49 protein-coding genes (1 of these 49 running past the window's edge) are annotated in these 57,671 nt (G+C 71.8%); 35 read left to right on the forward strand and 14 right to left on the reverse strand.

Annotated elements, in window-relative coordinates; genetic code table 11:
- Positions 1–699 precede the first annotated feature (699 nt).
- The 7 genes from glf (at position 700) to ACM9LD_RS20080 (ending at position 9,757) form a co-directional block, all read left to right on the forward strand.
- A complete protein-coding gene (gene glf, locus ACM9LD_RS20050; RefSeq protein ID WP_415678311.1) occupies positions 700–1,902 on the forward strand; it encodes a UDP-galactopyranose mutase in 1,203 nt (400 codons plus the stop codon).
- On the forward strand, positions 1,903–3,828 hold the full coding sequence (locus ACM9LD_RS20055; protein ID WP_415678312.1) for a glycosyltransferase: 1,926 nt from the start codon (positions 1,903–1,905) through the stop codon (positions 3,826–3,828). It begins immediately after the preceding gene.
- Between the two features lie 35 nt (positions 3,829–3,863).
- A complete protein-coding gene (locus tag ACM9LD_RS20060) occupies positions 3,864–4,406 on the forward strand; it encodes a phosphatase PAP2 family protein (RefSeq protein ID WP_415678371.1) in 543 nt (180 codons plus the stop codon).
- Positions 4,406–5,326: a decaprenyl-phosphate phosphoribosyltransferase gene (locus ACM9LD_RS20065; protein ID WP_415678313.1), complete on the forward strand. Its 921-nt coding sequence runs from the start codon at positions 4,406–4,408 to the stop codon at positions 5,324–5,326. Before ACM9LD_RS20060 ends, ACM9LD_RS20065 begins: the two co-directional genes overlap by 1 nt.
- Positions 5,304–7,310: a flagellar motor control protein ZomB gene (gene zomB / locus ACM9LD_RS20070; RefSeq protein ID WP_415678314.1), complete on the forward strand. Its 2,007-nt coding sequence runs from the start codon at positions 5,304–5,306 to the stop codon at positions 7,308–7,310. Before ACM9LD_RS20065 ends, zomB begins: the two co-directional genes overlap by 23 nt.
- On the forward strand, positions 7,310–8,692 hold the full coding sequence (locus ACM9LD_RS20075) for an FAD-binding oxidoreductase (protein WP_415678315.1): 1,383 nt from the start codon (positions 7,310–7,312) through the stop codon (positions 8,690–8,692). The genes zomB and ACM9LD_RS20075 overlap by 1 nt, the downstream gene beginning before the upstream one ends.
- 99 nt (positions 8,693–8,791) lie before the next feature.
- Positions 8,792–9,757, forward strand: coding sequence for a GGDEF domain-containing protein (locus tag ACM9LD_RS20080; protein ID WP_415678316.1), 966 nt, complete (start codon positions 8,792–8,794; stop codon positions 9,755–9,757).
- A gap of 13 nt (positions 9,758–9,770) precedes the next feature.
- Here ACM9LD_RS20080 and ACM9LD_RS20085 read toward each other — a convergent pair whose 3' ends face one another.
- On the reverse strand, positions 9,771–10,640 hold the full coding sequence (locus ACM9LD_RS20085; protein ID WP_415678317.1) for an alpha/beta fold hydrolase: 870 nt from the start codon (positions 10,638–10,640) through the stop codon (positions 9,771–9,773).
- 184 nt (positions 10,641–10,824) lie between these two features.
- On the opposite strand from ACM9LD_RS20085, the gene ACM9LD_RS20090 reads away from it, so the two are divergent.
- The 9 genes from ACM9LD_RS20090 to ACM9LD_RS20130 all read left to right on the forward strand — a co-directional run bounded on the left by ACM9LD_RS20090 (position 10,825) and on the right by ACM9LD_RS20130 (position 20,004).
- The gene (locus ACM9LD_RS20090; protein ID WP_415678318.1) at positions 10,825–11,994 is read left to right on the forward strand and encodes an MFS transporter; all 1,170 of its coding nucleotides are present in this window, start codon (positions 10,825–10,827) and stop codon (positions 11,992–11,994) included.
- A 70-nt stretch (positions 11,995–12,064) separates the two neighbouring features.
- A complete protein-coding gene (gene hemA / locus ACM9LD_RS20095; RefSeq protein ID WP_415678319.1) occupies positions 12,065–13,300 on the forward strand; it encodes a 5-aminolevulinate synthase in 1,236 nt (411 codons plus the stop codon).
- A complete protein-coding gene (locus tag ACM9LD_RS20100) occupies positions 13,297–13,785 on the forward strand; it encodes a GNAT family N-acetyltransferase (protein WP_415678320.1) in 489 nt (162 codons plus the stop codon). The genes hemA and ACM9LD_RS20100 overlap by 4 nt, the downstream gene beginning before the upstream one ends.
- Positions 13,782–14,831, forward strand: coding sequence for a Gfo/Idh/MocA family oxidoreductase (locus tag ACM9LD_RS20105; protein WP_415678321.1), 1,050 nt, complete (start codon positions 13,782–13,784; stop codon positions 14,829–14,831). The genes ACM9LD_RS20100 and ACM9LD_RS20105 overlap by 4 nt, the downstream gene beginning before the upstream one ends.
- Positions 14,832–15,842 carry an alcohol dehydrogenase catalytic domain-containing protein gene (locus ACM9LD_RS20110; RefSeq protein WP_415678322.1) on the forward strand — a complete coding sequence of 337 codons (1,011 nt, stop codon included), beginning with the start codon at positions 14,832–14,834 and terminating at the stop codon, positions 15,840–15,842. It abuts the gene before it with no gap.
- A 21-nt stretch (positions 15,843–15,863) separates the two neighbouring features.
- A complete protein-coding gene (locus tag ACM9LD_RS20115) occupies positions 15,864–17,495 on the forward strand; it encodes an alpha/beta hydrolase-fold protein (RefSeq protein ID WP_415678323.1) in 1,632 nt (543 codons plus the stop codon).
- 80 nt (positions 17,496–17,575) lie between these two features.
- Positions 17,576–18,016, forward strand: coding sequence for a DUF732 domain-containing protein (locus ACM9LD_RS20120; protein WP_415678324.1), 441 nt, complete (start codon positions 17,576–17,578; stop codon positions 18,014–18,016).
- Between the two features lie 4 nt (positions 18,017–18,020).
- Positions 18,021–19,031, forward strand: a complete 1,011-nt coding sequence (locus tag ACM9LD_RS20125; RefSeq protein WP_415678325.1) for a cutinase family protein — start codon at positions 18,021–18,023, stop codon at positions 19,029–19,031.
- A 28-nt stretch (positions 19,032–19,059) separates the two neighbouring features.
- The gene (locus ACM9LD_RS20130; RefSeq protein WP_415678326.1) at positions 19,060–20,004 is read left to right on the forward strand and encodes a cutinase family protein; all 945 of its coding nucleotides are present in this window, start codon (positions 19,060–19,062) and stop codon (positions 20,002–20,004) included.
- Between the two features lie 44 nt (positions 20,005–20,048).
- On the opposite strand, the gene ACM9LD_RS20135 is transcribed toward ACM9LD_RS20130, so the two are convergent.
- Complete coding sequence (locus ACM9LD_RS20135; protein WP_415678327.1) at positions 20,049–21,167, reverse strand: agmatine deiminase family protein; 1,119 nt, start codon at positions 21,165–21,167, stop codon at positions 20,049–20,051.
- Between the two features lie 478 nt (positions 21,168–21,645).
- Here ACM9LD_RS20135 and ACM9LD_RS20140 point away from each other — a divergent pair, with 478 nt between their 5' ends.
- From ACM9LD_RS20140 to ACM9LD_RS20160, 5 genes are all read left to right on the forward strand, one after another.
- Entirely contained in the window at positions 21,646–22,626 is a 981-nt protein-coding gene (locus ACM9LD_RS20140; protein ID WP_415678328.1) for a TIGR03621 family F420-dependent LLM class oxidoreductase, read from the forward strand.
- A 225-nt stretch (positions 22,627–22,851) separates the two neighbouring features.
- Positions 22,852–24,762 carry a long-chain-fatty-acid--AMP ligase FadD32 gene (fadD32, locus tag ACM9LD_RS20145; RefSeq protein WP_415678329.1) on the forward strand — a complete coding sequence of 637 codons (1,911 nt, stop codon included), beginning with the start codon at positions 22,852–22,854 and terminating at the stop codon, positions 24,760–24,762.
- An 81-nt stretch (positions 24,763–24,843) separates the two neighbouring features.
- Positions 24,844–29,958 (forward strand): polyketide synthase Pks13, encoded by a 5,115-nt coding sequence (gene pks13, locus ACM9LD_RS20150; RefSeq protein ID WP_415678330.1) that lies wholly within the window; start codon positions 24,844–24,846, stop codon positions 29,956–29,958.
- Between the two features lie 19 nt (positions 29,959–29,977).
- A complete protein-coding gene (locus ACM9LD_RS20155; RefSeq protein ID WP_415678331.1) occupies positions 29,978–31,552 on the forward strand; it encodes an acyl-CoA carboxylase subunit beta in 1,575 nt (524 codons plus the stop codon).
- A complete protein-coding gene (locus tag ACM9LD_RS20160) occupies positions 31,553–32,902 on the forward strand; it encodes an FAD-binding oxidoreductase (RefSeq protein ID WP_415678332.1) in 1,350 nt (449 codons plus the stop codon). It abuts the gene before it with no gap.
- 120 nt (positions 32,903–33,022) lie between these two features.
- Here the strand turns inward: ACM9LD_RS20160 and ACM9LD_RS20165 are convergent, their stop codons facing one another.
- Positions 33,023–33,508: a GAF domain-containing protein gene (locus ACM9LD_RS20165; protein ID WP_415678333.1), complete on the reverse strand. Its 486-nt coding sequence runs from the start codon at positions 33,506–33,508 to the stop codon at positions 33,023–33,025.
- Between the two features lie 365 nt (positions 33,509–33,873).
- Here ACM9LD_RS20165 and ACM9LD_RS20170 point away from each other — a divergent pair, with 365 nt between their 5' ends.
- From ACM9LD_RS20170 to ACM9LD_RS20180, 3 genes are all read left to right on the forward strand, one after another.
- Positions 33,874–34,851, forward strand: coding sequence for an alpha/beta hydrolase (locus tag ACM9LD_RS20170; protein WP_415678334.1), 978 nt, complete (start codon positions 33,874–33,876; stop codon positions 34,849–34,851).
- Positions 34,852–35,152: 301 nt separating this feature from the next.
- Complete coding sequence (locus tag ACM9LD_RS20175) at positions 35,153–36,115, forward strand: alpha/beta hydrolase (RefSeq protein WP_415678335.1); 963 nt, start codon at positions 35,153–35,155, stop codon at positions 36,113–36,115.
- A gap of 113 nt (positions 36,116–36,228) precedes the next feature.
- Positions 36,229–37,170, forward strand: coding sequence for an HpcH/HpaI aldolase/citrate lyase family protein (locus tag ACM9LD_RS20180; protein ID WP_415678336.1), 942 nt, complete (start codon positions 36,229–36,231; stop codon positions 37,168–37,170).
- A gap of 59 nt (positions 37,171–37,229) precedes the next feature.
- Here ACM9LD_RS20180 and ACM9LD_RS20185 read toward each other — a convergent pair whose 3' ends face one another.
- From ACM9LD_RS20185 to ptsP, 3 genes are all read right to left on the reverse strand, one after another.
- The gene (locus tag ACM9LD_RS20185; protein ID WP_415678337.1) at positions 37,230–37,766 is read right to left on the reverse strand and encodes a YceI family protein; all 537 of its coding nucleotides are present in this window, start codon (positions 37,764–37,766) and stop codon (positions 37,230–37,232) included.
- Between the two features lie 113 nt (positions 37,767–37,879).
- Positions 37,880–38,248: a VOC family protein gene (locus ACM9LD_RS20190; protein ID WP_415678338.1), complete on the reverse strand. Its 369-nt coding sequence runs from the start codon at positions 38,246–38,248 to the stop codon at positions 37,880–37,882.
- A 76-nt stretch (positions 38,249–38,324) separates the two neighbouring features.
- Positions 38,325–40,007: a phosphoenolpyruvate--protein phosphotransferase gene (ptsP, locus tag ACM9LD_RS20195; protein WP_415678339.1), complete on the reverse strand. Its 1,683-nt coding sequence runs from the start codon at positions 40,005–40,007 to the stop codon at positions 38,325–38,327.
- Positions 40,008–40,109: 102 nt separating this feature from the next.
- Here ptsP and ACM9LD_RS20200 point away from each other — a divergent pair, with 102 nt between their 5' ends.
- From ACM9LD_RS20200 to ACM9LD_RS20215, 4 genes are all read left to right on the forward strand, one after another.
- On the forward strand, positions 40,110–40,883 hold the full coding sequence (locus ACM9LD_RS20200; RefSeq protein ID WP_415678340.1) for a DeoR/GlpR family DNA-binding transcription regulator: 774 nt from the start codon (positions 40,110–40,112) through the stop codon (positions 40,881–40,883).
- Positions 40,880–41,839, forward strand: a complete 960-nt coding sequence (locus ACM9LD_RS20205; RefSeq protein WP_415678341.1) for a 1-phosphofructokinase family hexose kinase — start codon at positions 40,880–40,882, stop codon at positions 41,837–41,839. The genes ACM9LD_RS20200 and ACM9LD_RS20205 overlap by 4 nt, the downstream gene beginning before the upstream one ends.
- A gap of 45 nt (positions 41,840–41,884) precedes the next feature.
- Positions 41,885–43,933: a PTS fructose transporter subunit IIABC gene (locus tag ACM9LD_RS20210; RefSeq protein ID WP_415678342.1), complete on the forward strand. Its 2,049-nt coding sequence runs from the start codon at positions 41,885–41,887 to the stop codon at positions 43,931–43,933.
- 67 nt (positions 43,934–44,000) lie between these two features.
- Entirely contained in the window at positions 44,001–44,258 is a 258-nt protein-coding gene (locus tag ACM9LD_RS20215; RefSeq protein ID WP_068523395.1) for an HPr family phosphocarrier protein, read from the forward strand.
- Between the two features lie 79 nt (positions 44,259–44,337).
- Here the strand turns inward: ACM9LD_RS20215 and ACM9LD_RS20220 are convergent, their stop codons facing one another.
- Positions 44,338–44,955: a hypothetical protein gene (locus ACM9LD_RS20220; protein ID WP_415678343.1), complete on the reverse strand. Its 618-nt coding sequence runs from the start codon at positions 44,953–44,955 to the stop codon at positions 44,338–44,340.
- 110 nt (positions 44,956–45,065) lie between these two features.
- Between ACM9LD_RS20220 and ACM9LD_RS20225 the strand changes: the two genes are divergently transcribed.
- The 4 genes from ACM9LD_RS20225 to pntB all read left to right on the forward strand — a co-directional run bounded on the left by ACM9LD_RS20225 (position 45,066) and on the right by pntB (position 49,747).
- Positions 45,066–45,986 (forward strand): D-isomer specific 2-hydroxyacid dehydrogenase family protein, encoded by a 921-nt coding sequence (locus tag ACM9LD_RS20225; protein WP_415678344.1) that lies wholly within the window; start codon positions 45,066–45,068, stop codon positions 45,984–45,986.
- Entirely contained in the window at positions 45,986–46,450 is a 465-nt protein-coding gene (locus ACM9LD_RS20230) for a MarR family winged helix-turn-helix transcriptional regulator (protein ID WP_415678345.1), read from the forward strand. Before ACM9LD_RS20225 ends, ACM9LD_RS20230 begins: the two co-directional genes overlap by 1 nt.
- Positions 46,451–46,764: 314 nt before the next feature.
- On the forward strand, positions 46,765–48,291 hold the full coding sequence (locus ACM9LD_RS20235; RefSeq protein WP_415678346.1) for a Re/Si-specific NAD(P)(+) transhydrogenase subunit alpha: 1,527 nt from the start codon (positions 46,765–46,767) through the stop codon (positions 48,289–48,291).
- Positions 48,292–48,298: 7 nt separating this feature from the next.
- Complete coding sequence (pntB, locus tag ACM9LD_RS20240; protein WP_068523399.1) at positions 48,299–49,747, forward strand: Re/Si-specific NAD(P)(+) transhydrogenase subunit beta; 1,449 nt, start codon at positions 48,299–48,301, stop codon at positions 49,745–49,747.
- A gap of 65 nt (positions 49,748–49,812) precedes the next feature.
- Here the strand turns inward: pntB and ACM9LD_RS20245 are convergent, their stop codons facing one another.
- Complete coding sequence (locus ACM9LD_RS20245) at positions 49,813–50,463, reverse strand: NAD(P)H-binding protein (protein ID WP_068523400.1); 651 nt, start codon at positions 50,461–50,463, stop codon at positions 49,813–49,815.
- Positions 50,464–50,575: 112 nt separating this feature from the next.
- Here ACM9LD_RS20245 and ACM9LD_RS20250 point away from each other — a divergent pair, with 112 nt between their 5' ends.
- On the forward strand, positions 50,576–51,472 hold the full coding sequence (locus ACM9LD_RS20250; protein WP_415678347.1) for a DUF559 domain-containing protein: 897 nt from the start codon (positions 50,576–50,578) through the stop codon (positions 51,470–51,472).
- Positions 51,473–51,583: 111 nt separating this feature from the next.
- Here ACM9LD_RS20250 and ACM9LD_RS20255 read toward each other — a convergent pair whose 3' ends face one another.
- Positions 51,584–52,195: a LysE/ArgO family amino acid transporter gene (locus ACM9LD_RS20255; protein WP_415678348.1), complete on the reverse strand. Its 612-nt coding sequence runs from the start codon at positions 52,193–52,195 to the stop codon at positions 51,584–51,586.
- Positions 52,196–52,266: 71 nt separating this feature from the next.
- Between ACM9LD_RS20255 and ACM9LD_RS20260 the strand changes: the two genes are divergently transcribed.
- A complete protein-coding gene (locus ACM9LD_RS20260) occupies positions 52,267–53,139 on the forward strand; it encodes a LysR family transcriptional regulator ArgP (protein ID WP_415678349.1) in 873 nt (290 codons plus the stop codon).
- Positions 53,140–53,179: 40 nt separating this feature from the next.
- Positions 53,180–54,667, forward strand: a complete 1,488-nt coding sequence (locus ACM9LD_RS20265; RefSeq protein WP_415678350.1) for a bifunctional phosphatase PAP2/diacylglycerol kinase family protein — start codon at positions 53,180–53,182, stop codon at positions 54,665–54,667.
- Between the two features lie 7 nt (positions 54,668–54,674).
- Here ACM9LD_RS20265 and ACM9LD_RS20270 read toward each other — a convergent pair whose 3' ends face one another.
- The 5 genes in view from ACM9LD_RS20270 to ACM9LD_RS20290 are tightly spaced (at most 58 nt apart) and all read right to left on the reverse strand, a layout consistent with a single transcriptional unit that may run on beyond the window.
- Positions 54,675–55,499 (reverse strand): chymotrypsin family serine protease, encoded by an 825-nt coding sequence (locus ACM9LD_RS20270; protein WP_415678351.1) that lies wholly within the window; start codon positions 55,497–55,499, stop codon positions 54,675–54,677.
- A gap of 17 nt (positions 55,500–55,516) precedes the next feature.
- Positions 55,517–56,374 carry a P1 family peptidase gene (locus ACM9LD_RS20275; protein WP_415678352.1) on the reverse strand — a complete coding sequence of 286 codons (858 nt, stop codon included), beginning with the start codon at positions 56,372–56,374 and terminating at the stop codon, positions 55,517–55,519.
- A gap of 58 nt (positions 56,375–56,432) precedes the next feature.
- Entirely contained in the window at positions 56,433–56,819 is a 387-nt protein-coding gene (locus ACM9LD_RS20280; protein ID WP_415678353.1) for a DUF5313 family protein, read from the reverse strand.
- Positions 56,816–57,274: a MarR family winged helix-turn-helix transcriptional regulator gene (locus ACM9LD_RS20285; RefSeq protein WP_415678354.1), complete on the reverse strand. Its 459-nt coding sequence runs from the start codon at positions 57,272–57,274 to the stop codon at positions 56,816–56,818. Before ACM9LD_RS20285 ends, ACM9LD_RS20280 begins: the two co-directional genes overlap by 4 nt.
- A gap of 47 nt (positions 57,275–57,321) precedes the next feature.
- On the reverse strand, positions 57,322–57,671 hold the 3' end of the coding sequence (locus ACM9LD_RS20290) for an ATP-dependent DNA ligase (protein ID WP_415678355.1). It continues 2,020 nt past the right edge of the window; only the last 350 of its 2,370 coding nucleotides appear in the window; its start codon lies off the right edge, out of view; it ends in the stop codon at positions 57,322–57,324.

The raw sequence follows: 57,671 nt of genomic DNA on the forward strand, positions 1-57,671 counted from the left end.
CCGCCGGAGCGGCCCCCGCCGNGCCTGCGGCGCCCACCGCTCCGGCCGCGCCCGCGATCCCGGGCATCCCCGCGCCGCCCGCCGCCTCCGCCGCGGCGCCCGTGGCGCAGGCCGTGACCGGCAAGGCCGCGGTCGAGGCCGCGTACGCCGCCGCGGGCGGGGAGAAGGGCACGCTCGGGCGCGTCGTCGCGAACCCGATCGCCTTCCCGGACGGCTCGATGCTGCAGTCGTACCAGAACGGCACCATCTACTACTCGAAGGCGAACGGCGCCCAGGTGGTCCCGTCGGGCGTCTCCGCGCCCGCCACGCTGCTCAACTGGGCGACGGCCTTCGCCGCGGGCGGCGCGCCGAGCCTGCCGGCGCTGCCGCTGCTCAACCTGATCCCGGGCTGGGGCGACGTGGTCGGCATCAACCCGACCCCGGGCGACACCCCGACGGGCGTCCCCGCGGTCCCCGTCACCCCCGGTGACACGGCCGCAGCCACCCCGGGCGCGAGCACCCCAGCGACCCCGGCGGCACCCGCGGCACCGTCCGCTCCCGCCGCCGCCGCGACCACCGCACCCGCCGCCCCGGCGGCACCCGCGGCGCCGGCGGGATCGACCCCGCTGGCCGTCCCGACGGTGCCGGGCGCTGCGGCTTAGTCACAGGCCCGGGCCGGGTGGCGTCATCCACGCCGCCCGGCCGGTACCCTGAACGTCCGTGGCAACCTCTTCTCCCCAGTCCTATGACCTGATCGTGGTGGGTTCCGGCTTCTTCGGCCTGACCGTCGCCGAGCGCACGGCCGCTGAGCTGGGAAAGCGGGTGCTGATCGTCGAGCGCCGCCCGCACCTGGGCGGTAACGCCTACTCGGAGGCCGAGCCGGAGACCGGCATCGAGATCCACAAGTACGGTGCGCACCTCTTCCACACCTCCAACGAGCGGGTGTGGGAGTACGTCAACAAGTTCACCGACTTCACCGGCTACCAGCACCGCGTCTTCGCGATGCACAAGGGCCAGGCCTACCAGTTCCCGCTGGGCCTCGGCCTCGTCAGCCAGTTCTTCGGCCGCTACTTCACGCCCGACGAGGCCAAGGCGCTGATCCAGGAGCAGGCCGCCGAGTTCGACTCCAAGGACGCGGCGAACTTCGAGGAGAAGGCGATCTCCCTGATCGGCCGGCCCCTCTACGAGGCCTTCATCAAGCACTACACGGCCAAGCAGTGGGAGACCGACCCGAAGAACCTGCCCGCCGGCAACATCACCCGCCTGCCGGTGCGCTACAACTTCGACAACCGCTACTTCAACGACACCCACGAGGGCCTGCCCGTCGACGGGTACACCGCCTGGCTCGAGAACATGGCCGCCTCGGACCTCATCGACGTGCGGCTCGACACCGACTGGTTCGACGTGCGCGACGAGATCGTCGCCGCCTCCCCGGACGCCCCGATCGTCTACACCGGCCCGCTGGACCGCTACTTCGACTACTCCGCCGGCCGCCTCGGCTGGCGCACCCTCGACTTCGAGACCGAGGTGCTCCCGGTCGGCGACTTCCAGGGCACCCCGGTGATGAACTACAACGACGCCGACGTCCAGTACACGCGCATCCACGAGTTCCGCCACTTCCACCCCGAGCGCACGACGTACCCGACCGACAAGACGGTCATCATGCGCGAGTACGGCCGCTTCGCCAACGACGACGACGAGCCCTACTACCCGATCAACACGCCGTCGGACCGCGAGATGCTCGCGGCCTACCGGGCTCTCGCCAAGACCGAGGCCGCGGAGCGGAAGGTCCTGTTCGGCGGCCGGCTCGGCACCTACCAGTACCTCGACATGCACATGGCGATCGCCAGCGCGCTGTCGATGTTCGACAACACCCTGCGCCCGCATCTCGAAACCGGTGCCGCGCTCACCGAGGAGGCCTGAGTGACCAGCGCCAAGACCCTTCTGCAGCGCGTCATCCTGCCGCGCCCGGGTGAGCCGCTCGACGTGCGCTCGCTGTACCTCGAGGAGGCCGAGACCAACTCGCGCCGCTCGCACGCCCCCACCCGCACGTCGCTCAACGTCGCGGGCGAGTCCGAGGTCAGCTTCGCCACCTACTTCAACGCCTTCCCGGCATCGTACTGGCGCCGCTGGACCGTCCTCAAGGACGTGGTGCTGCGGATCGAGCTCAAGGGCACGGCCCGCGTCGACCTCTACCGCTCCAAGGTCGACGGTGCGCGCATCGCCCTGGGCGGCGACCTGGTCCAGACCGACGCCACCGGCTACGGCGTCGCCGAGTTCGCCACCGACCTCGGCCCGTTCGAGGACGGCGGCTGGATCTGGTTCGACGTGACCGCGGACAGCGACACCGAGATCATCTCCGCCGGCTGGTACGCGACGATCGGCGAGGAGGGCCTGCTGGACAAGCGCGTCACCGTCGGCATCCCCACCTTCAACCGGCCCGACGACGCCGTCGCCGCGATCGCCGCGCTGACCAGCGATCCGCTGGTCGACGAAGTGATCGACGCCGTGCTCATGCCCGACCAGGGCAACAAGAAGGTCATCGACCACCCGGACTACGCGGCCGCGATCGCCCCGCTGGGCGAGCGGTACCGCCGCTTCGAGCAGGGCAACCTCGGCGGCTCCGGCGGCTACGGCCGCATCATGTACGAGGCGCTGCGCCTCACGGACAGCCCGTACGTGTTGTACATGGACGACGACATCGCGATCGAGCCCGATTCGATCCTGCGCGCGCTGCAGTTCGCGCGGTTCGCGAAGACCCCGATGCTGGTCGGCGGGCAGATGCTCAACCTGCAGGACCGCAGCCACCTGCACTGCATGGGCGAGGTCATCGACCGGGGCTCCTTCATGTGGACCGCGGCGCCCTTCGTCGAGTACGACCACGACTTCTCCGAGTACCCGCTGAAGGACAAGGAGAACAGCAAGAACCTGCACCGGCGCATCGACGTCGACGGCAACGGCTGGTGGATGTGCCTCATCCCGCGCGTCGCCGCCGAGGAGATCGGGCTGCCGCTGCCGCTGTTCATCAAGTGGGACGACTGGGACTACGGCCTGCGTGCCGCCCGCGCCGGCTACCCGACGGCGACGGTGCCCGGCATCGCGATCTGGCACATGGCCTGGTCCGACAAGGACGACGCCATCGACTGGCAGGCCTACTTCCACCTGCGCAACCGGCTCGTCGTCGCGTCGATCCACCACGAGGGCGATCACCGCGGCATCATCAAGAGTTCGATCAAGGCGCTCATGAAGCACCTGCTGTGCCTCGAGTACTCGACGGTCGCGATCCAGATCGAGGCCATGCGCGACTTCCTCCGCGGCCCCGAGGCGCTCTACGAGCTGCTGCCCACCGCGCTGCCGAAGATCGCCGCGATGCGCAAGGAGTACCCGGACGCCGTCGTGCTGCCCAGCGCCACCGAGTTGCCGCGCACCAGCGGCCAGGCCACGGCGTTCGGCACGAAGATCCCGCTGAACCCCGTCACCAAGGTGTCGACGCTGGTCAAGGCCGTGCGCAACAACCTGCGCCCCGCTGACCCGCACAACCACGAGGTGCCGCAGGCCAACTACCCGCCGCTCGAGGCGCGCTGGTTCAGCCTGGGCCGGGTCGACGGGGTCACCGTCACCACGGCCGACGGCCGCGGCGTGGTCTACCGCCAGCGCGACCGGGAGAAGATGTTCGCGCTCATGCGCGAGAGCCTGGCCGTGCACCGCGAGGTGGACCGCCGGTTCGCCGAGATGCAGCAGCGCTACCGCGCCGCGTACACCGACCTGACCAGCCGCGAGGCCTGGTCCGAGATCTTCGAGCCCGCGGCGCGGGAAGCGGAGCGGAACGAGATCGAGGAGAGCAAGTGAGCAACGCTCCGGAGCAGGCCCTGAGCCCCGAGGAGATGATCCTCGTCGGCGTGCAGGCGCAGCTGGCCGGACGCCCGGGCGTGCTGCCCGCGGCCCGCGGCCTCAGCCACTTCGGCGAGCACTCCCTCGGCTGGCTCGGCCTCGCCGCGCTCGGCGCGGTGCTGCAGCCGAAGCGCCGTAAGGAGTACGTCACCGCGGGCGTCGGCGCGTTCGTCGCGCACGCGGCGTCCGTCGTGATCAAGCGGATCGTGCGGCGCAAGCGCCCCGATCATCCGTACATCACGGTCGGCGTCGGCACCCCGAGCAAGCTCAGCTTCCCGTCGTCGCACGCCACCAGCTCGACGGCCGGCGCGATCCTGCTGGGCCGCGCGTCCGGCGTCCCGGGCGGCGCCGTGCTGGCGCCCGCCGCGGTGGTGCCGCCGATGCTCACCTCCCGCATGGTGCTGGGCGTGCACTACCCGACGGACGTCGCCGCCGGTGCCGCGATCGGAGCGGCGACCGCGTTGGCCGCGATCGAGGGTGAGAGACTGTGGACGCGCCGCGCGGCGCGTCGAACGACGAAGGGATCGAACAGCTGATGAGCGAGGAGCCGATCGAGCACGGCGAGCCGAAGGCACCGTCGAACCTCGCCACCGGACTGATCAAGGCGATCCGGCCCCGCCAGTGGGTCAAGAACGTCCTCGTCGTGGTGGCCCCGCTGGCCGCCGGGCGCGACCAGCTGGAGTTCGTCAACTTCGGGAACGTCGGCATCGCGTTCATCGCGTTCTGCCTGGCCGCCTCGTCGATCTACCTGATCAACGACGCCCTCGACGTCGAGGCCGACCGCGCGCACCCCACCAAGCGCTACCGCCCGATCGCCGCCGGCGTGGTGCCGGTGAATCTGGCCTACGTGCTGTCGTTCCTGTTCGGGGCGGGGGCCATCGCGGTCTCGCTGCTCGCGAACAAGGAACTGGCCATCGTGATCGCGGCGTACATCGTGATCCAGCTGGGCTACTGCTTCGGCCTCAAGCACCAGGCCGTGATCGACATCTGCATCGTCAGCTCGGGCTTCCTGCTGCGCGCCGTCGCCGGTGGCGTGGCCGCCGAGCTGCCCAAGGGCCTGTCGCAGTGGTTCCTGCTGGTGATGGCCTTCGGCTCGCTGTTCATGGCCGCGGGCAAGCGGTACGCGGAGCTGCAGCTCGCCGAGCGCACCGGCGCCAAGATCCGCAAGTCGCTCGAGTACTACACCACCTCGTACCTGCGGTTCGTCTGGACGCTGGCGGCCACGGCCGTCGTCCTCTGCTACGGCATGTGGGCCTTCGACACGACGAAGCACCCCGACAACATCTGGTACGCCCTCTCGATGGTGCCGTTCACCGTCGCGATCCTGCGCTACGCCGTCGACGTCGACGGCGGCGAGGCGGGCGAGCCGGAGGAGATCGCGCTGGGTGACCGCGTGCTGCAGGTGCTCGCGATCGCGTGGATCGGAACAGTCGTTGCCGCGGTCTACTTCGCCTGACGCTCGGGCCGGCGAGTCCGCCGGCACGGCCCCGTCGACCTTCTCCGCACCCCGAGTCAGCTTCTGGCTCGGGGTGGCGGCGTGCGCGGTCCTGTTCGGCTACGGCGCCTGGCAGCGCCGGTGGATCGCCGACGACGGCCTCATCGTGCTGCGCACCGTCCGGAACCTGCTGGCCGGCAACGGCCCGGTCTTCAACGCGGGCGAGCGCGTCGAGGTCAACACCTCCGCCGCGTGGACGTACCTCATCTGGTTCTTCTCCTGGATCAGCGGCGTGCAGACGGAGTACGTGGTGCTCACCGTCGCGCTGGTGCTGTCCGTCGCCGCGATCCCGCTCGCCATGCTCGGCACGGCCCGTCTGTACCGCGGCGGCCCGGGCTGGGCGCGGCTGCGCGGCTCCGGCCTGCTGCTCCTGCCCGCGGGCGGCCTCGTCTACATGGCGCTGCCCCCGGCCCGCGACTTCGCGACGTCGGGCCTCGAGGTCTCGCTGACCATCTTCTGGGTGGCACTCCTGTGGTACCTCGCGATCTGCTGGTCGCAGGCCGACCGCGCGCCCGTCGAGCGGCGCGAGCAGGTCCGGTACTGGATCCTCACGTGCGCGACAGCCTTCGTCGCCGGCCTGTCCTGGCTGGTGCGGCCCGAGATGGCGGTCGTCGGCGGCCTCGTCCTCATCGTCATGTTCCTCGCGCCCGTCGGGCTGAAGCTGCGGCTCGCGCTGACCGCCGCCGCCGGCCTGCTGCCCGTCGGGTACCAGATCTTCCGGATGGGCTACTACGGCCTGCCCGTGCCGAACACGGCCGTCGCGAAGGACGCCAGCGGCTCGAAGTGGGGCCAGGGCTTCACCTACCTGATGAATCTCGTCGAGCCGTACTCGCTGTGGCTGCCGGTGCTGGCGCTGGCGATCGCGATGCCGATCATCCTGCTGCCCGCGCGCGGCGCCCGCGCCCCGCTGACCGGCCGCTTCCGGCTGCCGCGCGGCGGCGTCCGCGGCCTGCGCGATCACCTGCAGCGGCCCGCGGTCATCGTGGCCGTGATGTTCCTCGGCGGCCTCATCGAGACGCTGTACTGGCTGCGCCAGGGCGGCGACTTCATGTCGGGCCGCGTGCTGCTCGCGCCGCTGTTCCTGCTGCTCCTGCCGGTCATGGTGATCCCGCTGCGGATCCCGTCGCGCCGCCCCGAGGATTCGACGGTCCGCGGCATCGCCCGCCTGGCGACCGGCACCGCCGGCGCCGCGGTCGCGGCCGTGCTGTGGGTGCTGGTCCTCGGCTGGGCGCTGCACGCCACGACCTTCCGCGGCCAGCCCGACGGCACGGCGATCGGGACCACCGGCATCGTCGACGAGCGGGCCTTCTACTCGCTGCAGACGGGCCACGCGCACCCGCTCACCGCGGACGACTACCTCGACTACCCGCGCATGACGTCGCTGCAGGAGATCCTGCGCGCGACCCCGCGCGGCGGCGTCTACCTGCCGTCGTTCGACTACGACTGGTGGTTCATCGATCCGCTGCCCTACCCGCGGCCGGACGACGTGCCGCTGCGGCAGACCGTCTTCTTCACCAACCTGGGCATGACCGGCATGAACCTGCCGCTCGACGTGCGCGTGTGGGACCAGATCGGCCTCGCCTGGCCGATGGCCTCGCACACCGCGCGGCTCGAGGACGGCCGCATCGGCCACGACAAGGAGATGTTCCCGGACTGGGCGGTCGCGGAGGCGAAGGCCTACCCGAAGAAGCCGGCGCTGCCGCCGTTCATCGATCCGGACTGGGTGAACCAGTCGCGTGTCGCGCTGACCTGCCCGCAGATCCAGCAGCTGCAGGACTCGTACGCGGCGCCGCTCACCTTCGACCTGTTCAAGCGCAATTTCAAGCTCTCGCTCGCGAACATGAAGCTGCGCATCGACCGGGTGCCGGAGTACACGCTGCGCATGTGCCGCATGGACGTCCCGCCGCCGCTCACCGACGACCAGAAGTCGATGCCGAAGCCCTGATGGATCTCAGCGGGGCGTTGCGGGCGATCGCGGACTGCTCCGTGCTCACCGACGCGGACGCCGTCGCCGGGTATGTCGCCGACTGGACCGGCCGGTGGCGCGGCGGCCCCGCGATCGTCGCGCGCCCGCGGACCGTCGAGGCGGTCTCCGCCGTCGTACGGGCGTGCGCTGCCGCGGGCGTGCCGGTGGTCCCGCAGGGCGGCAACACCGGCCTCGTCGCCGGGGCGGTGCCGCCCGCCGGCGCCGTCGTACTGTCGCTGCGCGGGCTCGACGCGATCGGGGAGGTCTCCGACGGTGCCGTCGTCGCCGGCGCCGGCGTCACCCTCGCGAACCTGGAATCCTTCGCCGCCGCGCGCGGCCTGACCTGCGGGCTCTCGCTCGCGTCGGGGGAGTCGGCGACGGTCGGCGGCGCTGCCGCCACCAACGCCGGGGGAGCGGAGGTGCTCCGCTACGGCACGGCGCGGGCCCGCATCGCCGGGCTGCGGGCCGTCCTGCCCGACGGTGCCGTCCTGGATCGGCGCCGCCCGCCGCCGAAGGACAACACGGGCTACGACCTCGTCGGCCAGCTCGTCGGGTCCGAGGGCACCCTCGCCGTGATCACCGACGTCACCTGGCGCCTCGACCCCGCGCCGCGCGCGCGGACGGTGCTCGCGCTCGCCTTCCCCTCGCCGGACGCGGCCGTCGCCGCGGTGCCGGTGCTGCGGGGCCTGCCCGGTCTCCTCGCGCTGGAGTGGTCCGACGGTGCCGCCGTCGCCCGCGTCGCGGGCCACCTCGACGCGCCCGCGCCGCTCCCGACGGACGGCTGCTGGGTGTTCGCGGAGCTCGACGGGCCGCTCGACGCGGCCGGGGCGGTGGACGACCTGCTGCCCGACGACCGGATCGCCGTCGCCGAGGGCGAGGACCGCCTGCGGCTGTGGCGCTTCCGCGCCCGCACCACCGAGGCCGTGGCCGCCGCCGGGGTGCCGGTGAAGCTCGACGTGGGCGTGCCGGTGGAGTCCCTCGCGCCCGCCCGCGCGGCGATCGTCGACGCGGTGGCCGGGGCCTCCCCGGACGTCGAGCCCGTGCTCTTCGGGCACCTCGCCGAGGGCAATCTGCACGTGAACCTCCTCGCCCGCGCCGGCGGACGCATCCCCGAGCAACTGGCCGACCGCCTGGAAGGGGTCGTGCTGGAACGGGTCCTGGCGTTCGGCGGCACCGTCAGCGCCGAGCACGGCATCGGCCGGGCGAAGCGCGCCTGGCTCGGGCGGCAGCGCGGCCCGGAACAGGTGGCCCTGATGCGGCGCATCAAAGACGCGTGGGATCCCGCCGGGCTGCTCAACCCGGGCGCCGTCCTCGATCCGGAGGTCGGCCGACGGCCGTCGAGCGACGCCGGCGCCCGGTAACCGCGTCTTCATAGGGCGCAATGTGGCGCTTCCCGGTGCCGGACGGCGTACCCTGTTTCGAATAGCAAGACGAACCGAGCTTCAGTAGGAGATGCAACCGTGACCGTTCTGTTGCACCCCCGGGAACACGACCGCGTCGCCGCGGTGAAGTCGCTGCGCATCATGGACTCGCCGCCGGTCCCCGACCTGGAGCGGATCGCGGAGCTCTCGGCGGTGCTGTGCGAGGTGCCGTTCGGTTCGGTGAACATCCTCGACTTCGACCGGCACTACACGGTCGCCTCGTACGGCACGCCGCCGGTGCACGCCTCACGCGAGGACAGTCTCTGCGCGCTCGCCATCGAGGACGACAAGGTCCTGTACGCGCCGGATGCGCAGGTCGACGAGCGGTTTCAGGCGAAGCGTTTCCTGCATCTGGCGAAGCCCACGATCCACCTGTTCGCGGCGGCCCCGATCTGCACCGCGGACCGGCTGCCGGTGGGCACGGTCCGCATCTACGGCCCCGAGCCGCGGGAGCTCAGCGACCGCCAGATCCGGGGGCTGGCCGACCTCGCGGACCTCGCGATGAGCGTCCTCGAACTGCGGTCCGCGGCCCGGACCCTGCACAACACCGCCACCACCGACGCGATCACGCGGCTGCCGAACCGGCACGCCCTCGAGCTGATGCTCGCGGACGACGAGCAGTCGGCAGCCGTCTCCGTGGTGGCGTACGCCGACCTGGATCGGTTCAAGCGGTTCAACGACGGGCTGGGGCACGGCGCGGGCGACGAGCTGCTGCGCGGCGTCGCCCGCCGCATCGACTCGGCGATGGGGCCGGACGACGTGGTCTACCGGGTCGGCGGCGACGAATTCGTGATCGTCTCCCGTGCGGCGGACGCCGATCCGGACGAGTTCGTCGAGCGCCTGCGCGCGGCGGTCGGGCGGGAGCCGATCGCGGTCGCCGGCACCGAGGTGGAGGTGAGCACGACGGTCGGCGCCGTTCGCGTGTCCGAGCACGCCGACACCGGTGCCGCGATCGCCGCGGCGGACGCCGCGATGCTCCGGTCGAAGCCCACCTCGCGCCCCTGAGTCCGGTCCGTCGTCAGAGGCGGTGCCGGTCGAGGAAGTCCTCGATCGCGGCGGCGAAGACCTGGTTGTCGTCGCCCGCCACCATGTGCCCGGCGCCGCTGACGTCGGCGACCTCGGCGTGCGGGACCCGCTCCAGCATCTTCGCCACGCCCTCGTCGCTCACCACGTCGGACTTGCCGCCGCGCACGATGAGCGTGGGGACGGTGACGTGGGTGGCAGCGGCGCCGAGCCGCCCCTTGTCCTGGATGCGGGCCTCGTTGCGGTCGTCGCCGCGGATGAACGCGGGGTCCCAGTGCCAGTACCAGCGGCCGTCCGCGCGCAGCCGCACGTTCTTCTTCAGCCCCTCGAGATTGCGGGCGCGCTTGCGGGCCGGGTTGTACGCGGCCACGGCGTCGGCGACCTCGTCGAGCGTGACGAAGCCGTCGGTGTGCGCCCCGAGGAAGTCGGTGACCCGGTCGATCCCCTTCTTCTCCGCGTCCACCACGACGTCCACGAGGACCAGCGCGGACGCGATCCCGGGGTTCTCGCCGACGGCGCACAGGCTGGTGATCCCGCCGAGGGAGGCCCCGATCAGCACGGGCGGCGGACCGTCGAGCGTGCGCAGCACGCCCAGGAGGTCACCGACGAAGTCGCCCAGCGCGTACGCGCCGTCCGCGGCCCATGCGGTGTCGCCGTGGCCGCGGGCGTCGAGCGTGATGACGGTGTGCCCGCGCTGCGCGAGCGCCGCGGCGGTGCGGTCCCACGAGTGCCGGGTCTGGCCGCCGCCGTGCAGCAGCACGAGGGTCGTCCCGGCGCCGTCGGCGGGCGTCGCCTCCCAGCGGTCGCCCGCGACCGTCAGCCCGTTCACGTCCAGCGTGAACGGCGTTCCCACGACGTCCGCCATGCGATCACCTCATTCGTTTCGTCCGTCTTCCGTTCCTGAAGTCGTATCACGTCGGCTCGTCAAGGTTGCGAGCAGTGATGACTCGAACCGCCGCCACCGGTTGCTTGAGGGTGCGGGCTCCTATGTAGTTAGCCGCAGGAATGGGACTTCGCCGGATCGGCGACGACGTGGGGAGTGATCTTTCGTGGTACGTGCACTGTGGCCGTTCATCATCGGCAGCGTGGCGCTGGGACTCGATGCCTACGTGATCGCGGGCCTGCTGCCGACGATCGCGGACGACCTGCACACCACGCAGTCGCTCGTCGGCCTCGGCGTCACCGCCTTCACCGGGGCGTACGCCGTGTCGGGCCCGCTGCTCGCGGGGCACGCCGGGCGCGACTCGGGCCGCAACCTCACCATCGCGCTGGCGGTGTTCGCCGCAGGCAACCTGCTGACCGTCCTCGCGCCCACGATCGCGGTGTTCATCGTCGCGCGGGTCATCGCCGGTGCCGCCGCCGGCGTGTACTCGCCGCTGTCGTCCGCGGTCGCGGCGCACCTCGTCGCGCCCGAGCGCCGGGGCCGGGCACTGAGCCTGGTGCTGGCCGGGATGGCGACGGGCAGCGTCTTCGGCGTGCCGCTGGGCCTGCTCGTGGCGCAGCGCATCGACTGGCGCGCGACGATCGGGATCATCACCGCGCTCGGCGTTCTCGCGCTCCTGGGCGTGCGGTTCCGCGGCGGCGAGCCCCTGCCCCGCATCGAGGCGCCGGGTCTGACCGCGCGCCTGCGCTCCCTGACCGCGACGCCCACCCTGCTCACCGTGCTGGTCACCCTGTTCACGGGGATCGGCTCGCTCGGCCTGTACACCTACATCAGTCCGCTGCTCTCCACCTCGTCGCTGTCGGAGCACCTCACGCTCTCCATCTGGATCTGGGGGATCGGCGGCGCGGTGGGCGTCTTCGCCATCGGGCGGATCGTCGACGCGTTGAAGAACACCCTCGCGATCACGGCCGCGATCACCGCCACGCTCGCGCTCGTCCTCCTCGTGATCGGCCTCGAGCCCGCCGCTGTCGTCCTCGCCGCCGGGCTCTTCCTCTGGGGCGCGCTGGGGTGGTCCTCGCTGGCGCCGCAGCAGCACACGCTGCTCGCGGCCGCCCGCGAGAACGGGCCGACGGCCGTCGCCGCGAACGCCTCCGCGAACTACCTCGGATCGGCCATCGGGTCCGCCGCGGGCGCCGCGCTCGTGGCCGGCGGCGCCGTCGGCGGCTCCCTCGCGCTCCTCGCGGCGTGTCCGCTCCTCCTCGCCTTCCTCCTCCAACTCGTCCGGCTCCGCATCGCCCGCGGCGCCGGTGTCGATCAGACCGCCACCGTCGCCTGACGGTCGCGATCCGCAGCACCTTCTCGGCCACCCTCCTCGCTCCACCACTTCGACGAAAGTGAGTACCGGCGTGTCTTCCTCCCTGCTCGAGACCCAGAACCACTACGAATCCGTCGCGCGCGGCAGGCTCGACCGGCTGCGCGCCGTCGGCGAGTACCGCACCTTCGCGAACATCAACCGCCGGGCGGGTGCCTTCCCCGCCGCCGCGGTCGGCGCCGCCGGGTCGGGTGATCCCGATGTGGTGGTCTGGTGCAGCAACGACTACCTCGCGATGGCGCAGCATCCGGAGGTCATCGCGGCGGCGCAGGCCGCGCTCGCCGAGTACGGCGTCGGCGCCGGCGGATCCCGGAACATCGGCGGCACGAACCGCGAGACCATCGCGCTGGAGGCGGTGTTGGCGGAGTGGTTCGGCACGGAGCGCGCGCTGGTGTTCCCCACCGGGTACGGCTCGAACGACGCCACCATCGAGGCGCTCAGCCTGGTCTACCCGGAGCTGCAGATCTTCAGCGACGAGCTCAACCACGCGTCGATCATCGCGGGGGTCCGGCGGAACCGGAACGCGCGGCACGTCTTCCGCCACAACGACGTCGACCACCTGCGCGAGCAGCTGCGCGCGGCCGACCCGGGGGTGCCGAAGCTGGTCGTCTTCGAGTCCGTGTACTCGATGGACGGCGATGTCGCGCCGATCGCCGAGCTCGTCGCCGCCGCCAAGGAGCACGGCGCCCTGGTGTTCCTGGACGAGGTGCACGCGATCGGCATGTACGGCCCGCAGGGCACGGGCATCGCGTCCTCGCTGGGGCTGCTGGACGAGATCGACATCGTGCAGGGCACTCTCGCCAAGTCGATCGGCGTCATCGGCGGCTTCATCGCGGGCCGGGACTGGCTGATCGACGCGATCCGCTCCTTCGCACCGGGTTTCATCTTCACCACGGCGCTCCCGCCGGCGACCTGCGTGGCCGCACGGCGCAGCGTCGAGATCGTCCGCGGGGCGGAGGACCTGCGGGCCGATCTGCAGGCCAAGACCGAGCTGCTGCGGCAGCGGTTCCGGGCGCACGGCATCACGGTGATGCCCGCCTCGTCCACGCACATCCTCCCCGTGCGGATCGGCGATGCGCTCCTGTGCACCCGGGCCGCGCGAAAGCTGTTCGACGAGTACGGGATCTACGTCCAGCCGATCAACCCGCCCACCGTGCCCGCGGGCACCAGCCGCTTCCGGATCAACGTCACCCCGGCGCACACGTACGACCACATCGAGCACCTCGCGACCGCGCTCGGAACGGTCTTCCGCGACCTGGGGATCGAGTGACCGCCGCGGCCCTCCTCGCCGTCCGCGCGCTCGCCGCGGGCGACGTGGACGCCGTGGTCCGATTGCGGGAGCAGCTGTTCGCCTCGGACCCGGGCGCGCCCTGGGCGACCGGGGCCGACGACTGGCGCCCGCACTACCGGGCGCAGCTCGACGAGGAGCTCCGGGGAGCGAACCCGGACGCCCGCACCCTGGTGGCCGTCGTCGACGGCGCCGTGGTGGGGACGCTCACGGCGATCGTCGACCGGCACCTCGCGGGCCCCGCGGCCCCGACGGGACGAACGGGCTGGATCCAGGGCGTGTTCGTCGCGCCGCCGGCGCGGGGCGGGGGTCTCGCCGCGCGGCTGACCGCGGCGGGGGAGGAATGGCTGCAGAGACGGGGCGCGCGCACCGTCGTGCTGGCGTCGACCCCGGCCGCGAAGGCGCTGTACCGGGGCAGGGGTTACGCCGAGGACGGCGAGACCCACTTCCGGAAGGACCTGCGATGACCCGGGCGGACCTGTTCGGCACCGGCTACGAGGGCACCCGGTTACGTGAGGCGCTGCGCGCCGCGACGCGGCTCGCCGGAGCCCAGGAGGTCGAGGTCCGCGAGCACGGCCGCGACGACACCGCCCGGCTCGCGGCGCTCGCCCCCGCCGATCTGGCCGACGCGCTGCGCGACGCGGACTTCCTCATCAACGCCGTCAACGACGACCAGCACGACGCGATCCTCGATCTGCTCAGCGCCGCGCCGGGATTCGTCGTCAGCGAGAAGCCGCTCGTCGCCCCGCACCAGGACGTCGGGGCCGACTGGGCGGCGGCGTGGGCGGAGCGGGACCGGTTCGCACTCAACACGATCGAGCGGTACTCCGCGGCCGTCGACCATGTGCGGAACCGCGTCGCCGCGGTGGGCCTGCGGATCGCCCGGATCGACTTCGCCTGGGCCAAGAACAGATTCGACGACCCGCGGCCCACCGTCGGCGTCGTCTCCGAGGTGATCCACCCGCTCGACCTCGCGATCCACCTCCTCGGCGGCAGCGCCCGCGACGTCCGCCTCCGATCCGTGGCCGTCGTGGAGTCCGACTACGCCGCGGCGGGCACCGTGCTGCCTGAGACGGTGCAGCTGGCCTTCGAGCTGGGCGGCGCCGTGGTCACCGGGTACGCCGGATTCGGCCACCCGAGCCGCTCCCGGGTCTTCGACATCACGGCGGTCGGGCGCGGCGGGGAGCGGGAGTACTTCGAGATCCGGTTCGACGACCCGGCGTGGGACTTCGACCGCGTCCGGCACTGGTCCACCGCCGGCACCGTCCCCCCGGTCGTCCTGGACTTCACGCCGCCGGCCGACGGGAGCCCCGCGGGCACGGCGAAGCTCGTGCGGTTCTGGCTCGACCTGCTCGACGGCAGGTTCGGCCGCCGGTACACCCGCTACCCCGAGGCCGTCGCGCTGCAGCGGCTCCTCGTCGAGATCTCGGCCGCGCCGCGGTCCGCGGCCGAGTACGGCGGCGGCCCGGCGCGATCCGTGCTCGACCGGCTCGATCCCGAGAGGCTGGGGTAGGTGGACTTCGCCGGCCGCTGCATCGGCGTCCACGACTTCGGCGGCCCCGAGGTCCTCACCGCGTTCGACGACGTCAAGACCCTCGACGGCCCCGACCGCGTCATCCTGCGCAACCGGTACTGCGGCGTCAACCCCGTCGACGTCAGCTTCCGGACCGGGCGCATGCGCGCGTACGCGGGCGATCTGGGGCCGGGGCTGGTCCTCGGCATGGAGTGCGCGGGCGAAGTGGTCGCCTCGCGGAGCCCGCGGCTGCCCGTCGGGGCCGTGGTCGACGCCCTCACCCTCCCCGGCGCCGGCGCGCACGCGGGCAGCTACGCCGAGTACGTCGCGGTCGACGCGGACCGCGCCGCGCCGCTGCCCTTCGGCCTCGCCGCCGACGTCGCCGCCGCGATCCCCCTCAACGGGGTCACCGCCTCGTCCATCGTGGACGAGCTCGGCCCCGGAACCGCCGTGGCCATCACCGGCGCCGCGGGCGCACTCGGCCGGTTCCTCGTCTCCGCCGCGAACGCGGCCGGGCTCACCACGATCGCGATCGCCCGCCCCGCCGACGGGCCCCTGCTGCGGCGGATCGGGGCCGACCTGGTGCTCGACGGCGCGGCCCTCGAGTCCGACGGTGCGCCGCCGGTGGACGCGATCGTCGACGCAGCGGGCCTCGGCCCGGCGCTGACCGCGTGGTTCGCCCCGGTCGACACGATCGTCGCGGTGCGCGCCGACACCGTCCACACGCTCGCGCACCGGCGGCGCGTCGAGGCCAACGTCCGGCGGGCGACCCGCGTCGCGGAACGCCTCGCGTGGTGGAACCGGCGGGTGCTACGGCGGCCCGAGATCGTGGGCCCGATCGAACGGTTCGTCCCGGAGCAGGCCGCGGCGGCGCAGGAGCGGCTCGCCACGCGGCACCGCCGCGGACGGGTGGTGCTGCGCTGGTGGGAGTGCGGGCCCGTCGGACGGACCGCGTCCGTGCCGTCGCGCTCGTCACAGCTCGCCCTGGCGCGGCACCGGGACGGCGAATGACACGCGTGTAACACTGGTCCCATGTCATCGCTGGGCCGAATCGGAACGCTGCTCGTCGCCGGGGCCGTGGCGGCGGGCACCGTCGTGGCGGCACCGTCGGCCCTGAACCCCGCGCCCGCGCACGCCGACCCGGCCCCCGCGAAGTCGCGGATCACCGGGGCCCAGTGGCAGGGCGATCACCAGGTGGACCTCACCGTCTACTCCGCGGCCATGAACGACTCGATCACGGTCCAGCTGCTCCTGGCCCGCGACTGGCACGCCGACCCCAAGGCGAAGTTCCCCACGCTGTACCTGCTCGACGGGATGCGGGCGCGCGAGGACCGCAACGGGTGGCTGCTGGAGACGAACGTCGCGGACTTCTACCGCGACAAGAACGTCACCGTCGTCCTGCCGGTCGGCGGCCAGTCCAGCTGGTACACCGACTGGAAGCGCCCCGACAACGGCAAGAACTACCAATGGGAGACCTTCCTCGCCAAGGAGCTGCCGCCGCTGCTGCAGCAGGGCTGGCGCGCCACCGACGCGCGCGCCGCGGCCGGCGTCTCCATGGGCGGCACCGCCGCCTTCACCCTGGCCGCCCGCAACAAGGGCCTGTACCGGTTCGCCGGCTCCTACTCCGGCATCCTGTCCACCAGCACCCCGGGCACCCCCGAGTCGATCGGCATCGCCATGCGCGACGCGGGCGGCTTCAACGCCGACGCCATGTACGGCCCGCCCACGGATCCCGCCTGGGCGCAGCACGATCCGCTCAAGCTGGCGGAGAAGCTGCGCGGCATCAGCCTGTACTTCAGCTCCGGCAACGGCTCGGGCGGCACCGGCGCGCCGACGGACCTGCAGGCGATGGCGCTCGAGGTGCTCGCCCGCTCGTCCAACCAGGCCTTCGCGATCGAGCTCAACAGGCTCGGGATCCCCGCGAACGCGCTGTACCGCCCGTCGGGCAACCACAGCTGGCCGTACTGGCAGTTCGAGAACGGCCAGGCGTGGCCGCAGGTGCAGGCGGCCCTCGGCGTCGCCAACCCGAAGCCCTGCGGCATCGCCGGCGCCATCGGTGAGGCCGCTCCGAAGACCCCGACCCTGGGTTCGTGCGTCACCGTCGAGTACGCCGTGCCCGGCGGCCGCGCGCAGGACTTCCGCGGCGGCCAGGTCTTCTGGTCGGCCGACACCGGCGCGCAGGTCGTGGGCGGCGCGATCGGCGGCGCCTACCTGGGGACGGGCGGCCCCGGCGGCCCGCTCGGGTACCCGACCGGCGGCGAGCGCGCGCTGGCCGACAAGAAGGGCCGCTACCAGCAGTTCCAGCACGGCACCGTCTACTGGAGCCCGCAGACCGGCGCGCGCGCGGTGCGCGGTGCGATCCGCGACAAGTACGCCGCCCTGAACTACGAGCGCTCGGCGCTCGGGCTGCCACTGGGCGACGAGACGAAGCTCCCCGCCGGTGCCTTCCAGCGGTTCCAGGGCGGGCAGGTCTACTGGTCGCCGAAGACGCCCGCGACCGTGGTGAACAACGGGCCGATCTTCGCCGAGTGGGGTCGTCAGGGCTACGAGGGCGGCCGCCTCGGCTACCCCGTCGCCGACTCCACGCCGATCCCCGGCGGCTTCGAGCAGCGCTTCGAGCGCGGCGTGATCGCGCTGGTCAACGGGGTTGCGACCGCACGCTGACGCCCGGCCGAGGGTTGCGCTTCGGCGCTGCCGGTAGCCTGGCAGCGTTGCGTTCCGGACGTACTTCAAGGAGAGAAGACATGGCTGGACTTCGGGGAGCCCTCGTGGCCGCAGTGATGACGGGCGGCCTGCTGCTCGGCGCCGTCGCGTGCGGCGGCAGTTCGACGGTCGAGGCGCCCACCACCCCCGTGGAGGGCGAGCCCACGTCGCTGCCCGCGACCGCCCCCGGATCGGCCACGGCACCGTCGGGCTACCCGGGCGCGAGCTCCGCCGCGAACCCGGCGCTGACGCAGAAGGACAAGGACTTCATCACGAAGGTCCGCGCGGACGGCGTGAAGGCCCCCGACGACGTGGTGATCAACGCGGCGCAGTTCGCGTGCGAGTACGACAAGTCGGGCCGCGACGCCAAGAACCTCGAGCCCTTCGTGGTGGGCATCCTCGGCCCGTACGACGGCGACGCCGCCTCCGGGAACGCGAAGAAGTTCATCACCGAGGCGCGGACCTCCTACTGCAAGAAGTGATCCCGTGACGCATCAGGAGCCCGGAAAGCCGGGCGGCGGACGCAGGTTCTCGCCGGTGACGATCATCGTCGGCGTCGTCGTGATCATCGCGCTGGTGCTGCTGGCGATCCTGGTGGGCACGTGGCTGCGGCCCGGCCCGGAGTTGCCGCCGGTTTCGCCGGACGGCTCGTCGTCGAGCCCGTCGGCGACCGCGGCGCGGCCCACCTCGCAGCCCGCGGACTGCCCGGACGTGCAGGTCATCTCGGTGCCCGGCACGCTGGAGTCGTCGTCGAAGGACGATCCCTACTGGCCGACGTTCAACCCGAACTCGCTGATGCTCAAGATTACCGGGCCGCTCGCCGCCGCGCTGCCCGACAGCCGCGCCGACGTGTGGACCACCCCGTACGTCGCGCAGCTGTCGAACCCCGTCGCCATCCCGCCGGACGGGCAGGCCTCCTACGAGACGTCCCGCACCGAGGGCTACGACAAGTCCGTCGCGCAGATGAAGAAGGTCTACGACAAGTGCAAGCTCACCGGCTTCGTGCTGATGGGCTTCTCGCAGGGCGCCGTGATCGCGGGCGACATCGCCGCCGAGGTCGGCGCCGGCAAGGGCGTCGTCCCCGCCGAGAACATCCTCGGCGTGGGCCTCATCTCCGACGGCCGGCGCGAGCCCGGCGACGCCCGCACCGCGGGCCCGAACCCGCCCGGCGTGGGCGTCGAGGTCGCGTACGGCGGCTTCAGCTTCGGCAGCCTGTCGCTGCGCGGCAAGCGCGAGGGCGGCTTCGGGGCGGTCAAGGACCGCACCGTCTCCCTGTGCGGCAACAAGGACCCGATCTGCAACCAGCCCAAGGACATCTTCCAGGCCGGCAACATCGCGACCACGCTGCCCGAGCTGCAGAAGGTGCTCACCGGGAACTCGCACGCGCTGTACGCCACGACCACGGACTGGTCGTCGAACGGGCAGACCGCCACGCAGTGGCTGCAGGCCTGGGCGCGCGGCGTGATCGACAAGGCGCCTAAGCCTCCCCACAGCTAGCCCTGGTATTCACAGAGGAATGGCAGGCATGAAGAGTCAGGGAGCGCGGAAGGCCGGGCGCGTGTTCGGCATCGCCGTCATCATCGCCGCGATCATCGCGATCATCGTCGTGATCACGCTCATCATCACGATGATCCGCAAGCCGGAGCCCACCCCGCCCGGGCCGCCGACGGGGCCGCAGGCCGCGGACTGCCCGGACGTCCAGCTGATCTCCTTCCCGGGCACCTGGGAGTCCTCGGCGACCGACTCGCCCGAGGCGCCGACGTTCAACCCGCGCTCGCTGATGCTGCAGGTGACCAACCCGCTGGACAAGCGGTACGCGGACGCCCGCGCCGACATCTGGACGGTGAACTACGCCGCCCAGTTCCACAACCCGGTCGCGGTGCCGCCGGACGGCCAGATGACCTACCAGGCGTCGCGGCAGCAGGGCACCGACCGCGCGATCGCCAAGATCACCGCGGTCAAGGACAAGTGCCCTCGCACCGGCTTCGTGCTCGTCGGCTTCTCGCAGGGCGCGACGATCGCCGGCAACATCGCCGCGCAGATCGGCGCCGGCAGGGGACCGATCGCCGCCGAGCGGTTGCTCGGCGTGGGCCTGATCTCCGACAGCCGCCGCGTCCAGGGTCAGGGCAGGGCCATCGGCCCGGACCCCGCCGGCGAGGGCGTCGAGGTCACGTTCGCCGGCTTCAGCTTCTCGGGCGTCGACCTGCAGGGCAAGCGCGACGGCGGCTTCGGCTCGGTGAACGACAGGGTCGTCACGATCTGCGGCTCCAACGACCCCATCTGCAACCAGCCGAAGGGCGGGCTGCTGGGCCTGGCCACCGGCCTGCCGCAGGTGATCTCCACCATCACGCAGAACTCGCACGCCGCCTACGGCACCACCGCGAACTGGTCGCTCGAGGGCAAGACCGCCACGCAGTGGCTCACCGGCTGGGCCGTCGGCGTGATCGACAAGGCGCCGAAGACGAAGTAGCCGTGTACCGCTGACCACCTGTGCGGTGGTCAGCGGTACACACGTCAGGGGCGAGCCGGCTGCTGCTGGGTGGCGCAGTGGATACCGCCGCCGCCCGCGGCGACCGGGTCGATGTCGAGCTGCACCACCGCGCGGCCGGGGAACAGCCGCTGCAGCGTCGCGCGGGCCTCGCCGTCGGTCTCGGCATCGCCGAACTGCGGGCAGATCACCGCGCCGTTGCACAGGTAGAAGTTGATGTACCCGGCGGCGAAGTCGTCGTCCTGTGCGTACCGCTCGCGGACCGTCGAGGGCGCGCGCAGCACCTCCACCTGCAGCTTCCGTCCCTTCGCGTCGGTGGCGCCGCGGAGGATCTCCAGGTGACGCTTCGTCACCTCGTGGTCGAAGGAGTCGGGGTCGTCGTCCTGCGCGGCCACCACCACCCCGGGCGCGGCGAACCGCGCGTAGAAGTCCGTGTGCCCGTCGGTGATGTCCTTGCCCTTGATGCCGGGCAGCCAGATCACCTTCTCGATCCCCAGCAGCTCGCCCAGTTCCGCCTCGACCTGCTGCTTCGTCCAGCCGGGGTTCCGGTTGTCGTTGAGCACGCAGCTCTCGGTGATGATCGCGGTGCCCTCGCCGTCGACCTCCAGCGCCCCGCCCTCGATCACCAGGTCGGTCCGCACCGCCTCGGCCCTCGCCTGCGCGGTGACGACGCCGGCGACCTTCGCGTCGGCGTCGTGGGTCTGCTTGTCTCCCCACCCGTTGAAGTTGAAGTCGACGCCCGCGAGCCCCCTGTCGCCGGTGACGAACGTCGGGCCGGTGTCGCGGATCCACAGGTCGTCGAGCTCGGCGGGCACCAGGGTCACGCCCGGCGCGGTGCCGAGCAGCGCGCGGGCGGCGTCCAGCTGGTCGGGGCGGACCAGCATCGAGACGGGCTCGAACCGGCCGATCGTCGTCGCGATGAGCATGAGCGTCCGCTGCACGTCGGGCAGCAGCTTCCCGCCCCACACATCCTCGCGCGCGGCCAGCGCCATCCACGTGCGTTCGTGCCGCTCGCCCTCGTCGGGCATGCGCCACCGTCGCCCGCCCCGGTCCACGGGCGACCGCTCCGCCGGGGTGGTCGACGGTGCGCCGCACGCCGCCAGCACGGCCGCCGCCGCCGCGAGGAGGAAGTTCCGTCGTCGCATCGCGCCACCTCTTCCGACGGTGCCGGCCTCTCCAGCCCCGCCCGCCCATTGTCGCCGGTCCCGGCGTTCCGCGGGGGAGCGAACGCCGCGCGGGGGTCGACCGAGCCCCTGCAGGACGTCTGGCTTGTGGTGGGGGAGAGCCGGCGTTGGGNGGGGGAGCGAACGCCGCGCGGGGGACGACCGAGCCCCCACCGGAGGAACGGCGCCTGGTGGGGGAGCGACCGCCAGGCAGGGGATTCGGCGCCGCGCGGGGGACGGCCGGTACTCCGTCTCGCGGTGACGGGTCCGCACCGTCCGTGAATCCACGGCTTGCCGGGCACAGGAGGCCGGATATGGCTTCGTGTGTGCTGTGAGCCGCGGATTCACAGCGGGGAGGGATCGCTCCGGAATCGCGGGGCGGCCGAGGCACCGTCGGGCAACCGTTAGGCTGTGCGCAACGTTTCACGACCGCACCCCAGCCGACCAGGAGTACCCACACGTGACCACTGAGCCCCGCAAGTTCCGGTTCGCGGCCGGCGGCGCCGGCAACGCCGACGAGGGCGGCGCGCGCAAGTTCGTCAAGCTCGCGCAGGAGGCCGAGGAGCTGGGGTTCGACACCTTCGCGATCCCGGACCGGCTGGACGCGCAGGTGGGACCGCTGGCCGCGCTGGGCGCGCTGGCCGTGAGCACGTCCACGATCCGCCTGGCGACGTCGATGCTGGCGATGCCCTTCCGGCACCCGGCGGTGCTGGCGAAGGAGCTCACCACCATCGACGTGCTGTCCAAGGGCCGCCTCGAGGTGGGCCTGGGCCTCGGCGCCTTCAAGGAGGACTTCGATCAAGCGGGTATCGAGTTCGAGTCGCCCGACCGCCGCTTCCAGCGCCTGGACGAGGGCCTGACGGTGCTCGACGCACTGCTCCGCGGCCAGGAGGCCGAGTTCGAGGGCGAGGTCTTCCGGGTCAAGGAGCTCAAGGGCTACCCGCGGCCGCGGCAGGGCCCGCGCCCGCCGATCGCGATCGGCGCCGGCGCCCGCCGCACGCTGGAGCTGGCCGCGCGCCGCGCCGACGTCGTCTCGATCAACCCGCGCAGCTCGTCCGAGGGCAAGCTCAAGATCTCGGACATGTCCATGGACGCCGTGAAGAAGAAGGTCGAGATCGTGAAGGCCGCGGCGGGCGACCGCTTCGCGGACATCGAGCTCTCCTGGTCGATCGCCACCATCGTGATCACCGACGACCGCGAGCAGGTCGCCGACTTCGCGCTCAAGGCCATCGAGCGTGGCCTCTCGGCGAGCATCGAGATCGACAAGGAGGTGACGATCGACGACGTGCTGGGCTCGCCCTACCTCGCGATCGGCACCTTCGACGAGATCGCCGACCAGGTCCGCGCCACCCGGGCCGCCACGGGCATGTCCTACGTCGGCGTGATCCCCACCCAGATGGAGGCCTTCGCGCCCGTCCTGGAGCAGCTCAAGGGCGAGTGAGCCCGGTCCGTGCCGACCTCACGGTTTTCGTCCTGCCCGACGGTGCGCGGTACGATAGTCGGGTTTGCGGATTTTCACAGCGTGGTAACACCCCGAACGGGTGAAACATGTTGCGGATATCAAGCACTATGAGGTGGCGCACAGGCCCGCAACGGGCCGTCGCCGCCACGCGATGTATCACTGTATGACCGTCAGCCGCCCGGCGTCGGTGACGAGGAGCAATGCATGAACAACGAGTTTGACCAGTTTCTGGACGAAGACGGCAACATCTTCTTCCGCCCCGGAACCACGCTGGTCGACTTCGTCGAGCGCAACGCACGGGAGCGTGCCGACACCCTCGCCTACCGCTTCATCGACTACAGCCGCGAGCGCGACGGCGTCGTCCACGAGCTGACCTGGTCGCAGTTCGGCGCCCGGCTGCGCGCGATCGGCGCCCGCCTGCAGCACATCACCAAGCGCGAGGACCGCGTCGCGATCCTGGCGCCGCAGGGCCTGGACTACGTGACCGCCTTCTTCGGCGCCCTGTACGCCGGCAACATCGCGGTGCCGCTGTTCAGCCCGGACGAGCCCGGCCACACGGACCGCCTGCGCATCGTGCTCGAGGACTGCAAGCCGACGGCCATCCTGACCTCCTCCGGCTCCGCCGAGGCCTGCCGCAACTTCTTCCGGCACCTGCCGGCCAAGGAGCGCCCGCGCATCATCGCCGTGGACGCCATCCCGGACTCGGTGGGCTCGACGCTCAAGCCGTTCCCGATCTACCGCGACACCATCGCCTACCTGCAGTACACCTCGGGCTCCACCCGGAACCCGGCCGGCGTGCAGATCACCTACGAGGCCGTCGGCACGAACGTGATCCAGATGATCCACGCGCTGGACCTCAACGAGAACTCCCGCGGCGTCACCTGGCTGCCGATGTTCCACGACATGGGCCTGCTCACGGTGATCCTGCCCGCGCTCGGCGGCAAGTTCATCACCATCATGAGCCCGTCGGCGTTCGTCCGCCGCCCCGGCCGCTGGATCAACGAACTGGCCGCCGTCGAGGACGGCGCGGAGACCTTCGCCGCCGCCCCGAACTTCGCCTACGAGCACGCCGCCGCCCGCGGCCTGCCCAAGGAGGGCGAGACCCTCGACCTGTCGAACGTCAAGGGCCTGATCAACGGCTCCGAGCCCGTCACCGTCTCGTCGATGAAGAAGTTCAACGAGGCCTTCGCCCCGTACGGCCTCTCACCGAAGGCGATCAAGCCCTGCTTCGGCATGGCCGAGGCGACGCTGTTCGTCAGCTCGACCCCCGTCGAGAACGAGGCCCGCGTGGTCTACGTCGACCGCGACCAGCTGGCCGCCGGCACCTTCGTCGTCTCCGAGGAGGGTGCCGAGGGCGCCGTCCCGCAGGTCTCCTGCGGCGACATCGCGCTGAGCCAGTGGGCCTGCATCGTCGACCCGGAGACCGGCAAGGAGGTGCCCGACGATTCCGTGGGCGAGATCTGGCTCCACGGCATGAACATCGGCTCGGGCTACTGGGAGCGCGACGAGGAGTCCCGCGAGACCTTCCAGAACTACCTGACCCCCCTCTCCGACGGCAGCCACTCCGAGGGCGTGAAGAACCTCGAGAAGGCCAAGTGGATGCGCACCGGCGACTTCGGCGTCTACCACGGCGGCGAGCTGTACATCACCGGCCGCGTCAAGGACCTGGTGATCGTCGACGGCCGCAACCACTACCCGCAGGACCTGGAGTTCACGGCGCAGGAGTCGAACACCAAGTACATCCGCACGGGCTACGTGGCCGCCTTCTCGGTGCCGGCCAACGAGCTGCCGGCCGCGGTCTTCGAGAACGCCCACTCGGGCCTGACCTTCGACCCGAACGATCAGAGCGAGCAGCTGGTCATCGTCGCGGAGCTCGGCGCCGGCGGCGCCAAGCAGGACCAGCAGGCCCTGGCCGATGGGATCCGTTCGGCCGTCGGCGCCGCGCACGGCGTGCTGGCCCGCGACATCCTGCTGGTCCCCGGCGGCTCGCTGCCCCGCACCAGCTCGGGCAAGATCGCCCGGCGCGCGGGCCGCGCCGCGTACATCGACGGCACGCTCCGCGGCGGCTACACGCAGACGGCGTTCCCCGACGCCGACGCGAACAACGTCCAGTAGCGCCCACCGGCGCTCGCACCCCACAACTTCATCTCCCGCGACTGGGTAACCCACGGTCTCGACGCGAAGGGTAGACACAACATGGCTGAGAACGAGTACACCCCCCATGAAGGCCCGACCGGCAAGGCCCGCGAGGATCTGAGCCTCGAGGAACTGCGCGCGTGGATGCGGCAGTGGATCGCCGATGCGACCAAGCAGCCCGTCGAGAACATCACCGACGACAAGTCGCTCGACGAGTTCGGCCTGGGTTCGCGCGACGCCGTCTCGATGGCGTCGGACATCGAGGACTTCACCGGCGTGCAGCTGACGGCCACCGTCGCCTTCCAGCACCCGACGATCGCCCTGCTCAGCCAGCGCATCATCGACGGTGACCCGGTGGTCTCCGATGACGACCTCGCGGCCGAGGCGGCGCAGTACGACCGCGGCGAGGAGTTCGAGAACAACCGCGGCGTGCACGACGTGGCCGTCGTCGGCCTCGCGACTCGCTTCCCCAAGGCCGGCGAGACCCCCGAGTCGACGTGGGAGTTCCTCATCGGTGGCGGCGACGGCACCACGGACCTGCCCGAGGACCGCTGGCTCGAGTTCAAGCAGGACCCGCGCCTGAAGGCGGTCCTCGACGAGGCCAACACCTTCGGCGGCTACCTCGACGACGTGGCCTCCTTCGACGCCGAGTTCTTCCAGATGACCCCGCGCGAGGTCGAGATGGTCGACCCGCAGCAGCGGCTCGCGCTCGAGCTCACCTGGGAGGCGCTGGAGCAGGCCAACATCCCCGCCAGCTCGGTGAAGGGCACCCGCACGGGCGTGTGGATGGGCAGCTCCGCCAACGACTACCAGATGCTGGCCGTCGCCGACCCGACGAAGGCCAACCCGTACGCGCTGACCGGCACGTCGACCTCCATCGTCGCCAACCGCGTCTCGTACTTCTACGACTTCCACGGCCCGTCGGTCGCGGTCGACACGGCGTGCTCGTCGTCGCTCGTCGCGATCCACCAGGCGATCCGCAGCCTCCGGGACGGCGAGACCGACATGGCCGTCGCCGGCGGCGTGAACATGCTCATCGTGCCCGCCGCGACGCTGGGCTTCGACAGCCTCGGCGCGCAGGCGCCCGACGGTAAGATCAAGGCCTTCAGCGCCGACGCGAACGGCATGATCCGCGCCGAGGGCGGTGGCGTGGTGCTGCTCAAGCGCCTGGCCGACGCCGAGCGCGACGGCGACGACATCCTCGGCGTGATCGCGGGTTCCGCGGTCACCTCCGACGGCAAGTCCAACGGCATCTTCGCGCCGAACCCCGAGGCGCAGGTGATCAACCTGCGCGACGCCTACATCGACGCCGGTATCGACCCGCGCACCGTCGATTACCTCGAGGCGCACGGCACCGGCACGATCCTGGGCGACCCGCTCGAGGCCGACGCGATCGGCCGCGTCCTCGGCCGCGGCCGCGACGCCGAGAAGCCGCTGCTCCTCGGCTCGGCGAAGACGAACTTCGGCCACCTCGAGGCCGCCGCGGGCATCGCGGGCGTCGCCAAGGTGCTGCTCGGCATGCGGCACGGGCAGATCCCCGCCTCGCTGAACTTCAGCAGCCCCAACCCCTACATCCAGTTCGAGGCCAATCGCCTGCTCATGGCGACGCGGAACACGGAGTGGCCCAAGTACTCCGGCAACCGTCTCGCGGGCGTCACCGGCAACGGCTTCGGCGGCACCAACGCGCACGTCGTGATCAAGGAGTACGTCGCGCCCGAGGTCGTCGAGGGCGAGACCGAGTCCGACGAGGCCGCGCCGAATGCGGTGCCGGACTTCCACCCCGCCACCGTCGAGGGCGCCGCGGTGCCGCTCGTGCTCACCGCCTACGTCCCGTCGCGCCGACGGGCCGCCGCCGCCGAGCTCCTCGAGTGGCTCGAGTCGGACGAGGCGAAGGAGTACACGCTCGCCGAGATCGGCCGCACCCTCGCGAGCCGCAACCACGGCCGCGTCCGCTCGGTTGTCATGGCGAAGGACCTCGACGAGGCGATCAAGGGCTTCCGCGCGATCGCCGAGGGCAAGAACGCCCCGAACGTGATCTCCGCGAACCAGCCCGACGCGGCCGGCCCCGCGTTCATCTTCTCGGGCTTCGGCAGCCATCACCGCAAGATGGCCAAGCAGCTCTACCTCGAGGATCCCGTCTTCAAGCACTACTTCGACGAGGTCAACGAGCTCATCATCGACGAGTCGGGCAACGACTACGCCGACATGATCACCGACGACGAGCAGACCTTCCACATCGAGACCGGCCAGGTGGGCATCTTCGCGATCCAGGTCGCGCTCGTCGGCCTGTTCCGCCACTACGGCATCGAACCCGGTGTGGTGCTGCCGCATTCGATGGGCGAGGCCACGTCGGCGTGGGTCACCGGCGGCCTCTCCCTGGAGGACGCCGTCCGCGTGATCTGTCAGCGCTCGCGCCTCATGGGCGAGGGCGAGGAGATGCTGCCCGAGGAGATGGAGCGCTTCATGGCGCTCGTCGAGTACAGCGCCGCCGACATCGAGACCGTGCTCGGCGACTACGAGGGCCTGGAGATCTGCGTCTACGCGGCGCCCACGCACACCGTGCTCGGCGGCCCCGGCAAGGTCATCGACAAGATCGTCGCCGAGACCGAGGCCAAGGGCCTCATGGCGCGGAAGCTGGTGACGCGCGGCGCTTCCCACACCTCGCAGATGGATCCGCTGCTCGGCGAGCTGCAGGCCGAGCTCATGGGCATCGAGCCGCACGCCCTGAAGTACCCGATGTACTCGACCGTGAACAAGGACGAGTTCTACAAGGCCGGCCACGCGCCGGTGCACGAGGTGGACTACTGGATCAAGGGTCTGCGCCACAGCGTCTGGTTCACCCAGGCCGTGGAGAAGGCCGTCGAGGCCGGCTACCGCACCTTCATCGAGTTCTCCCCGAACCCGATCACACTGATCTCCGTCGCCGCGGTCACCTTCGGCTCCGGCATCCAGGACGCCGCGCTGGTGCAGACGCTCAAGCGCAAGGAGGACGAGCCGGGCACCATCATGACCGCGCTCGCCACCGTCTTCTCGCGCGGCCACCACGTGGACGTCGCCGCGCTGTTCGGTCCCGGCCGCTACGCGCCGGTGCCGCGGACGAAGTTCCAGCGCAAGCACATCTGGATCCAGACCAAGCTGCCCGACGGCGGCTCGGGCATGGTCCCCGGCGGCCACGTCGCGCTGCCCGACGGCCGGCACGTCTGGCAGCTCGACGCCGGCGCGCTCACCCTGGGCGACGGGACGAAGGTCCCGCTGGTCGACCTGGCGAAGAACGCCGCCGTCCAGGTGCTCGACGGTGCCGCGGTCACCGCGGCCGTCGAGCACGGCGAGGTGCGCGACGGGCTCACGCTCACCACGACGCTGACCCCGCACCCCGGCGGCGCGTCGATCCAGGTGCACGAGAACACCGGCAAGGGCTTCCGGCTCCTGCTCGACGCCGTCGTCGTGGGGGGCGAGGCCTCCGGCACCGCCGCGGCTCCGCTCATCACCCGGGCCGCGCCCGCGGTGGAGGAGATGGACGAGCTCGACGAGGCCGAGCCCGAGATCACCGTCTCCGACGAGACCGAGGCTCCCGCGCCCGAGGGCAGCGGCGAGCGCTGGTCGCCGGACACGGGCGAGACGGTGGAACACCGCCTGGGCCTGATCATCGCGGAGATCATGGGCTTCGAGATCGAGGACCTGCCCAAGGAGATCCCGCTCATCGACCTCGGCATGGACTCGCTCATCGCGATGCGCATCAAGAACCGCACCGAGTACGAGTTCGACATCCCGCCGATCCAGATCCAGGCGGTGCGCGACGCCTCGTTCAACGACGTGGTGCAGTTCGTCGAGTACGCGGTCGAGCACCGCGACCAGGTGGACGCGCTCGCCGAGCACCAGTCCGGCACCGGCGAACTCGCCGACGCCGGCCAGCTCGCCGAGATGATGAAGGCCGCCAAGGCGGAGGCCGCGGCGAAGGCCGAGACCGCCGCCGCGGCCCCCGCTGCCGAGGCTGCGCCCGCCGAGGCCGCGCCCGCGGCACCGTCGGACGAGAAGACCGAGACCGCCACCCCGGACCTGCTCGACGGCGCTGCCGTCGCGGAGGCCATCGGCGACGGCGTGCCCCCGCGCGACGCGGCGGAGCGCCTCACCTTCGCGACCTACGCGATCGTCGTGGGCAAGTCCCCGGGCGGCGTCTTCAACGAGCTCGACGTGCTGGCCGAGGACGTGGCGGAGAAGCTGACCGCCCGCCTGTCGGAGCGCGCCGGCGGCGAGATCGACATCGAGGACGTCATCGACTCGAAGAACATCGAGGAGATGGCCACCTACGTGGGCGCCGTCATGAACGAGGCGACCCCGGTGGACGGCTTCGTCCGCACGCTGCGCAAGCCGGAGGGCTCGGATCGTAAGCCGCTCTTCCTCTTCCACCCCGCGGGCGGCAACACCACCGCCTACGAGGCACTGCTGCGCAAGCTGCCGGAGGATCTGCCGATCTACGGCTTCGAGCGCGTCGAGGGCGAGATCGAGGAGCGGGTCGCCGAGTACCTGCCGAAGCTGAAGGAGATCCAGCCGGAGGGGCCGTACCGGCTCGCGGGCTGGAGCCTCGGCGGCGCCTTCGCCTACGGGCTGGCGCGCGCGCTCGAGGACGAGGGCCAGGAGGTCGAGTACATCGGCCTGCTCGACGTGGTCGCTCCGAAGGTGCCGCTCACCGACGAGCCCGCCGAGAAGAAGGCCCGCCTGGAGCGCTGGGAGAAGTTCGCGCGCAAGAACTACGACATCGGCGACGAGATCGAGCTGCCCATGGACCGCCTCAACGCGGCCGACGACGAGGGCCAGTTCCGGATCATCATGGAGCTGGTGCAGCTGTCCGACAAGAAGATCCCGACGTCGATGATCGAGCACCAGCGCACGTCCTTCGTGGACAACCGCATGCTGATCAAGGTGAACCCGGCCGACTACGGGAAGTTCGGCGGCACGGTCACGCTGTACCGCGCGGACCGCATGCACGACGGCGCCGTCGAACTGGAGCCGAACTTCGCGGACATCGCGCCGGACGGCGGCTGGGCGCCGGTGGTCGAGGACCTGCGGATCGTCAAGATCGGCGGCGACCACCTGCAGCTCATCGACGAGCCGTACATCGGCAAGATCGCGGCGCACATGACGGACGAGCTCAACCGGGCCGACGGCGCCAGCTGAGCTCCGGGCAGGGGATAGGGTGACAGACGTGACGGACGTATCGGACCAGGTCGACCTCAACACGACCGCGGGCAAGCTCGAGGATCTGTACCGCCGCCTCGAGGAGGCGAAGGACCCGGGCAGCCCGCGGGCGCGGGAGCGGCGCGATGCGAAGGGCCTGCCCAGCGCGCGTGCCCGCATGCGCATGCTGTTCGACGAGGGCACCTTCGTCGAGCTGGACCAGCTCGCGAAGTCGCCCGGCGACGACCGCATCAAGGACGGCGTCGTCATCGGCTACGGCCTGGTCAACGGCCGCAAGGTCGCGGCCTTCAGCCACGACCAGACCGTGGGCGCCGGCACCGTCGGCGAGATGTTCGGCCGGAAGATGGTCAAGCTGTACGACTTCGCGGCGGCCGCGGGCCTGCCGGTGGTCGGCATCAACGACTCGGGCGGCGCCCGTATCCAGGACGCGGCCACGTCGATCGCCTGGTACGCCGAGCTCGGCCGGCACCAGGACGGCCTGTGCGGCCAGGTCCCGCAGATCTCGATGATCCTCGGCACCTGCGTCGGCGGCGCGGTCTACGCGCCCGCCAACACCGACGTGCTCGTCGGCGTGCAGGACAACACCTACATGTTCGTCACCGGCCCCGAGGTGATCCGTCCGACCACGGGCGAGACCACCTCCGCGGAGGACCTCGGCGGCGCGATCAATCAGGCCCAGTGGGGCAACCTGCACCACGTCGCGGTCGACGAGCAGGCGGCCTTCGACTGGGTCAAGCGCTACCTGTCCTTCATGCCGGACTCGGTGCACCAGCGTGCGCCGCTGATCAACCCGGGCCTGGAGCCGGAGCTGACGGAGTCGGACCTCTCGCTCGAGTCGATCATCCCGGACGCCGACACCGCCGGCTACGACATCCACGACGTGATCCTGCGCGTCTTCGACGACGGCGACTTCCTCGAGTACGCGGAGCTGTGGGCCCCGAACATCGTGACCGGCTTCGCCCGCGTCGACGGCCAGCCCGTCGGCGTGGTCGCGAACCAGCCGATGCACATGGCAGGCACCCTCGACACCCAGGCCTCGGAGAAGGCGGCGCGGTTCGTGCGCCTGTGCAACTCCTTCAACATCCCGCTCGTCTTCCTCGTGGACGTCCCCGGCATCCTGCCCGGCGTCGAGGAGGAGAAGATCGGCACCATCCGCCGGTCGGGCAAGTTCATCTTCAGCTACGTCGAGGCGGCCGTCCCGAAGGTCACCATCATCCTGCGCAAGTCCTACGGCGGCGCGTGGGCCGTGATGGGCTCCAAGCAGCTGGGTGCCGACTTCGTCTTCGCGTGGCCGACGGCGCGCCTGGCCGTCATGGGCGCCGAGGGCGCCGCCGCGATCATCAAGCGGCGCGAGATCGAGGAGGCCGGCGAGAACGGCCCCGCGATCCGGCAGGCCTTCATCGACTTCTACAACCAGTTCATGGCGACGCCGTGGCTGGCCGCGGAGCGCGGGTACATCGACGGTGTGATCGAGCCGAAGGAGACCCGGCTGCTGATCCGCAAGTCGATCGCGCAGCTGCGCGACAAGGAGCTGCAGCGCGTGCCGCGCCGCACCTACCTCATGCCGATGTAAATGGCGTCGCTGGAGGGCTTTCCGCAGCTCGTCGGGTCGGTGCTCACCGACCCGGACGTGACGGCTGCCTACGCCGTCGATCACTGCTCGCCGGTGCACGGCGCCGTCCCGCTCGCCGTGGTGCTGGCCGAGACCACCGAGGACGTCGCCGCGGCCGCGGCCTGGTGCTACGCCAACGATGTCGTGATCGTGCCGCGCGGCGCGGGCAGCGGCCTCGCCGGCGGCGCCAGCGCCATCGAGGGTTGCGTGATCATCTCGCTCGCGAAGATGAACGCGATGCTCGAGATCAACGTCGCCGATCAGTACGCCCGCGCGGAGGCGGGCGTGCTCAACGCCGACCTCGACCGCGCGGTCCGCGAGCACGGGCTGATGTACCCGCCGGACCCCTCGTCGTTCGAGATCTGTTCCATCGGCGGCAACGTCGCGACCAATGCCGGCGGTCTGCGCTGCGTCATGTACGGCGTGACGCGCGAGTACGTGCTCGGGCTGACCGTCGTGCTGCCCGACGGCCGGATCATCACGACCGGTCGGCGCACCGTCAAGGGCGTCACCGGCTACGACCTGACCCAGCTGCTCGTCGGCAGCGAGGGCACGCTCGGCATCGTCACCGAGGTCACCGTCAAACTCCGTCCCGCGCCGGTGATCCCGCCGACGACCGTCGCCGCGTCGTTCCCGGACGTGGTGAGCGCGGCGGCCGCCGTCGCCGCGGTGGTCGGCACGGGCGTCGTGCCCGCGCTCATGGAGCTCATGGACCGCCGCACCCTCGAGTGCGTGGAGGCGCTGCGCCCCTTCGGCCTCGAGGACGAGACCCGGGCGATGCTCATCGGCCAGGGCTCGACGCCCGCCGACGCCGCGGTCCTCTCCCGCGAGTTCGAGGCCGCCGGGGCCCACTACACCGTGGTCTCCGACGATCCCGTCGAGGCGGCCGAGCTGCTGGCCGTGCGCCGCGCCGCCTTCCACGCCTACGAGCACGCCGGCAACATCTTCTCCGAGGACGTGGGCGTGCCCCGCTCGCAGCTGCCCGAGATGTTCGCCCGGATCGAGGCGATCTCCGCGAAGTACGACGTCGACATCCCCACGTGCGCGCACGCGGGCGACGGCAACCTGCACCCCACGCTGATCTATCCGAAGGACGAGCGGGAGGTGCCCCAGGCCATCTGGGACGCCGCCGACGAGGTCTTCCAGGCCGCCCTCGCGCTCGGCGGCACGCTCACGGGCGAGCACGGTGTCGGTGTGTTGAAGGCCCGCTGGGTGGGGGAGGAGCTCTCCGAGGACGTCCTCGAGCTGCACCGCGGCATCAAGGCCGTCTGGGACCCGAAGAACCTGCTCAACCCCGGCCGCGGCTTCTAGGTCCGCTCGCTGCGCTCCCGCACCCGTTTCGCCCCGTCGCACCCGGCGTACCGGGTGCGCTCGCGCGGTTCGGGTGCGGATGGCTTCCCGCACCCGAAATGCCCGCCGCGCGGTGGTCGATCAGGCCAGCGAGTCGACGAAGACCGCGGCGACGGCTTCGAGGCCGCGCTGGTCGTCGTCGGAGAACCTGGAGACCTTCTCGCTGTCGAGATCGAAGACGCCGATCAGCTCGCCGTCGCGGATCAGCGGCACCACGAGCTCGGAGTTCGTCGCGCCGTCGCAGGCGATGTGGTCGGCAATAGCGTGCACGTCGTCGACCCGCTGGGTCTCGCGCGTGCGCGCGGCCGCGCCGCAGACGCCCCGGTCCAGTGGGATGCGGATGCACGCCGGGAGCCCCTGGAACGGCCCGACGACGAGCTCGGCACCGTCGTAGAAGTAGAAGCCGACCCAGTTGAGGTCGGGCACCGTCGCCTTGACGAGGGCCGAGAGGTTCGCGGCGTTGGCGATCCGGTCGGTTTCGCCGGCGACGAGCGCGCGGGCGTAGGCGGCGAGCTCGGCGTAGCGCTCGGCGGGGGAGTCGGAGAGGTCGGGAAGCGAGAACGACACGCCCTGACGGTACGGGGTCCGACGGTGCGCCGACACCCCCGTATCCGCCGTGAGTCTGGGCGGAAGCTGAGAGTGCGGGGCCTTCGGCATCGACGTGATCGAGATCGAAAAAACACCGTATGTACTGCGCTGACCTGCTCCGCCGCATCGATCTTCACCGGTGGTTGTAACACGGTGACGCGACGCTCCGACTAAGAGTTTGTCAGGAACTGAGATCTCGCATACAGTGCCTGACGAGCACTGAACCGCTCGCGTTGCTCTGCCGCGGGGCCTCCCTGTGGTAGTGACGGGCCCGGCGCCGCCGGTACCGCGTAGGCGGTTCGCACGCGCCCACCGGGCGGAAACACTGAGGAAGAGAGTCTCGTATGCGTATGCGCAACGGCTGGGCCAAGAAGGCCACCGCCGCCGCGGTCACCGTGGCTGCCATTCCGGCCCTGACGATCGCCGGCACGGGCGCCGCGAACGCCTGGGGCCCCGGCAGCGCCAAGAACCCGCCGAAGGGCTTCAAGCAGGCCTTCGTCAACGGTGCCGGCATGCCGAACGTCAAGGTCCGCAGCTGGGCCTCGACCACCACCGACCCCAAGAAGGCTCCGACCGTCGTTCTGCTCGACGGCCTGCGCGCCACCTGGGACGTCTCGGGCTGGGAGCGCGACTCCAACGTGGCCTTCCTGTCGCAGAAGGGCATCAATGTCGTGACGCCCGTCGGCGGCACCTCGAGCTGGTACACCGACTGGCAGGGCCCGTCCTCGACGAACCGCCAGCCCTACCGTTACACCTGGGCCTCGTTCCTGAAGAACAGCCTGCCCCAGTACATCCGCAGCCTCGGCTTCAGCGACAACGTCTCGCTGGTGGGTCTGTCGATGTCCGGTAGCGCCGCGATCATCAACACGGTCGAGTCGAACGGCTACTACAAGCGCGCCGCCTCGCTGTCCGGCCTGAACAACATCTCGGCGCCCGGCGTCCCGATCGCCGTCGGCATCGCCTCGCTCGATTCGGGCGGCTACAACGCCGGCCTCGACATGTGGGGCGGCCCGTTCGATTCGCGCTGGGCGAAGAACGACCCGACCGTGCAGGTGAACCGCCTGAAGAACATCCCGCTGTGGATCTCGGCCGGCAACGGCGTCTTCGGCAAGTACACCCCGAACCCGGGCCCGGCCGACGTCATCCAGGGCGTGCCGCTCGAGTGGCTCGCGCTGTCGCAGTCGCGCTCCTTCCAGGGTGCGGCGCAGCGCGCCGGCCTGAACAAGGTGCACTACGACTTCCCGCCCGCCGGCACCCACACGTGGGGCTACTGGCAGGACCAGGTGTGGCAGATGCAGCGCACCGGCTGGTTCTCGAAGTAATCGCTTCGCGATTGCACGAACAGATCACACGACTGGCGGCCTCGTTCGGACGAACGGGGCCGCTTGTCGTATTGTGAGGTGGACGACTTTCCTGAGGAAACCGGGAGGGTCTGTAACGACTTACCCTGTGATTTCGATGAGATCCAGGGAGAGTGTCGCTCATGTGACTGATGTGAAACATGTGACATGTGTGACGAACGATGTTAGAGTGACGGCTGTGACATGGCTGGTCGAGTGCGACCATCTGTCCGGTCCACCAGCAACTGCGCGGAGACTCCGCGTGAAAAAGGAGAGGTCAGCAATGCGAGCAGCCTGGGGTAAGCGAGCGGGTGCGGCGGTTCTCACCGCGGCCATGGTGCCCGCCCTCGCCGGTATGGGTGCCGGCGTCGCCGGCGCCTGGGGTCCGGGGTCGGCGAAGAACCCGCCCAAGGGCTTCAAGTCCGAGAAGGTCGACGGAGCCGGCATGCCGGCCGTCACGGTGCGTTCGTGGGCCTCCACCACGACCGATCCGGCGAAGGCCCCGACCGTCGTTCTGCTCGACGGTCTGCGCGCGACGCAGGACGTCTCCGGCTGGGAGCGCGACTCCAACGTCGCCTTCCTGTCGCAGAAGGGCATCAACGTCGTCATGCCCGTCGGCGGTACCGCCAGCTTCTACACGAACTGGGCGAACACCTCCAAGCACGGCAACGGCACCTACAAGGCCACCTGGGGCAACTTCCTCGCGTCGAGCCTGCCGAACTACATCAAGTCGCGCGGCTTCTCGAGCAACCTCTCGCTCGTCGGCATCTCGATGGGTGGCGGCGCCGCCCTCATCAACGCCGCGAACAACCCCGGCGTGTACAAGCGCGCCGCTGCGCTCTCGGGCTTCCTGAACACCTCGGCCCCCGGCATGCCGGTCGCCGTGGGCGTCGCCATGCTGGACGCGGGCGGCTACAACGTCCTCGACATGTGGGGCGGCCCGTTCGACGCCAACTGGGCGAAGAACGACCCGACCGTCCAGGTCGGTCGCCTGAAGGGCACCAAGCTGTGGATCACCGCCTCGACCGGTGAGCCCGGCAAGTACACCCCGAACCCGTCGCCCGCCGACATCGTTCAGGGCGTGCCGCTCGAGATCCTCGCCAAGTCGCAGTCGGAGGCCTTCAAGGCCGCCGCCGACAAGGCCGGCGTGAGCGCTCACTACGACTTCTCGTCGGTGGGCACCCACACCTGGGGCTACTGGAGCGACCAGGTGTGGCAGATGCAGCGCACCGGTTGGTTCAACTGATCGCGCGCTGATCGAAAGATCGTGAGGAAGGCCCCGGGCACTGCCCGGGGCCTTCCGGCGTATCGGTACGCTTTTCAGCGAACCCACACGAGAGAGTCGAGGTTGCAGCCCTCATGACCCCGCCGGCCCCGCTCACCCCCACGACCGCCGACACCGACGAGCCGCTCGGTTTCCGCATCGATCCCGTGCTCGCGCGTAGCTGGCTGCTGGTCAACGCCGCGCAGCCGGAGCGCTTCGACGCGGCGGCCCGCTCGCGCGCGGACATCGTGGTGCTGGACATCGAGGACGCCGTCGCGCCCAAGGACAAGACCGCGGCGCGGAACAACGTGGTCGACTGGCTCAGCCGGGAGGTCGACGGTACGCCGAACGACGGCTGGGTCCGCGTCAACGGCTTCGGCACGCAGTGGTGGGCGGACGACCTCGAGGCCCTGCGGGAGGCGAAGCACCTCGGCGGCGTCATGCTCGCGATGGTCGAGTCGATGGACCACGTCACCGAGACCGCGAAGCGCCTGCCGGATACGCTCATCGTCGCGCTGGTGGAGACCGCGCGCGGCCTGGAGCGGATCAGCGAGATCGCGTCGGCCAAGGGCACGTTCCGCCTGGCCTTCGGCATCGGCGACTTCCGCCGCGACACCGGCTTCGGCGGCGACCCGACGACGCTGGCCTATGCGCGCTCGCGGTTCACCATCGCCGCCAAGGCCGCGCACCTGCCGGGCGCGATCGACGGGCCGACCGTCGGGTCCAAGGGGCTGCTGCTGACGGAGGCGACCGCGGTCTCCGCCGAGTTCGGCATGACCGGCAAGATCTGCCTCACCCCCGACCAGTGCCATCCGGTGAACGAGGGACTGAGCCCCTCGCCGGAGGACATCCGCTGGTCGCGGGAGTTCTTCGCGGACTTCGACCGGGACGGCGGCGAGATCCGCAACGGCTCGGACCTCCCGCGCATCGCGCGGGCCACGAAGATCCTCGACCTGGCCCGCGCCTACGGCATCGTCGTTGCCGACGGCCTGGACGGGGAGCACGCCCCCGCACCGTCGGACACCTTCCACTACTGAGCCCGACGACGCAGCCCCCTCCCGCGCACCGGCGGGAGGGGGCTGCGTCGCGCTGTGGATCAGGCCTGGCGCAGGGCCTCGATGTCGAGGGTCAGGGTGATCTTGTCGCCGATGACCTTGCCGCCGGTCTCGAGCGGCATGTCGATGGTGATGCCGAAGTCCTGGCGGGTGATGACGGTCTTGGCCTCGAACGCCGCGACCTCGCCCTGGCCCATGCCGGGGTTGGTGCCGAGGAACTCGAGGTCGAACTCGACGGGCTTGGTGACGCCGCGCAGGGTCAGCTCGCCGGTGAGCACGTAGTCCGAGCCCTTCGCCGCGACGCCGGTCGAGAGGAAGGTCGCCTTCGGGTGGTTCTCGGCGTCGAAGAAGTCGGCGGTGCGGATGTGCGCATCGCGCTGCGCGTTGCGGGTGTTCACGGAGGTCACGTCGACCTCGGCCGACAGCGACGCGGTGCCGTCCTCGGCGACCGTGATCGTGCCGCTGAACTCGTCGAACCGGCCCTTGACCTTGCTCACCATCAGGTGGCGCACGGAGAACTCGACGGACGAGTGGACGGGATCGACGACGTAGGTGCCGGCGGGGAGGACGTTGCTCATGGGGATGCTCCTTCGATGATTGAACTCTCAAGACTCATCGAGCATAACCGGACTGCGGTCCGATGTATTCCGGGTCGGGTGAACCCGCCCTGAACATCCCCGGAATTCCGGTTCTACGCGGCGCCGTGGAAGACGGCCTCCACGTTGTTGCCGTCCGCGTCCCGAACGAAGGCGCCGTAGTAGCCGGGGTGGTACTCCGGCCACAGGCGCGGCGCGTGCAGCGATTCCGCGCCGAGCTCGAGGGCGACCCGGTGGAACTCGTCCACGGTGGCCGTGTCGGGCGCGGCGAAGGCGATGTGCGCCTCCCGGTTCGACGCGCCCTCGGCGGCGCCGGAGATCCAGAAGACGGGCTGGTCGACGCCGTAGCCGACGGCGACCTCGAAGTCCATGAGGCGGCGCGAGCCGAGCACGGCCAGCACCCCGTCGTAGAACCGCTTCGCGGCGTCCAGGTCGGCACAGTTGATCCCGAAGTGGTCGATCATGACGGCTCCTCGCCCGATGCCGGGCGCCCGCTGCACCCGTGACGCCCTCAGGTCTAGCACCGGGGACCGACAGGTTTCAGGCCAATGCGGCGCGCGCCGCCTCCCGGGCCGCCTGCGGATCCGTCGCGGCGACCGCCGCCTCGGCCGCCCAGCGGCACTGCTGCAGCGTCACCGAGCCGACCCGGGCGCCCACGGCCGCGGCGGCGCCCGCCGCGCACGACAACGAGTTCACGCCCAGTCCCACGAGCACGCAGGCCAGCAGCGGGTCGGCCGCGGCCTCGCCGCAGACGCCCACCGGCTTGTCCGCGTCGGCGCCGGCGCGGGCGGTGAGCTGGATCAGCTTCAGTACCGCGGGCTGCCACGGGTCGGTGAGCGCCGCGAGCTCGGTGCTCATCCGGTCGGCCGCCATCGCGTACTGGGTGAGGTCGTTGGTGCCGAGCGAGACGAAATCCACTTCCGCCAGCACGGCGTCGGCGCACAGCGCGACGGCCGGGACCTCCACCATGACGCCCGCCGTGAGCCCGCGCTCCCGGCACTTGGCGGCGAAGTCCCGCGCCTCCGCGGCGGTCGCGATCATCGGCGCCATCACCCACGGCTGCGCGGCGGCGCCCTCGGCCGCGGCGGCGATCGCGTCCAGCTGCCGGTCCAGCAGCCCGGGATCGTTCTCCGCGATGCGGATGCCGCGCACGCCCAGCGCGGGGTTCTCCTCCACGCCGTGGTCGACGAACTTCAGCGGCTTGTCCGAGCCCGCGTCCAGCGTGCGGATCACGACCTTCCGCCCGGGGAAGGCGTCGATCACCTCGCGGTACAGCGCGGCCTGCTCGTCGACCGAGGGCTCGTCGGCCCGGTCGAGGAAGGCCAGCTCGGTCCGGAACAGGCCGACGCCCTCCACCTGCCGCTCGGCGGCGCCGCGCGCCGTGGCCCCGTCCTGCACGTTGGCGAGGATCGCGACCGCGGCACCGTCGGACGTGTGCCCGGGTCCGCGCCACCGCGCGATCTCGGCCGCCTCGCGGGCCGCCTCCGCGACCCGCGTCCTGGCCTCGCCCTCGTCCGGGTCGACGGTGACGGTGCCCGCGCCGCCGTCGAGGAGGACGGGCGTGCCCGCGTCGACGGTGCCGGCCCCCGTCAGCCCGACGATGTAGGGGATGCCGAGCTGCCGGGCGATGATCGCGGTGTGGCTGGTCGCGCCGCCGAGCCGGGTGCCGATGCCGACGATGAGCGCCGGGTCGAGGCCGGCGGTGTCGGCCGGGGCGAGGTCGTCAGCCAGCAGGATCGACGGTGCGTCCGGCACCGGCACGCCGGGCTCGGGGCCGCCGAGGAGCTCGGCGACGACGCGATCGCGCACGTCGCGCAGGTCGGTCACGCGCTCGGCCATGAGGCCGCCGAGCTTGGTGAACATGTCCGCGAACTGCTCGGTCGCGGCGGCGACGGCGTTCGCTGCGGGGGTGCCGGCTTGGATCAGCTTCTCGGTGGTGCCGATCCACGCCTTGTCGGAGGCGAGCCCCGCGTTCGCGCCGAGGACCTCCGCCGCGGCGCCCTGGGCCTGCGCGGCGCGGGCCCGCAGCCGGTCGGCGACGGCCTGCGCCGCGGAGGAGAACCGGGCGGCCTCGGCGTCCCGGTCGTCCTCGGGCAGGTCGACGGGCGGCGGCACCTCGGGGCGCGCGCCGGGCCACATGACGGGCGCGTAGGCGACGCCGGGCACGACGGGGGTGCCGGTGAGGGTGGCGAGGCCGGGCGCGGTCGACTGCTGCGAAGTCATGTGACACAGATTACGAAATCCTCTTGACTTGTCAACACAAACAGGCGTAAAAACAGAAAAATCAAAACCATAGCCACAGAAACCCACGAACTCGGAGGGGTCATGTACGCGGAGGAACGACAGCGCGCGATCAGTGAACTGGTCGGTGGTCGCGGCCGCGCGTCGGTCATGGAACTGGCCGAACGGTTCGACGTGACCCCGGAGACGGTGCGCCGCGACCTGGACGCGCTCGAGCGCCTCGGCGGCGTGCGCCGGGTGCACGGCGGCGTCGTCGCCGCCGGCGTCCTGGCCGGCGCCGAATCGGGGCTGGGGGAGCGCGAGGGCACCAACGCCGAGGCGAAGCGCCTGATCGGCGCCGCGGCCCGGCGCTTCCTGCCCCCGGCGGGCGGCTCCGTCCTGTTCGACGCGGGCACCACGACCATCGCCGCGGCCCGCGAGGTCCCGGCCACCCTGCACATCACCGCGATCACCAACTCCGTGCCCGTCGCGGCCGCGCTGTCGACCCGCGAGGCCGTCGAACTGCGGCTGCTCGGCGGCCGCGTCCGGGGCCTCACCCAGGCCGCGGTCGGCGCCGGCACCGTCGCCGAGATCGCGGGGCTGCGGGCCGACGTCGCGGTCATCGGCGCCAACGGCCTCGGCGCCGAGCGCGGGCTCTCGACGCCCGACGCCGACGAGGCCGCGGTCAAGACCGCGATGGTCCGCGCCGCCGACGTCGTGGTCCTCGTCGCCGACGCCTCCAAGTTCGGGCGCGAGAGCCTGGTCGCCTTCGCCGGCCTGAGCGCGGTCGACGTCCTGGTCACGGACGCGGAGCCCACCGGCGCCCTCGCGACGGCGCTCGCCGACCACGGCGTGGACGTCGAGGTCGCCGCCCGATGATCGTGACCGTCACCGCCAACCCCAGCCTGGACCGGCTCGTCGTCCTCGGCGGGCCGCTGCGCCGCGGGGCCGTGCACCGCGCCGAGGGCGCGGCCGCCGACCCCGGGGGTAAGGGCGTCAACGTCTCCCGCGTGGTGCACGCGGCGGGGGAGGGCACCGTCGCCGTGCTCCCGGCCGATCAGGGCGATCCGCTGCTCGTCGGGCTCTCCCGCCTCGGCGTGCCCGCGATCCCGGTGCCCGTGGGCCACGAGGTCCGCAGCAACATCACCGTCACCGAGCCCGGCGGCACCACCACCAAGCTCAACGCGCCCGGGGCGCCGCTGGCGCCGGAGACGGTGCGGGCCTTCGAGGACGCGATCGTCGCCGCCGCCGACGGTGCCGCCTGGCTCGCCCTGTGCGGCTCGCTGCCGCCGGGCCTTCCTGACGACTGGTACGCCCGTCTCGCCGAGCGCCTCGGTGCCGCGCCGGACGGCCCGCGCATCGCCGTCGACACCTCCGGCCCGGCGCTCGCCGCCTCCGCGGTGCGCGGCGTCGCGCTGCTGAAGCCCAACGCCGAGGAGCTCGCCGAGCTGGTGGGCCGTGGCCCCGAGGCCGGCGCGGACTTCGAGAACCGCGCGGCCTCCGGCGATCTCGAGCCCGTCCGCGCCGCCGCCGACGAGTTGCATCGCGCCACGGGCGCCGCCGTCCTCGCCACGCTCGGTGCCGCCGGCGCGCTCCTGGTCACCGCCGAAGGAGCCTGGGCCGCGACCCCGCCCCCGATCACGGTGCGCAGCACGGTCGGCGCCGGCGACAGTTCCCTCGCCGGCTACCTCATCGCTCATGCGCGCGGCGCCGATGCGCCACAGCGCCTTTCCCTCGCGGTCGCCTACGGCGCCGCGGCCGCCGCACTGCCGGGCACCCAGGCGCCCCGACCGGAGGAGCTCGCCGTCGCCGACGTGCGGGTCACCGCCCTGTAGCCCCTCGATCCGCCCGATCCACCAGCAGAACCGGAGAACACCCCCATGACCGAATCGATCATCGCGCCCGAGCTGGTCGCGCTCGACGTCTCGGCCGGCACCGACAAGAACGAGGTGATCGCCTACCTCGCCGCCCGCATCACCGACGCCGGCCGGTCCACCTCCGTCGACGGCCTCGTCGAGGCGGCGCTCGCGCGTGAGGCCCAGTCCGCCACCGGCCTCCCCGGCGGCATCGCGATCCCGCACTGCCGCGCCGCGGCCGTCACCGCCGCCAGCCTCGGCTTCGCCCGCCTCGACCCGAAGGTCGACTTCGGCGCCCCCGACGGCGGAGCCGACCTCGTCTTCCTCATCGCCGCACCGGAATCCGGCGGCTCGCAGCACATGAAGCTGCTCAGCGCGCTCGCCCGCGCCCTGGTCCGGCCCGAGTTCACCGCGTCGCTCCGCGCCGCCGCGACGCCGGAGGAGGTGGTCGCCCTCGTCGAGGACGTCATCACCCCGAAACCCGCGGAGCCGAAGCCCGCCGCTCCCGTCCCGGCGGCCCCGGCTGTACCGGCGGAGGAGACGGCACCGTCGGGCAAGCCCTCGCTCGTGGCGATCACGGCCTGCCCCACGGGGATCGCGCACACCTACATGGCTGCGGACGCCCTCAAGCTGGCCGCCGAGCGTGCCGGCGTCGAGCTGACCGTCGAGACGCAGGGTTCCTCCGGCTCCACGCCGCTCTCGGCGCAGACCATCGCCGACGCGGGCGCCGTCGTCTTCGCCACCGACGTGGGGGTCAAGGGCCGCGAGCGCTTCGCGGGCAAGCCCGTCATCACCTCCGGCGTCAAGCGCGGCATCAACGAGCCGGACGCGATGATCGCCGAGGCGGTCGCCGCCGCGACCGACCCGCACGCCACCAGGGTCGACGGTGCCGCCGCCGCGAGCGGCGAAACCGCCTCCGCGCCGACGGGTCTCGGCGGGCAGCTCAAGCGCGCCCTGCTCACCGGCGTCAGCTACATGATCCCGTTCGTCGCAGCGGGCGGCCTGCTCATCGCGCTGGGCTTCCTGTTGGCGGGATACGAGATCGGCAACAGCACGCTGTCCGAGGGGACGTCCGACGGCGCGTACATCGCCCTGCACAACTCCCTATGGAACCTGCCGGACGGCGGCCTCCTGCAGTACCTCGGGGCGGTCAGCTTCGCGACGGGGCAGGCGGCGATGAGCCTCATGGTCGCGGTGCTCGCGGGGTACATCGCCTACGCCATCGCCGATCGTCCCGGGCTCGCACCGGGATTCGTCGCGGGCGTCCTCGCGGTGACCGTCAACGCCGGCTTCATCGGCGGCGTCGTCGGCGGCCTGCTCGCCGGTGTGGTCGCGCTGTGGATCGGCAAGCTCCAGCTGCCGCAGTGGGCCCGCGGCCTGATGCCGGTGGTGATCATCCCGCTGTTCGCCACGCTCATCACCGGCGGCCTGATGTACATGGTGCTCGCCGGCCCGCTGCGCTGGGTCAACGAGGCCATGACGGACGCCCTCAACGGGATGAGCGGCGGCAGCAAGATCGCGCTCGGCGTGGTCCTCGGCCTCATGATGTGCTTCGACCTGGGCGGCCCGGTGAACAAGGCCGCGTACGCCTTCGGTGTCGCCGGGATCGGGCTCGCCACCGCGGGCGTGCCGCAGTGGGAGATGATGGCCGCCGTCATGGCCGCGGGCATGGTGCCGCCGCTGGCTCTGGCCCTCGCCTCCACGGTCCTGCGCCCGAGCCTGTTCACCGAGCCCGAGCGGGAGAACGGCAAGGCCGCCTGGTTCCTCGGCGCGTCGTTCATCTCCGAGGGCGCCATCCCGTTCGCCGCGGCCGACCCGCTCCGGGTGATCCCGTCGATGATGCTCGGCGGCGCCGTGACCGGCGGCCTGTCCATGGCGCTCGGCGCGCAGCTGCGCGCCCCGCACGGCGGCGTCTTCGTCCTGTTCGCGATGAACGGGACGTGGTGGAAGTTCCTCATCGCCCTCGCCGCCGGGGTCGTGGTGAGCGCCGTGGCGGTCGTCGCGGCCAAGTCCGTCGGACGCGCGGACGCCGCAGCGACCGAATCCGCCCAGCCCGCGGCCGTCGCCGCGTAATACTGGTCCTGACCACTCGCGCGGCCGACCGGCGGCGTCGAGACGAACACACCCCACGAGGAGAGACATGCCCAGCACCACCGTCGCCGTCGGATCGGCCGTCGGCCTGCACGCCCGCCCCGCCGCCGTGATCGCGAACGCCGTCAACGAGTCGGGCCACGAGGTCACCCTGTCCGTCGCCGGCGGCGAGCCGGTGGACGCCGGGTCGGCGCTGATGATCATGACCCTCGGCGCCGAGCAGGGCGTGGAGGTCACCGTCGAATCCGCCGATCAGGGCACCGTCGACGCGATCGCGGCCCTCGTCGCCCAGGATCTCGACGCCTGAGCACCTCGACGCCTGAGACGCGGCGCGAACGATGGAGGGGCGGCCGGAATGCCCGGCCGCCCCTCCATCGTGTTCCGGTCTAGGTGACCGGCGCGATGCAGTAGCTCACGCGCTGCGGCGCGGCGTAGTTCAGCGCCGACGAGCCGCGGCAGGTCAGCGGGGCGCCCGCCGCGCGCTCGATCACCCGGATCACGTTCGACGGTGCGCTGCCCGTCCCGGACGGGCAGGCGACGGAACGGATGTCGGTGGTCGCGGCAGTATCGGGCTTGACCTGGTAGCAGGTGCCCAGCGTGAGCTTGGGGACGACGCACAGCACGGCGCCCGCGGACTCGACGCGCGCGTAACTCGGCTGGCTGCACGCGGTCTTCGCCGCGGCCTTCTCGGCGACGGCGAAGCTGAGCCCGTCGCCGTCGCAGCCGGTGCGGGTGGCGTTGCCGCCGGAGACGGTGACGCAGTCGCCGACCTCGACGGAGCTGACCGGCGCGACCTCGGGGCTCGACGGCTTGACCCCCAGCAGCAGGACCGCGGCCCCCATCACGAGCGCGGCGATGAGGCCGGAGTAGACCACCGAGCTGACCACCTTCCAGGCGGTGGTCGGCCTGGCCTCGTCGATCCGCCGGCCCACCGGCGTCGCCTCGAGGCGACGCCGGAGCGCGGCGAGACGCGGCTGCGCGGGCTGCAGGAAGGGCATCGACATAGTCTCAATCTTAACTTGAGACTCACTAGGTAACACAAGTCTCAGTTTTCACAGATCGAATCGGCGCGGCTGGGCCACGGCACCGACGCGGGCTCATTAGGCTTTGCGGCATGTCATTCGACGACGCGCCCGTCATCGCCGTGGGTCCGAAGCCCGATCCCGATTTCGACGCCGCGATCACCGCGGGCGGCGGCGAGCCCGGACCCCTGGCCCGGGCCGACGGCCTCGTCTGGACCGATTCCCGCGCCGCGCTGCCCGCGCTCCCGCCGAGCGTCCGCTGGGTGCAGCTGCCCTTCGCCGGCGTCGAGGGGTTCCTCGACAGCGGCGTCATCGCGGGCAACCCGAAGGTCGTCTTCACCTCGGCCGCCGGGGCGTACTCCGGCACGGTCGCCGAGCAGGCGATCGCCCTGCTGCTGGCCGGCGTGCGCGGGCTGTGGCGGCGCGAGGCCTCGTGGGACGCCGCGGGCGCGGCCGCCGTCACGGGCCGCCTCGGCGGTACGACGGTGGCGATCATCGGCGCGGGCGGTATCGGCCGCGACATCATCCCCGCGCTGCGCGGGCTCGGCGTCAAGGTGGTCGCCGTGAACCGCTCGGGCACCGACGTCTCCGACGCGGTCGTGGTCACCGCGGACCGGCTCGACGAGGTCTGGCCCGCCGTCGACCACGTGATCCTGGCGGCACCGTCGACCGCGGAGACCCGCGCCCTGGTGAACGCGAAGGTGCTCGCGCAGCTCCAGCCCCACTCGTGGATCATCAACGTCGCGCGGGGCTCGCTGATCGACACGGACGCGCTGGTCGCGGCCCTGAAGAAGGGCACGATCGGGGGCGTCGGCCTGGACGTCACCGACCCCGAGCCGCTGCCCGACGGCCATCCGCTGTGGTCGATCCCCAACGCGATCATCACCCCGCACGTCGCGAACCCGCCGCAGCACCTGCGCCCCGCGCTGCTCGCCCGCGTCGAGGTCAACGTCCGCCGCTTCGCCAACGACATGGAGCCGCTCGCCGTCATCGACGCCGACCGGGGCTACTGATGTCCGACGGCCCGGTGGCGTCCCCCGATGAGGTCGACCTCATCGTCCGGGGCATCGTCGGGCTGGCCAAGCGGATCCGCAGCGACGCGCGGTTCGTGGGCGCCGAGGTCTCCTACGTCGACTTCACGCTGTTGTTCGTGCTGCACGAGTCGCCGGGGATCCGGGCCGTCGACCTCGCGGAGGCGGTGTCGATCGACAAGTCCACCGCCAGCCGCCAGCTCGCGGGGCTGGAGCGGCGGGGTCTCATCACGCGCGACGTGGACCCCGGCAACCCCCGCTCCCGACAGTTGCGCCTCACCGAGAAGGCCGAGCGGGTGCTGGCCGAGACGGACCGCGAATGGCGACGCCGGATCGAGGCCCGGACGGCCGATTGGTCCCGCGAGGAATTGCGCACATTCGCGACGCTGATCGACCGCTACATGAGCGTCGATCTGCCCGGCGAGGAGCCGTCGCCAGGCCTCTGAGCACGGGCGGAAACCCGTGAAGTGATGCGGCTCACGAGGCTACCGAGCGGTAAGTTATGCCGTGCTATGGTCAGCCCACTGTTCTGTGCATCAGGCGACCAGCGTGCCCTCGCGATGCCCGGCGACCCCGGGCCCTCCGCGTAAATTCGCCTCCGTTCACACCGCGGCGGGGTCGTACACGCATGGAGTCTGCTCGGTGCCGGAACTTCCGGGCGTGCAGCCGCGCGGCCCGGTAGGGACGACAGGAACGAATCAATGAACGTCGGTGGACCGACCATGACCCCGCCCGCGGGTCGGCAGTGGGAGTGCTGCGCATGATCATCGGAGCTTTGAAAGAGGCACAGCCGGGCGAGACCCGCGTCGCCGCAACCCCCGCCACGGTGGCCCAGCTGATCAAGCTCGGCTACGAGGTGGTCGTGGACTCGGGCGCCGGTGCGGCGTCCTCGTTCGCGGACGAGGCCTACGTGGAGGCAGGCGCGTCGATCGGTGACGCTCGCGCCGCCGACATCGTGCTGGGCGTGAACGCCCCGTCGAGCGCGCAGCTCGACGGCATGCGGCCGGGCGCGACCGTCGCCGGGCTCCTGGCGCCCGCGCAGAACCCCGAGCTGCTCGAGGACCTCCGAGGCCGCGAGCTGACCGCGTTCGCGATGGAGTCGGTGCCGCGCATCTCCCGCGCGCAGTCGATGGACGTGCTGTCGTCGATGGCGAACATCGCCGGCTACCGCGCCGTCGTCGAGGCCGCGCACGTCTTCGGCCGGTTCTTCACCGGCCAGGTCACCGCCGCCGGCAAGGTCCCGCCCGCCAAGGTGCTCGTGGTGGGCGCCGGCGTCGCCGGCCTCGCCGCGATCGGTGCCGCCGGCTCGCTCGGCGCCATCGTGCGCGCGACCGACCCCCGCCCCGAGGTGGCCGACCAGGTCGCGTCGCTCGGCGGCGAGTACCTCTCCGTGCAGAACGAGGAGGCCGAGGTCTCGGCCACCGGTTACGCCAAGGAGATGGGCGACGACTACAAGGCCCGCGAGGCGCAGCTCTACGCCGAGCAGTGCAAGGACGTCGACATCATCATCACCACGGCTCTGATCCCCGGGCGCCCCGCGCCGCGGATCATCACCGAGGAGATGGTCGCGTCGATGAAGCCCGGCAGCGTCATCGTCGACATGGCGGCGTCCAACGGCGGCAACGTCGGCGGCACCGTCAAGGACCAGGCGATCGTCACGCCGAACGGCGTCACCATCATCGGCTACACCGACCTCGCCGGGCGCCTGCCCGCGCAGGCCTCGCAGTTGTACGGCACGAACCTCGTCAACCTGCTCAAGCTGGTGACCCCCGAGAAGGACGGGCAGCTCGTGCTCGACTTCGAGGACCCGGTCCAGCGGTCGATCACCGTGACCCGCGCGGGCGAACTGCTGTTCCCGCCGCCGCCGGTGCAGGTCTCGGCCGCGCCGAAGGCCGCCCCCGCCGCCGAGGTCGAGGCCGCGCCCGTCAAGGAGCCGATGTCGGCGTCCAAGAAGGTCTCGCTCACCCTCGTGGGCGTTCTGCTCTTCGGGCTGCTGATCAGCTTCTCGCCGAACCCGCTGCCGCAGCACTTCACCGTGCTCATGCTGGCGATCGTCATCGGCTACTACGTCATCGGCAACGTGGCGCACGCGCTGCACACGCCCCTGATGTCGGTCACCAACGCCATCTCCGGCGTCGTCGTGGTGGGCGCGCTCCTGCAGATCGCCACCAACACCACGACCGTCCTGGTGCTGTCGACGATCGCGATCCTGGTCGCGTCGATCAACATCTTCGGTGGCTTCGCGGTCACCCGCCGCATGCTCGCCATGTTCAGCAAGGGGGCATGAGTAACCCATGAGTATCACTGCAATCTCCGTTGCGGCCTACATCGTCGCCTCGCTGCTGTTCATCCTCTCGCTGGCCGGGCTGTCCAAGCACGAGACCTCCAAGAGCGGCCTGACCTACGGCATCGTCGGCATGGGCATCGCCCTGGTGGCGACCATCGCGCTGGTCATCGACAAGGTCCTCAAGCCCGAGCTCGACCTGACCTGGCTGCCCGTCCTGCTCATGGCCGGCGCCATCGTGATCGGCGCGCTCATCGGCTTCTGGCGCGCGCGCATCGTCGAGATGACCGGCATGCCCGAGCTCATCGCCCTGCTCCACTCCTTCGTGGGCCTGGCGGCCGTGCTCATCGGCTGGAACGGCGCGCTCGAGGGCTTCCACGCCGACGGCGTGAACCCGGCCGACGTCCGCGCGCTCACCAACATCCACGAGGCCGAGATCGCGATCGGCATCTTCATCGGTGCGGTCACCCTGACCGGCTCGATCGTCGCCAACCGCAAGCTCTCCGGCAAGATGAAGTCGGCGCCGCTCATGCTGCCCGGCAAGAACTACATCAACGTCGGCTCGATCGTCGTCTTCATCGTGCTCACCGCCGTCTACGTCTCGCGGGACACCCACGGCGACAACACCTCGATGATCCTGCTCGGCGTGATCACCGCGCTCGCCCTGTTCCTGGGCTGGCACCTGGTGGCCTCGATCGGCGGCGGCGACATGCCGGTCGTCATCTCGATGCTCAACAGCTACTCCGGTTGGGCCGCGGCCGCGTCCGGCTTCCTGCTGAGCAACGACCTGCTCATCGTCACCGGTGCGCTCGTCGGCTCCTCGGGTGCGTACCTGAGCTACATCATGTGCAAGGCGATGAACCGCTCGTTCATCTCCGTCATCGCGGGCGGCTTCGGCATCGAGGCCGGCCCGGCCGACGACAAGGACTACGGCGAGCACCGCGAGGTCAACGCCGAGCAGGTCGCCGAGCTCCTCACCGGCGCCAAGTCCGTGGTCATCACCCCGGGCTACGGCATGGCCGTGGCGCAGGCCCAGTACGGCGTCGCCGAGCTGACCAGCGAGCTGCGCAAGAAGGGCGTCGAGGTCCGCTTCGGCATCCACCCCGTCGCCGGCCGCCTGCCCGGGCACATGAACGTGCTCCTCGCCGAGGCGAAGGTGCCGTACGACATCGTGCTCGAGATGGACGAGATCAACGACGACTTCCCCGAGACCGACGTGGTCCTGGTGATCGGCGCCAACGACACCGTGAACCCGGCCGCGTCCGAGGACCCGAGCAGTCCCATCGCGGGCATGCCGGTGCTCACCGTGTGGGAGGCCGAGAACGTGATCGTCTTCAAGCGGTCGATGGCCGCCGGTTACGCGGGCGTCCAGAACCCGCTGTTCTTCCGCGACAATTCGGCGATGCTCTTCGGCGACGCCAAGGACCGCGTGCAGGACATCCTCTCCGCGATGCGCTGACGCGAACAGCACTCGGGCCCGGCACTGTCGAGAAGACGGTGCCGGGCCCGAGTCGTGTCCGGGACTTAGGTCCAGGCCTCCTCGATGCGCACGTCGCCGTCGGTGAAGGGCAGGTCCTTCCCCACGGTGTCGGGCCGGTCCAGCACCGAGGCCGCCACCAGCGCGACGTTCGCGCGCGACGTGCCGGGGTTGTCCGCGGCCCGCACCGCCGCGGGATCCACCCGCCCCGTGGGCTCGTCGAGAGTCAGGCGGCCCGGCATGAGCACGGTCCAGTCCAGGTCGGAGGCGCGCACCGCGACGTCCGCGGCGGCCTTCGCCTCCGCGTACGGGAAGAAGGCGTCGGTCTCCGGGACGCCGTGATCCGGCGCGGCGCCGAGGTACGAGACCATCACGTAGCGCTTCACCCCGGCCGCCTCGGCGGCCTGGACGGACCGGATCGCCGCGTCGCGGTCCACCGCGTAGGTGCGGTCGGGGTTCCCGCCGCCCGCGCCCGCGGAGAAGACCACCGCGTCGGCGCCCGCGAGCGCCGCCGCGATCTCCTCGCGCGACGCGTGCTCGACGTCCAGGACCAGGGGTTTCGCCCCGGTCGCGGCGACGTCCGCCGCGTGCTCCGGGTTGCGGATCCACGAGGTGACCGCGTCGCCCCGCGAGCTGAGGACGCGCGCCAGGATGAGCGCGATCTTGCCGTGTCCACCGATGATCGTGACAGCTGCCATGTGTTCCAACGTACGCGCTCCGACGTGTGTGAGATCGTGACCGCTCAGCGGCGACGATCGCACACAGGCCTGGCTTCGGGAACCGGAGCCGGAGCAGGTGCGTCCAATGGGTATGGGGGAGCGAACGGTTGATTCGGTCGCGCGTCGCGTCGCGGAGCATCTCGCGGATCACGACGGTGTGATCACGCGGAAGGCCGCGATGGAGCTCGGCATGAGCTCATCGGCGGTGATGCGCCGGGTGCGGGAGAAGCTGTGGATCCGGCTGGGCGGGGGTGTCTATCTGTCGGCCACGCACACCTTCACGGATGAGGCCCGACTGCGCGCGGCGGCCGCCGCTACCGGCGGCGCGGTGGCGGGCCTCGCCGCCGCGTGGTGGCACGGCATGGTCGAGTCGCCGCCGGACCGGGTGGTGGTGACGGTTCCCCGTGACCGTGCGCGGGCTCCCACCCTGCCCTGTGCGCTGGAGGTCCATCGGCGTGACCTGCTGCCCGTGGATCGTGAGGTGGTGCGCGGGCTCGCGGTCACCACGGCGGCGTTGAGCGCGTTGGAGGCGGCCGAGATCGCCGGGAGTACTGTGCTCGATCGCGCCCTGCAGGAGGGCGTCGTCACGGTCGATTCGCTCGCGGCAGCAGTGAAGCGGAACGCCGGCCGGCACGGGATGCCGGAGGCCCGGCGGCTCCTCGAGGTGATCGCGGGCGATGCGGAGTCCGAAGCGGAGCGTCGCTTCCAAGCACTGATGGAGGTGCATCACATCACGGGATGGTGCGCGCAGTTCCCCTTCGGGGTGTACGCGGTGGACTTCGCGTTCCCGGCCCAGCGGCTGGCGATCGAGATCGATGGGTGGGCGTTCCACCGGACCGCGGAGCGCGCGGCGAGCGACGCGCGGAAGCAGAACCGGCTCACCCTGGCGGGGTGGCGGGTGCTGCGGTTCGGCTGGCATCGGATCGACGGCGACGGCGAGTCCGTGATCAGCGATGTTCTGGAAGCGGTGAACGCGGCCGCGGTGTGAGCGGAACCGCCTCCGCGCCGGTTCCGTCTGCCTGCCCGGCACCTGCGATCCCTCCTGGCGCGAACCTGTGTGAGATCGTGACCGCTCAGCGGCGACGATCGCACACAGGCTTCAGCCGCCGAGGGGCATTGTCGCGAGCCGCGCGGCGAGGACGAGGAGCAGGAGCCCGATCGCGAGGTTGATGGCCCGCCACACCCCGGGCCGGCCGAGCACGCCCGACATTCGGCGGGCGCCGAAGCCCAGCAGGCAGAACCACGCGATGCTGGCGACGACGGCGCCGAGCGCGAACCACCAGCGGTCGGTGCCGTACCGCGTGGACGCGGAGCCCAGGAGCAGCACGGTGTCCAGGTAGACGTGCGGGTTCAGCCAGGTCAGCACCAGCACGCCGGTCACGACGGCCGCGACCGAGGCGGCGCCGTCGCCGCCCGCGACGAGCCCCTCGGACCGCCGCGCCGACCACAGCGACCGCAGGCCGTAGCCGACCAGCACCACGGCGCCCGCCCACTTCACCACCTCCATGAGCAGCGGCCGGCCGGAGACCGCGGCGCCGAGGCCCGCCACCCCGGCGAGGATCAGCGCCACGTCCGAGGCGATGCACACCGCCACCACCGCACCGAGGCCGCGCCCGCGCACGCCCACCTGCAGCACGTAGGCGTTCTGGGCGCCGATCGCCACGATCAGCGAGAGCCCGAGGCCGAGGCCGGCGAGGAGTGCGGAGGTCATGGCACCGACGCTAGGGGCGGGACGTGCATTAGTGCCAATACGAAAACGCGATCACCCATTAGAATCGCTTCATGCTGAGCGGGCACCACCTGGAGACCCTCGTCGCGGTGGTCGAGGAGGAGAGCTTCGGCGCGGCCGCCGCCCGCCTGCGGATCACCCAGTCGGCGGTCAGCCAGCGGATCCGCGCCCTGGAGCAGCAGGTGGGGCACGTGGTCGTCACGCGCGAGGGCCCGTGCCGCCCCACCGCGCAGGGCGAGGTGCTGCTCGGGCTCGCCCGCGGCGTCGCATCTCTCGAGGCCGACGCGCTGGGCCGGCTCGCGGGCGGCGCGCCGTCGGCCGTGCTCGACGTGGGCGTCAACGCCGACTCGCTCGCCACGTGGTTCCGCGACGTGATCGACGCGGTCGCCGCCCTGCCCGACGGCCCGCTGCTGCGCCTCGTCGTGGACGACGAGCATCACACCGCCGACCTCCTGCGTGCGGGCTCGGTCCTCGGCGCCATCACCACCGACCCGGAACCGGTGCAGGGCTGCGCCGTCGAGTACCTCGGCACCATGCGCTACCTCCCGGTCTGCACCCCCGGTTACGCGGACCGATGGCGCTCCGGCGGACGCTGGCGCTGGCGCGAGATGCCCGTCGTGCAGTTCGACCTGCGCAAGGACGAGCTGCAGACCAAGGTGCTGCAGCGCCGCGGCGTGAAGGAGTCGCCGCCGATGCACCGCATCCCGTCCTCCGAGGCTTTCACCTACGCCGTCCGCGCCGGTCTCGGCTGGGGGAGCCTGCCCGAGGCGGACCTCGGCGACGCCCTCGATCGCGGCGCCCTGATCCGGCTCACGGACGACGTCGTCGACGTGAAGCTGTACTGGCAGTCCTGGCGGCTGCACACCCGCGCGACCGAGCGCCTCGCCGACGCGATCCACGCCGCGGCCGCAGTCCACCTGCGCTGATCCCGCGCGTACCCGCCGGGGCGCGAGTACGTTGGCGCTCATGCCGGATCACCCAGCGCCGCACCCGCTCCGCACCCTCCACGAGGGCCTCAGCGACCTCGACCGCCGGCTGTTCGACGCCGTCGCCGACTCGCCGAGCCCGCTGCTGGACCTCACCATGCGCCCGCTGTCGGCCGCGGCCGACCACTCGAAGCTGTGGATGGTCATCGCCGCGGGCCTCGGCGGCCTGGGCGAGCTGTCGTCGCGGCGCGGCGCCGTCCGCGGCGTCGCCACGCTCGCCGTCACCAGCCTCATCGTGAACCAGGGGCTCAAGCGGATCTACCCGCGCCGCCGCCCCGTGCACGACGGGGTGCCGGCCAAGCGCGCCCGCCGCCAGCCCACGTCGACGTCCTTCCCGTCGGGCCACTCGGCCGCCGCGGCGGCGTTCGCGATCGGGGTGGGCCTGGAGAACCGCATCGCGGGATATGCGCTCGCCTGCCTGGCCGGGGCGGTGGGCTTCTCCCGGGTCGCCACCGGCGCCCATTACCCGGGCGACGTGCTGGCCGGCTTCGCCGTCGGCGCGGGCGTCGCGGTCGCGGGCGCCCGCCTGGTGCCGCCCGTCGACGACAGCCGCACCATGACGCCGGAGCCCACCGTCGAGCGGATCGCGACGGATCCCGACGGCGCCGGCCTCGTCGTCGTGCTCAACCCCGCGTCCGGCGACGGCACCGGCACCCGCGTCGCGGAGGAGATCCGCAGCACCCTGCCGAAGGCCGAGATCGTCGAGCTCGACGAGGATTCCGACATCGAGGCGGTCGCCGCCGAGGCGGCGGAGCGCGCGGAGTTCCTCGGCGTCGCGGGCGGCGACGGCACGGTCGCGACGCTCGCCGCGCACGCCGTCGCCGCGGACAAGCCCCTGGCCGTCTTCCCCGCGGGCACCTTCAACCACTTCGCGAAGGACATCGGGGCCGAGAGCGTCGCCGCCGTCGTCGATTCGATCCGGGCCGGGCGACTCGCCCATGTCGACGTGGTGTGGCTCAACGACGAGAAGCTGCTGCTCAACACTGCGAGTATCGGCGCCTACCCGGAGTTCGTGCGCGCCCGCACGCGGTACCAGCGGCGGCGCATCGGCCGGGTGACCGCGACGGTGCGCGCGCTGCGCCGGGTGCTCCGGCACACCGCCCCGGTGGAGGTGCGGATCGAGGGCCGCCCGGTCACCGTGTCCTTCTTCTTCCTCGGCAATTCCATGTACGGCGCACCGGGTTTCGTGCCGGGGCGGCGGACCCGGATCGACGACGGCGTGCTCGACGTGCGGTACCTCGAGGACGGGCACGGCAACGCGACCGCCCGGCTGTTCGGCTCCTGGATCAGCGGGCGGATCCGCAACTCCAGGGTCTACCGCGAGGTGCAGGCCCCCGTCGTCACGATCGAGGCCGACGAGCCCTTCCGCGTGGCCCACGACGGCGAGGCGGGCGAACTGCACACCCGTGCCCGGTTCCGGGTGGACTACCGGGCGCTGCGCGTCTTCGGCACCAGCCTCACGCGCTGACCCGCACTCACGAGACGCCCAGCAGCGTCATCTCGTTGGCGTTGATGTCCGCGGCGATGAGGGTGCCCGTGCCGCCGCCGGTCCCGGTCCCGTCGGGCCGGGTGTGCACCGTGTTGACCACGCCGACGGCGGTGAACGTCCCGTCGGGCCACCGGGCGTAGACGGGGCCGCCCGAATCCCCTTCGACGGCGGGGATCCCGGCCCAGGTGACGCGGGTGCCGGTCACGTCGTCGAGCACACCGCAGTGCTTGCCGGTGCGCGCGCCGACGACGCAGATCTCGGGCCGTCCCGCGCGCAGGTCCTCAGTGCGGCTGACGCCCCGGACGGGGCCGATCGCCCGCGCGACCGGGGCGACGTCGCTCCCCGCGAGCTGGATGATCGCGATGTCCTGCCCGCGGGTGCTGCGGGTGGCCTTGATGTACTCGCCGAACGGGGTGCTGCCGCCGTCCGGGGTCAGGTAGCGGGCGACGGGATTGCGGCCCGGCCGGGCCTTCCCGGCCAGCTCGGCGCAGTGCCCGGCGGTGAAGGCCACGACCTGGCCGCCGGGGTAGCGGGCGAGGAAGCCCAGGGTGCAGACGCTCGCGTACACGCCGAACGGGTCGGCGTACGTGGTGATCCCGGACCCGGTGGTGGGTTTCGGCGCCGTCGCGGGCTTCAGGCCGGGCGCCACCACGTCGTAGGGCTGCACGACGGGCGTCGTGATCACGACCGTCGGGCTCGACGGTGCCTCCGGTGCGGCGACCTCGTCGCGCTGGACCACGGCGCAGCCGCCGAGCAGGAGAACCGACACCGCGCACGCCGCTGCCCGCAGCGGGCGGCGGGCGGCGGTCATCGGCTCAGCGTAGGGCGTCAGGCGCGCGAGCGGATGGCCTCGGTGACGGCGGAGATCGCCAGCGCGCGCACCACGTCGACCTTCGCCTCGACCTCGCCGGTCGCGGCGGAGATGAAGGCGTCGCCGTCGAACCGCGTGTGCGGCGGGTCGATCGCGCGGGCCAGCCCGTCGTGCGCGCCCTGGGCGAGGATGAGGCACTCGATCTTGGTGAGCTTCGCGTTGGTGAGCACCACGCCGATGGTGGTGTTCTGCCGGTTGCCGCCGAAGGGCTCGTAGTCGCCGAAGTCGGGGGTCCCGGCCTCGCCGGTGAGGATGTCGCCGAAGGCGTTCACGGCGCACAGCGCGCCGACGATCACCTCGCCCGCGCGGACCTCGGCGTACGCGAGGCCGGCGTCGTGCAGGTTCTCCAGGCCGCGGGCCTTGCCCGTGGTGGCGCCGGTGCCGGCGCCGATCAGGCCGTGGAGCTCGGTGTCGGTGCTCGCGGAAGCCGCTGCCGCGTAGCCGTTCTCGGCGGTCGGGCGGATCGTCGGATCGCCGACCATGAGGTCGAACAGGCCCAGGGTGGGCACGATCGGCACGCGCCCGGCCACGGTCTCGACGCCTCGGCCCTCCTCCTCGAGCCGGCGCATCACCCCGTCGGCGCTGGCGAGGCCGAAGGCGGAGCCCCCGGTGAGCACGGCGGCGTGGATCTCCTCGACGGAGCGCTCGGGGGAGAGCAGGTCGAACTCGCGGGAGGCGGGGGCGCCGCCGCGCACCTCCCCGGAGCCGACGGTGCCGTCGGGGAAGGTCACGACGGTGCAGCCCGTGCGGGCCGCCGCGTCGGTGAAGTGGCCGACGCGGACGCCGGGGACGGTGACGCTCGGGACGACGGGCATGCTCCCAGGCTACGACGGTGCCGTCACGCGCGGGCGGCGGCGGGTCGGGCGCGGGGTGTCAGGCGCGGGTGGGGGCGTACGCGGCCTCGTAGGCGGCGCGGGTCGCGTCGCGGCGCTCGGCCACGGCGGGGTTCTCCAGCTCGGGATCGAGGCCGTTCTTCTCCAGCCGGCGGGCGCGGTTGGGGCGCATGTAGGCGGCGTTGTAGAAGACGGCGAGCAGCGCGCCGAGCAGCACGGTCGCGCCGCGCAGCGCCAGCGGGCCGGGCAGCAGCATGAGCAGCGCGTACACCGGCAGCACGGCGAGCTGGCCGCGGATCAGGTGACGCGCGGCCCAGGTGCGGCGGGTCAGGGTGCGGCGCACCCACTCCCGGTTCCGTTCCGGCAGCGTGCCGGTGTAGACCCAGGCGAGGTAGTGCAGGGGATCGGGGCGGTGGACGGCGTTCATCGGGACTCCTTCAGTGCGCCCGCGGCGAGCGCTTTGGCGTTGACGGTGGTGAGCACGCGGTGCAGGTCCTCGAGCTCCTCGAGGCTCGCGCCGAGGCGTTCGATCACGGCGGGCGGCACGGCGAGGGCCTGCTCGCGCAGCCCGTGGCCGGCCTCGGTGAGCTCGACGTCGATCCGGCGCTCGTCGTCCGTGGAGCGACCGCGGGTGAGCAGGCCCTGCGCCTCGAGCCGCTTGAGCAGCGGGCTCAGGGTGGGCGAATCCAGCTGCAGCGCCTCGGCGATCTCCTTCACCGACCGGGGCGACGCCTCCCACAGCGCCAGCATCACGAGGTACTGGGGGTGCGTGAGCCCCATCGGCGCCAGGATCGGCCGGTACACCGAGAGCACCGCGCGGTTGGCGACGGCCAGTGCGAAGCACACCTGGCGCTCCAGGGCGAGCGGGTCGGGATCTGTCATATCCCGACGGTAGCAGATAAGTAGTGCACGAATCAATAGTGCACTAACTATTCCTCGGGGCCCTCCCAGGGCGCCTCGTCGGCGGAGGGCAGGTCGCCGGGGAGCAGGTCGCGCCGGAAGCCTCGCCAGCTGGGTTGCCGCAGGTGGCCGCCCCGGCGCAGCGACGAGTACCGCACGTCGCCGATCACCTTCGGCAGCACCCAGACCGCGTCGCGCGCCTCCGGATCGTCGATCGGGGCGGTGAACGGGGAGCGGCGCATGCGCAGCGGCTCCAGTTCGTCGGCGAGCGCCGCCAGGTCGCGGTCGCTGAACCCCGACCCCACCGACCCCAGGTAGACGAGCCCCGTCTCCGCGGGCAGACCCACCAGCACCGAGCCGATCCCGTTCGCCCGCGAGC

This window comes from Tsukamurella hominis (genome assembly GCF_965137015.1).
Taxonomy (GTDB): Bacteria; Actinomycetota; Actinomycetes; order Mycobacteriales; family Mycobacteriaceae; genus Tsukamurella; species Tsukamurella hominis.

Bases quoted from the DNA above. Each gene is read 5' to 3' on its own strand.
- ACM9LD_RS20060 (WP_415678371.1), top strand. From the start codon at position 3,864: ATGATCCTCGTCGGCGTGCAGGCGCAGCTGGCCGGACGCCCGGGCGTG.
- ACM9LD_RS20065 (WP_415678313.1), top strand. From the start codon at position 4,406: ATGAGCGAGGAGCCGATCGAGCACGGCGAGCCGAAGGCACCGTCGAAC.
- ACM9LD_RS20075 (WP_415678315.1), top strand. From the start codon at position 7,310: ATGGATCTCAGCGGGGCGTTGCGGGCGATCGCGGACTGCTCCGTGCTC.
- ACM9LD_RS20085 (WP_415678317.1), bottom strand. From the start codon at position 10,640: ATGGCGGACGTCGTGGGAACGCCGTTCACGCTGGACGTGAACGGGCTG.
- ACM9LD_RS20105 (WP_415678321.1), top strand. From the start codon at position 13,782: ATGACCCGGGCGGACCTGTTCGGCACCGGCTACGAGGGCACCCGGTTA.
- ACM9LD_RS20115 (WP_415678323.1), top strand. From the start codon at position 15,864: ATGTCATCGCTGGGCCGAATCGGAACGCTGCTCGTCGCCGGGGCCGTG.
- ACM9LD_RS20120 (WP_415678324.1), top strand. From the start codon at position 17,576: ATGGCTGGACTTCGGGGAGCCCTCGTGGCCGCAGTGATGACGGGCGGC.
- ACM9LD_RS20130 (WP_415678326.1), top strand. From the start codon at position 19,060: ATGAAGAGTCAGGGAGCGCGGAAGGCCGGGCGCGTGTTCGGCATCGCC.
- ACM9LD_RS20135 (WP_415678327.1), bottom strand. From the start codon at position 21,167: ATGCGACGACGGAACTTCCTCCTCGCGGCGGCGGCGGCCGTGCTGGCG.
- fadD32 (WP_415678329.1), top strand. From the start codon at position 22,852: ATGAACAACGAGTTTGACCAGTTTCTGGACGAAGACGGCAACATCTTC.
- pks13 (WP_415678330.1), top strand. From the start codon at position 24,844: ATGGCTGAGAACGAGTACACCCCCCATGAAGGCCCGACCGGCAAGGCC.
- ACM9LD_RS20160 (WP_415678332.1), top strand. From the start codon at position 31,553: ATGGCGTCGCTGGAGGGCTTTCCGCAGCTCGTCGGGTCGGTGCTCACC.
- ACM9LD_RS20170 (WP_415678334.1), top strand. From the start codon at position 33,874: ATGCGTATGCGCAACGGCTGGGCCAAGAAGGCCACCGCCGCCGCGGTC.
- ACM9LD_RS20175 (WP_415678335.1), top strand. From the start codon at position 35,153: ATGCGAGCAGCCTGGGGTAAGCGAGCGGGTGCGGCGGTTCTCACCGCG.
- ACM9LD_RS20180 (WP_415678336.1), top strand. From the start codon at position 36,229: ATGACCCCGCCGGCCCCGCTCACCCCCACGACCGCCGACACCGACGAG.
- ACM9LD_RS20185 (WP_415678337.1), bottom strand. From the start codon at position 37,766: ATGAGCAACGTCCTCCCCGCCGGCACCTACGTCGTCGATCCCGTCCAC.
- ACM9LD_RS20190 (WP_415678338.1), bottom strand. From the start codon at position 38,248: ATGATCGACCACTTCGGGATCAACTGTGCCGACCTGGACGCCGCGAAG.
- ptsP (WP_415678339.1), bottom strand. From the start codon at position 40,007: ATGACTTCGCAGCAGTCGACCGCGCCCGGCCTCGCCACCCTCACCGGC.
- ACM9LD_RS20200 (WP_415678340.1), top strand. From the start codon at position 40,110: ATGTACGCGGAGGAACGACAGCGCGCGATCAGTGAACTGGTCGGTGGT.
- ACM9LD_RS20205 (WP_415678341.1), top strand. From the start codon at position 40,880: ATGATCGTGACCGTCACCGCCAACCCCAGCCTGGACCGGCTCGTCGTC.
- ACM9LD_RS20210 (WP_415678342.1), top strand. From the start codon at position 41,885: ATGACCGAATCGATCATCGCGCCCGAGCTGGTCGCGCTCGACGTCTCG.
- ACM9LD_RS20215 (WP_068523395.1), top strand. From the start codon at position 44,001: ATGCCCAGCACCACCGTCGCCGTCGGATCGGCCGTCGGCCTGCACGCC.
- ACM9LD_RS20220 (WP_415678343.1), bottom strand. From the start codon at position 44,955: ATGTCGATGCCCTTCCTGCAGCCCGCGCAGCCGCGTCTCGCCGCGCTC.
- ACM9LD_RS20225 (WP_415678344.1), top strand. From the start codon at position 45,066: ATGTCATTCGACGACGCGCCCGTCATCGCCGTGGGTCCGAAGCCCGAT.
- ACM9LD_RS20230 (WP_415678345.1), top strand. From the start codon at position 45,986: ATGTCCGACGGCCCGGTGGCGTCCCCCGATGAGGTCGACCTCATCGTC.
- ACM9LD_RS20235 (WP_415678346.1), top strand. From the start codon at position 46,765: ATGATCATCGGAGCTTTGAAAGAGGCACAGCCGGGCGAGACCCGCGTC.
- pntB (WP_068523399.1), top strand. From the start codon at position 48,299: ATGAGTATCACTGCAATCTCCGTTGCGGCCTACATCGTCGCCTCGCTG.
- ACM9LD_RS20245 (WP_068523400.1), bottom strand. From the start codon at position 50,463: ATGGCAGCTGTCACGATCATCGGTGGACACGGCAAGATCGCGCTCATC.
- ACM9LD_RS20250 (WP_415678347.1), top strand. From the start codon at position 50,576: ATGGGGGAGCGAACGGTTGATTCGGTCGCGCGTCGCGTCGCGGAGCAT.
- ACM9LD_RS20255 (WP_415678348.1), bottom strand. From the start codon at position 52,195: ATGACCTCCGCACTCCTCGCCGGCCTCGGCCTCGGGCTCTCGCTGATC.
- ACM9LD_RS20260 (WP_415678349.1), top strand. From the start codon at position 52,267: ATGCTGAGCGGGCACCACCTGGAGACCCTCGTCGCGGTGGTCGAGGAG.
- ACM9LD_RS20265 (WP_415678350.1), top strand. From the start codon at position 53,180: ATGCCGGATCACCCAGCGCCGCACCCGCTCCGCACCCTCCACGAGGGC.
- ACM9LD_RS20270 (WP_415678351.1), bottom strand. From the start codon at position 55,499: ATGACCGCCGCCCGCCGCCCGCTGCGGGCAGCGGCGTGCGCGGTGTCG.
- ACM9LD_RS20275 (WP_415678352.1), bottom strand. From the start codon at position 56,374: ATGCCCGTCGTCCCGAGCGTCACCGTCCCCGGCGTCCGCGTCGGCCAC.
- ACM9LD_RS20280 (WP_415678353.1), bottom strand. From the start codon at position 56,819: ATGAACGCCGTCCACCGCCCCGATCCCCTGCACTACCTCGCCTGGGTC.
- ACM9LD_RS20285 (WP_415678354.1), bottom strand. From the start codon at position 57,274: ATGACAGATCCCGACCCGCTCGCCCTGGAGCGCCAGGTGTGCTTCGCA.